Raw genomic sequence first — 56,878 nt, 5'->3', positions numbered from 1 at the left:
TGGCGAGGCCGTTCGCGATGGCGGTCGGATCAACGACGAAGCCGATCTCCACCTGCTTCGCGTGCGCCTGCTTGTCAGCGTTCCAGTAGCCGTCGAAGCGGTCGAGGGTGATCGACTGCCCCTGCTTCCAGTTGCCGGGCGTGAACTGCAGCGGGCCGGTGCACATGACGCCGGTCTCCGGGTTGCCGTAGTTTTCGCCAGCCGCCTTGCGCTGCTTCTCCTGCACGACCACACCGATCACGGTGCTGAGTGAGGAGGGCAGGGTGTAGTCGGGCGTCTTGAGTTCGATCGTCAGCTCGGCGTCGCCGCTCGCAGCAACCTTCGCGATGTTGGCGACGGTGCCGCCGCCCCAGTAGCTGCCCTCTGCGGGATCGATGTGGCGGTTCAGGGAGAAGACCACGTCCTGCACGGTCATCGGGGTGCCGTCCCAGAACGTCACGTCATCGCGGATACCGAGGGTCCAGGTCTTCCCGTCCTCGGTGTTCGCCTCGGTGGCCAGGTTCGGCTGCACCGAGAAGTCGGGCTGCATCTGGAACAGCGGCTCGCAGAGGTTCGAGACGATGGTGTTCTCGGGGTAGTTGAATGCCTTGACCGGGTCGAGGCTTGCGAGCTCACCGTAGGTGGAGTTCCAGGTGACCTTGTCGGCGTCGGCCGCCGGGGCCGGGGTGGTCTGCAGCAGGGCGTCTTCAGCATTCGAGCCGCCGGCGTCTCCGCCACGGCTGCCGGAAGCGCAGCCGGTGAGCGCAAGGCCCGCGATGGCGAAGAGGGCGATCGATGCCCGCATCGGTGCGAGTTTCACGTTGTTCTCCATTCGAAGTTTCGTCATTGAATCTCCTTGGCCCGGCGCGATGCCGAACGAAGACCCACGCAGGATGCTAACACCCAAAACGATTTGTGCAAAACGGTTTGGTTTTCACGTTTCGGTAACGGATCGGGGCCCGACCCCCCTTCCGAGACCACCTTCCCCAGCTCGGAAGGGCTATCCTGGCGAGGTGCAGCGCAGCGGGAGACCGACGATCAAAGACGTGGCCAAGGCGGCCGGCGTCTCTCCGACGACCGTGTCACACGCCCTCAACGGCAAGGGCGTTGTGCGCCGCGAGACCGTCGAGCGCATCGAGAAAGTGGCCGACGAGATCGGGTATCGCCCCAGCCCCATCGCCCAGGGCCTGCAGAACTCGCGGCTTGGCCTCCTCGCACTCGTCATTCGCCCGCTGCACAGTCTCGACACGTTCCTCCCCGAGGGCGTTGACTACTTCCTCCGTATGGCCGGAGCGGCCTCACTCGCAGCGATGGAACACGGCTACAGCATGATGCTCGTCGACGACCCCACTCGTCCCGATGCTCCCCTCAGCGCGACCGCCGCCGATGCCTACATCGTCACCGAGCCTTTCGCCAACGATCCGGTGCTCACCATGCTGTCCGAGCGCCACATCCCAGTCGTTTCGGTCGGCTCCGATCCCGCGCGCCCGGGCCAGTTCGTGGAACTCGCCACCCGCGATTGGGAGGAGGCGATCCTGGTGCTCGATCACCTGCGCGAGGCTGGCGGCACTCGCGTCGCCCTCCTCACCGGCACGGACGAGAACGCCTGGAACCGCGAGTCGGAAGACGCCTACCTCGAGTGGTGTGCGCGTCACGGCCAGTCCCCCGACATCGCCGCGTTTCCCGAGAGCGAGGGCGAGCGCGCGGGCGAGGCCGCCGCGGAGCGCTTCTTCGGCGCTCGCGGCACGCACCCCGACGCCATCTTCTGTCTCACGGGCCGCCACGCGGCGGGCCTCAATGCAGCAGCCGCGGCGAGGGGCATCAGTGTGCCCGAGGAGCTCTTGATCGCGGCAGGATCCGGCGCGATCCAGAACCGCATGTCGACGCCGAGCGTCACCACCCTCGACCTCCACCCGGAAGGGATCGCTGCCCGCGCGGTCGAGGTTGCGGTACATCTCGCGGAGGGTCGCGCACCGAGTGGGCCGCTCGAGGTGCCCACGGCAACGCTCGCGGTGCGTGATTCAACGAGCCGCGCCGCGGGTGTGCCTCGCTCGTAGCCCGCCCTGTGGGAAACGGGTCAGCGCACGCGCGCCGGCCCGCCCCCAAGCACCGCATCGACGATCGCCACCCCAAACACGATGCCCTGCCCCACGGTGGCGCCCGCACCGGGATACACCTCGCCGAACGCATTCGCCGCGGTATTTCCCTGGGCGAAGAGTCCTGGGATCACCTCACCCTCGTCCGTGAGCACACGCCCCGCGCCATCGGCACGCAATCCTCCGCAGGTCCCGAGGTCTGAAAGCACCACCTCAACCGCGTACAAGCGGCTCCCGTCGAGGCCGCGCAGATTCGGGTTCGGCGTGCGAGTGGGGTCGCCGTAGTACCGGTCGTAGGCAGAGTTCCCCCGCTTGAAGTCTTCGTCGATCCCCGCTCCCGCATTCGCGTTGAACCGTCGGAACGCGGTCTCGAACGCGGCGATGGGCACGCCCATGGCGCGCGCCAACATCGCGGGCGACTGGGCCCGATGCGCGATCCCCGCTCGGTACCAACTGCGCGGCAGCGGCATTCGGGGAAACACTTGCCCGGCGAAGAGGTAGTCATTGCGGTACCGCTGATCGAACACGAGCCACATCCGGCCCACCGGGTCCCCTGCGGCCTCGCGTCGCAGCACTTCCTGCCCGAACGCCATGTAGTTCAGCGCCTCGTTGATGAATCGTTTTCCGCTCGCGTCCACCATGAAGGAACCGGGAAGCGAGCGTTCCGCGAGCAGGATCTGTGGCCCCGCACTTTCGTCCACGGGGGCAATCGCGGGGAACCACCATGCCTGATCCATATGACGCAATCCTGCGCCCACCTCCTGCCCAATACGGATCGCGTCGCCCGTGTTCCCATCCGCTCCCAAGCTCACGTCACGCACGAGTCCGGGCGACTGGTAAGCGCGCCGCATCTGCATCTCGTGGTCAAAACCGCCAGCTGCGAGCACCACTCCCCGCCGCGTAGTCACGGTCACCTGCCGCGCCCCCTGCTGCACCACGGCCCCCGTCACCCGCTCACCATCCCGGATAAGTTGCATCAGCTCGGTCTCGGTGAAGATCGGGATCCGGGCGTTCAACACCCCCGCAAAGAGCCCACCGGCAAATGCCTGCCCTCCCGCCGCATAGTCCCTCCCGAGGAGCTTGCCCCCGATCCCCTGCACCGCTCGCCTGATCGCGCGCGGCAGGACGCGCAGCGGCAAGCGCGCGATCAGGTTCAGCCATTTGTAGTCCGCCCCGGTGACCGGCATGGGAAACGGCGCCGCCATCGCCGCAGGGCGGAAGCGTGTCCGCTCGGTGCCGAGTCGAGCGAGGTCAAACGGTCGCGCCTCCACCGAACGCCCCGCGGCATTGCCGCCAGCGCGCTCGGGTTGGTAATCGGAGTAGCCCCGAATCCACCGAAAGCGCAACGGGGTAGTGCGCTCGATCATGCGCACGGCCTCGGCGCCGTGGTCCAGATAGGGGCGCCACCGCGCGGGCGGGCTCGTGCCCTCCACCACGGTTTCGATGTATTCGGCACCACGCTCGAGCGAATCGACGGCCCCGTCGCGCTCAAGCACGGGGTTTGCGGGGATCCAGAACGCTCCGCCCGATCTCGCAGTCGAACCGCCCACATACTCGGTCTTCTCGATCACCGCGACGTTGAGCCCCCGCTCGTGGGCCGCGAGCGCCGTTGCAAGTCCGGTACCCGAGCCAACGATCAGCAGATCAACCGTCATTTCCTCGATTGGGCGCGGTGCGGGAATGGTCTGCGCACGCATCATCCACCTCCAGGTGAGGGAACGGCGGGCCGGCTCTGGCCCGCCCTTCCAGGCTAACCCGCGCGCCGCGCTCTCGCTAGGACGCGGTGATTGCCCTGATGAGAAGGTGTCGCACACGCCGAGAAACGGCGAAAGCCCGCCGCACCTCCCGCGAGGGGATGGTGCGACGGGCTTCCGCGTTTTGCCTATGCCAGCTCGCGCAGTGGCGCGACCAGCGCCTGGCGCAAAACGCTCCGCGTTTTGCCTATGCCAGGCGCTGCTGCAGGTTCTCGTCGATCGCGCCGAGGAACTCCTCGGTCGTGAGGAACGCCTGCTCCGGGCCGACGAGGAGCGCGAGGTCCTTCGTCATCTTGCCCGACTCGACCGTCTTGATGACCACGTCTTCGAGCGTCTCCGAGAACTCGATGAGATCCTGGTTGCCGTCGAGCTTGCCACGGTGGGCAAGGCCACGCGTCCACGCGAAGATCGACGCGATCGGGTTGGTGGAGGTCGGCTTGCCCTGCTGGTGCTGGCGGTAGTGACGCGTCACCGTGCCGTGTGCGGCCTCAGCCTCAACGGTCTGCCCGTCCGGCGTCATCAGCACGGAGGTCATGAGGCCGAGCGAGCCGAAGCCCTGCGCAACCGTGTCCGACTGCACGTCGCCGTCGTAGTTCTTGCATGCCCAGACGTAGCCGCCCTCCCACTTCATGGCCGAAGCGACCATGTCGTCGATGAGGCGGTGCTCGTAGGTGAGGCCGAGCTCGTCGAACTGCGCCTTGAACTCTGCGTCGAAGACCTCCTGGAAGATGTCCTTGAACTGGCCGTCGTAGGCCTTCAGGATCGTGTTCTTCGTCGAGAGGTAAACGGGGTACTTGCGCGACAGGCCGTACTTGAACGAGGCGCGAGCGAAGTCGCGGATCGACTCGTTGAAGTTGTACTGACCCTGGATCACGCCGCCGCCCTCGGGCAGGGTGACGACCTCGAACTGCTGCGGCTCCGAGCCGTCAGCGGGCTCGAACGTCATCGTGACCTTGCCGGGGCCGGCCTTGAAGTCGGTCGCCTTGTACTGGTCGCCGTGCGCGTGACGGCCGATGATGATCGGCTTGTTCCAGCCGGGCACCAGGCGGGGAATGTTCGAGATAATGATGGGCTCGCGGAACACCACTCCACCGAGAATGTTGCGGATCGTGCCGTTCGGGCTGCGCCACATCTTCTTGAGGCCGAACTCTTCTACGCGCGCCTCGTCGGGGGTGATCGTGGCGCACTTCACGCCAACGCCGTGCTTCTTGATCGCGTTCGCCGCGTCAATCGTCACCTGGTCGTCGGTCTCATCGCGGTGCTGAATGCCAAGATCGTAATACTCGAGCGTGAGGTCGAGGTACGGATGGATCAGCCGATCCTTGATGAACTGCCAGATGATGCGGGTCATCTCGTCGCCGTCGAGTTCGACGACGGTGCCTGCTACCTTGATCTTCGCCAACGCTTCTCCCAGTGTCGTATTGTGTGAGCTCGGAGGCGCGCGGCTCAGTGTGCGCCACGCGCTGAATTCATGCGGGCGCTGCGCAACACGCGCGCCCGGGGTGGGTCCGGTAGGACCACCCTCCACTCTACCCGAGTTCTGCTGAATATCTCGGCGTCGAGATATTTTCTCGAACGGACTCGCCCGCTGAAAACACGTGCACGATCTGTAGTTCCGCGTCGAGCGCCACGTAGTCCGCGCGAAGCCCCGGCGCGATATCGCCCACTTCTGCCCACCGAGCGGCGCGCGCGGGCGTCGTCGCAGTCATGCGCACGGCGGCTTCGAGTGCGGCGTCACTCCACCGCGGCTCGGCATGCGCACCGGCAGCCTCGGGCGCGCCGCCCACCGCTCCACGGAAGAGTGCGTCCATCGTCACGGTGCTCCCGGCAATGGTCTCGGTTCCCGCGAGGCGCGCAACGCCGCCTGCGACCGTCACATCAAGCACCCCCAGCCGGTACTCGCCGTCACCACAGCCTGCCGCGCCCATCGCATCAGTGACGAGCGCCACGCGATCCGGCCCGGCCTGCGCGGCGACCCAGTGCGCGAGCGCATCATCGAGGTGCGTGCCGTCCGCGATGAGCTCCACGATCACGCGCGGGTCCGCCAGCAGCGCGAGCACGGGGCCGGGCGTGCGGTGGTGGAGCGGCGGCATCGCATTGAACAGGTGGGTGGCCACCGTTGCGCCCGCGTCAATTGCGGCTCGCACGGTCGCCGCGTCGGCATCGGTGTGCCCAATGGCCACCACGACCCCTGCCGCACGAAACCGCTCGATCGCCGCAATCGCTCCGGCCAGTTCGGGCGCGAGCGTCACCATGCGGATCGCGCCCGGGGCCGCGGCGAGCAGGGCGTCGATTTCGCGGAGATCAGGATCGCGAAGCTGCTCAGGGTCGTGCGCGCCAGCCCGGGCGGGGCTGAGCCAGGGCCCCTCGAGATGGATCCCACCCAGGGTGCCGTCCGCCACGAGCGGCGCGAGCGCAGCCAGCTGTGCCCGCAGTGTGTCCGGTGACGCAGCCACCAGGCTCGCCATGCTCTGCGTGGTGCCGTGGGCGAGGTGGGCGGCTCGCGCCGCGCGCGCGGCTGCTGCAGTGCCCGTCGGGTAATCAGCCCCACCCCCGCCATGCACGTGGATGTCCACAAAGCCGGGAACGAGAATCGCGGAGCCGAGATCGTGCGTCGGGGTGCGGGGCGGGGCGCCCGCACCGAGCGCGACCGTGCGCCCGGCCGCAACCTCGACCCAGCCGGGCGAATAACTCGCCGTGCTGGTGACCACCCGGCCGGCCGCGATGATCTCGCTCACCGTGGCTAGACTCCGGCGGTCTCGCGCGCAGCAGGCTTGTGCCGCTGCACGTGCTCGTAGTAATCCACCAGGCGCAGTTTGCTCGCCGCGGCGCGGTCCACGATCACGGTGGCACGCGGGTGCAGCTGCAACGCGCTCGCGGGGCAGATGCTCGCAACGGGCCCCTCGATCATCGCGGCAACGGCGTCGGCCTTCCCCTCCCCCTGCGCGACAAGCAGCAGCTCGCGCGCGTCGTGGATGGTCCCGAGTCCCTGCGTGATGCAGTGCAGCGGCACCTCGTCGAGGCTGTCGAAGAAACGCGCGTTGTCCTCGCGGGTCTGCGGCGCGAGCGTCTTCATCCGCGTGCGTGACGCGAAGGAGGAGCAGGGCTCGTTGAAGCCGATGTGACCGTTCGCGCCAATGCCAAGCAGCTGAAGATCAACTCCGCCCGCCGCGCCGATCCGGCGCTCGTAGTCGGCGCCGGCCGCCTCGAGGTCCGCCGCGCTGCCGTCGGGCACGTTGACCCGCGCGGGATCCAGGCCGAGCGGCTCGGTCACGGTGGTGCGGATGACCTCGTGGTAGCTCTCCGGGTGGGTGAGCGGCAGGCCGACGTACTCGTCGAGTGCGAAGGCACTGACCTCGGAGCAGTCGAGTTCACCGGCTCGTACACGGGCCGCGAGCGCCTCGTAGGTTCCGACGGGTGAGGAGCCGGTCGCGACCCCGAGCACGGCGCTCGGCTTCTGGGCGATGCGCGCGGCGATGAGCTCAGCCGCCTGCTCCGCGACCGCTGCCGCGTTCTCCACGATGATGACGTCCACTCAGTTCCTCCATGCGGTTCGGGGCTGCACCGGTGCGGGCGCAGCGAGCGTCACAGCGGCGGATGTCGCTCGGCGCAGTTCACGACCAGAATACGGGTCGGTTCGGCGGGCACGCGCCATCGGACAAGAGCGCGTCACGCTCACTCCCCCGCACGCGAGGCCACGCCGGGCGCGAGTCGCGGCGCGAGCTCGCCACGAGAACTCACGCCGAGCTTACGCATCGCGCGCGCAAGATGGTTCTCAACGGTGCGCACGCTGAGCGACAGTCGGTCGGCGATCTCACGGTTCTGCATTGAGGCCGCAAGCATCGAGATTTCGCGTTCACGCTTCGTGAGCTGCGGCCCGTTCCGATCAGAGGCCCCGGCGTCGAGTGCTGCCGAAACGTCGGCGGCGAGGAGCGCCCGCAGTTCGCGAATGGTGTCGCTGAGCAGCTCGGCATACTGGTCGTTGCCGCCATTCGCCGCGGCGGGCCGTTTCCGCAGGATCGCAGAGAGCAACGAGAGCGATGTCGAGATCTCCGCGTCGAGGGAGAGTCGCTGCGCAAGCTTTGGCAGCTCGGGATCCTCTTCGAGCGCGCGACGCACCAGCTGCATGATGTCGGGCTTGCCGTGCGTGGAGGTGTCAGCGACTCGTTCGAGCTGTGCGAACACCTCGATCGTAGGTCGCTCAATGAAGGCGATGACCGCGTACGTCCACGCCGCGTCCGGGAGCAGCACCTCGCGGCAGTGCACGGCGATGCGCAGCAGCAGCTCCACCGCGCCGTCTGAATCGCCGTCGACGAGCAGCTCCACCGCGGTAGCGAACTCAGGGTGCATAGCTGGAAGCGGGCCGAAGATTCCCGGGTAGCGGGCGGTCTCGGCGAGGACCGAGCGCGCAAGCTCCGCCTCGCCCCGCAAGTAGTGCAGGTAGGCGGCCCAGCGCAGCTGCGCCAGGAAGTAGTCGGCGTAGGCAAGGCTCGGCGTGCCGATCGCGAACGTCGCGCTGACCGTTTCCGTCGCGAGCAAGTCGCGGAATGTCGAGGCTTGCTGCTGCGCGAGGAAGTAGGCGGAGATCGTGATGCGCCGGTAGTCCTGCGTCGCACGCGCCGCTGCGAACTCCGCGCTCATACTCATCCGGCCGCTCGTTGCGCGAGCGGGTAATCGTGTTGCCGATCCCCGCGATGACGAACTGCAGCTGGTGCGCCGAGTCGAGCCGGTCGAGCGGCAGCTCCTCATGGATCCGACCCGAAATAACGCCGATGAAATGGTGGATCGCGAGCGAGAACCCGTCGCTCAGCTGCTCGGCACGCTGCCACCACGCCTCCACGTCAGGGTCCATCCCCATGCGCGAGAAGATCAGGTAGGCCTCGAACGCGAGTCGCGCAGTCGGGTTCGACTCCGCAGCCACAGCAGCGCGGAGACGGGCGCGCGCGTCCTCTCGATTCGCCTGGGTGTCCCAAAAGAGCCGGTGCATGCCCAGGCGAATCGCCATGGGGCTGCCACCCCCGCCAGCCGTGCGCTCGAACACCGCCTCGGCGCTCGTGATGTAGCCCTCGGTCGTGATGAGTCTGTCGAGGTAGGCCACCGCGTGCTCGTTCGACGGGTCGCTCCGCCACTCCCGTGTCGCGCTCGCGAGCTCGGTGTCGCTCGCGGCCCGCTGGAAGCGAGCAATTCCCGTGCCGAGGTTGTGCGCGCGGTCAAACGTCTCGGCGCGCGCGAGCATCTCCGTCGCGCCGGCGCCCGCCCGCTCCTGCGCCTCAGTGTCGCCCAGCTCGCACAGCAGCCCGAGCGCCTCGTAGTGCAGCGGATCGATCGGCTGGTGCTGAAAGTAGTCGGTGATGAGCGACGGGCGCGGCGCGACGTGCGCAACACCCTCGGTATCCGCGAAGGTCGTGAGCAGACCGTGCTGCGCGAGCCCGATCAGGGGTTTTGAGGCGATCGTGTGGAAGCGCTCCACGATGACGCTCTCGGCAAGCGCGAGCGCGTGGAGCGCCCGGAACTCATCGCGCTCAAGGCCGAAAATGAGCTGCTCAACGCTGCTGCGCAGGTGCACATTCCAGAGCGACTCGGCGACGAGCGCCCAGCCGCTCTCCTGCCGCACGATCTTGCCCTCCCGGGCAGCGCTGCGCAGGATCGCCACCGCGATACCGGTGAGCCCCGAGGACATCGCGAGCACTCGCGAGAGCACTTCTGGTTGCGCGGGAGCGCCGAGGACGCGCTGCGCGAGCAGACTGATTTGCGCGTAGCCGAGCGGATCAAGCTCGAGACGTGCCTCGGTGCGGATCTTGTTCGTGGCGGCGCGGCCCTGCGCGTCGAGCATCACGAAGGGCGGGGCTGACAGGACCGTGGGGATGTCCCGCCGAGCCCGCGAGTGCTCGATGAGGTAGGCGGACTCCAGATCGAGGTGCTCAGCGTCGTCAACCAGAATCACGGGCCGGGCAGCGGCGTCGAGTTCTGCCGCCAGCTCGTCAGAAATATCGCTCTCACTCTGCGCCCCACGGAGGCTCACGAGGCCAGCTTCACGGAGCGCGACGTACGGCTGGTTGCGGAACGCACGCCGGCCCGTCACGCGGAACGCGGTGAAGCCACGCGCCTCCATCGCCGTGGCCACCTGCTCGAGCAGAAACGTGCGCCCGGTCTCGCGCGGGGCGACGAGGCGAACCGAGGATCCCTCAAGCAGCGATGCCTGAATTTCTCGTATTTCGCGTTCGCGCATGCGGTTCTCCCACCCCTGGTGATTCTGCCCCAGCACAACCGGAGCGTCTGCCTGCACTGTACCGCGCACCGTCACCGAGCGCAGATTTTTTCGCCGGCCCCCGTGCTAGCCTGAGCCCGCCCAACGACGGGCGTGGCGCTCACACGGGCGCCATCTTCTACAACGGATCGTCCGGCACGTGCCTGCCGGTGGAGGAAACACTATGTCTGCAATCACTTTTGACGGCGTCTCTCGGGTGTACCCGGGCGCCAGCGGCCCCTCGGTTGACGGGCTCTCGCTCGACGTCGCCGACGGCGAGTTCCTGGTTCTCGTCGGCCCCTCGGGCTGCGGGAAGTCGACCACGCTCCGCATGCTCGCTGGCCTCGAGGAGGTCGACTCGGGTCGAATTCTGCTCGGCGACCGCGACGTCACGCACATGCCACCGAAGGATCGCGACATCGCGATGGTGTTCCAGAACTACGCGCTCTACCCGCACATGACTGTGGCGGACAACATGGGCTTCGCCCTGAAGATCGCTGGTGTGAGCGCCGAGGAGCGTTCAGCGCGCGTGCTCGAAGCCGCCCGCATGCTGGATCTCGAGCCACTGCTCGGGCGGAAGCCGAAGGCGCTGTCGGGCGGCCAGCGCCAGCGCGTGGCGATGGGCCGCGCCATCGTGCGCCAGCCGCAGGCGTTTCTCATGGATGAGCCGCTCTCGAACCTCGATGCGAAGCTGCGCGTGCAGACCCGCACCCAGATCGCCGCGCTGCAACGTCGTCTCGGTGTCACGACCGTGTACGTGACGCACGACCAGACCGAGGCCCTCACGATGGGCGACCGCATCGCGGTGCTCAAGGAGGGCAAGCTGCAGCAGCTCGGCACCCCGCGCGAGCTCTACGAAACCCCGGCAAACGTGTTCGTTGCCGGATTCATCGGTTCTCCCGCGATGAATCTCCTCCCGGCCGAGCTCTCGGGCGACGCCATCCGCCTCGGCGCGCACACTGTCCCGGCGCCTGCGGCGGTGCGCGACGCGGCATCCAGCGCTGCGGTGACGCTCGGGATCCGCCCGGAAGACCTCGCGCTCGCCCCCGCAGGGGCCGACGGGATTCCCGTCGTCATCGATCTTGTGGAAGAGCTCGGCGCCGACGGCTACCTGTACGGACACCTCGAGGACCCCGCCACCGCGCATGACAGCGCAGCTCGCGTCGAGGTCGTGGCGCGCGTCAACGGCCGCGTGCATCCGCGAGCCGGGGAGCGGGTGGTGCTCACTCCGGCGCCCGAGCACCTGCACTTCTTCGACGCGGAATCGGGCGAGCGCCTCAGCTAGGCGGCGGCCGCGGCGGTCACGGTTCGGTTACGAGCACCCATTTCGTGGCCGTGGGGACTTGCGAATCTTTAGTTCGTTAGTTTTACTAACTCCATGACCGCCGCAACGCCGCGCACCCTGACCGCCAGCCCGCAGAGGCTTGGAATCCCCGCGCGCACACTCCGCCCCCGGGTGAAGGCGACGCTGGGCGACGCGAAGCGGCACAACCGCACGCTCGTCCTGCAGACCCTCCACGATACCGGTGCACAGAGCCGCGCCGATCTCGCTCGAGCCACCGGTCTCACGAAGGTCACGGTGTCGGGCCTCGTCGCCGACCTCATCACCGAGGGCCTGCTCCGCGAGCTTGGTCTCCGCGAGTCGCAGCGCCCGGGCAAGCCGGCGACGCTCGTTGACATCGCACGTGACGCGTTCGCCGTTGTCGCGCTCGATCTCAGCGACCACCGCATCATGCGCGGCGCAGTCGTCACGATCGAGGGCACCGTGCTTGCCCGCTCCGAGGTTGAGCGCGCGGAGGCCACGGGCGACGCAGCGCGCGATCTTACGGTGAAGCTCGCAACCGAACTCGTGGCCGTCGCAGAGATCCCACTCCTCGGCGTGGGCGTTGGCACCCCCGGCGTCGTTGACGACCACGGCGTCGTGCGCACCGCCCCGAACCTCGGCTGGGAGAATCTGCCGCTGCAGGAGCTCATCGCCGAGCGCACCGGCCTCCCCACCGTCGTCGCGAACGACGCGAACGTGGCCGCGCTCGCCGAGTACAGCTTCGGAGAGTCGAGCGACAACTTCATCCTCATCACGGTGGGGCACGGCGTCGGCTCCGGCATCATCGTCGACGGGCGCACCGTCGCGGGCAGCCGCTTCGCCTCCGGCGAGATCGGCCAGGTCATGGTCGGCACCGACCACGGCCTCGATGCGCCCTACGCACGCGAGCAGGTGCTCGAGCACTGGCTCTCGGTACCCTCGCTCACGGCGGCGACCGGCCCGGAGGTGCCCGAGGCAGAGCGCGACCGCGTGCTCCGCGAAGCCGGGCAGCGTCTCGGCATCGTGCTCGCGCCGGCCGTCGGTCTCTTGAACCTCGCCGAGATCGTGCTCGCGGGGCCACTTGAACTCATCGGGGGGACACTCGCCGACGCGACCCTCGAGATCCTGCGCCGTCGCACGATGCCCGACTCGCACAGCGACCTGGTGCTCCGCACGAGCACGCAGGGCGCCGACCTCATTCTGCGCGGGGCAACCGCCACCGTTGTGAGATCCCAGCTCGGGATCAGCTAGCTCCCGAGCCACCGACCGCGCTCCGCAGGAGCGCCACACTCGCTACACGCGGCACCCCGCGTGCGGCCCACCGAAAGGAAGAACACCATGAAGAGAAAGCTCACAGGCCTCACCGCTGCGGCCGTGGCCTCGGCGCTGCTGTTCACCGGCTGCAGCCAGGGCGCGCAGGGCGGCGGAGAGTCGGGTGGCGACGGCAAGTCGATCACCCTGTGGCTGGCAGGCGGGGACACCCCCGACGAGCTGCGCGACTACCTGAAGACCGAGTTCACCGAGAAGACTGGCGCAACCCTCAAGATCGAGGAGCAGGGCTGGGGTGACCTCGTCACGAAGCTCACCACCGCGCTTCCCGATGCGAGCAACACCCCCGACGTCACGGAGATCGGCAACACGCAGTCGCCCACCTTCACAAACGTCGGCGCGTTCCTCGACATCAGCGACATGAAGGACGAGTTGGGTGGCGACGACCTCATCCCCTCCTTCGTTGAGGTCGGCGAGGTTGAGGGCAAGAACTACACGCTCCCCTACTACTTCGGCTCGCGCTACATGTTCTACCGCAAGGATGTGTGGGACGCCGCTGGCGTTGCACTCCCGAAGACCCTCGACGAGTTCAACGCTGCAGTGAAGACGATCGCAGAGAAGAACCCGAAGGGCATCGAGAAGTTCTCGGGCTTCTACCTCGGTGGCCAGGACTGGCGCGATGGCATCTCCTGGATCTTCGCGAACGGCGGCGAGATCGCCGAGCAGAAGGACGGCAAGTGGACTGCCACGCTCGACTCCCCGGAGGCACTCAAGGGCCTCGAGCAGCTGCAGGCGATCTACCGCACCGCCTCGAACGCGCCGAACGACGCGAAGGATGCGAACCAGTACCAGTACCTGAACGACTCTGATCAGGTGAAGGACGAGTCAGGCAACGTGACCGACGACCTCTCGCTCGCAGCAGCGACGATCATGGCGCCGGGTTGGGCGCACTGGTCGATCGGCGACCTGGTGAAGAACGACAAGGGTGAGCCCGCTCGCGAGTGGAACGACGACGTGTTCGGCACCTTCGTGCTGCCGGGCAACGACGGCAAGCCCGCCCCCGTCTTCGCTGGCGGCTCGAACATCGGCATCTCGGCGAAGTCGAAGGAGCCGGAACTCGCCAAGGAACTGATGCGCATCATCTACTCCGAGGAGTACCAGACGATGCTCGGCAAGAACGGTCTCGGGCCCGCGAACCAGAAGTATGCGTCGTCGCTCGGTGATGACCAGTTCGCGAAGGCGCTCATCGAGTCGGCGTCCAACTCGAAGCTGACCCCGGCCGCACCCGGCTGGGCCGCCGTCGAGGCGAAGAACGTCATGGAGGGATTCTTCTCGAAGATCCGCGACGCTGACGATCTGAAGAAGCTCGCGCAGGACACGAACGCAGAGCTCGACGCCCTGCTCAACCAGAAGTAAGCAGTTTCAGGTGTGGGGTTCGGCGCACCGCCGGACCCCACACCCCTTCTTCGAGAGGTCACGATGACTCAGAGCGCTCCGACCGCACGGAAGCGACGCCGCTTCCGGCTCACCCCCTACGCGCTGCTCCTCCCCGCGACGCTCATCGTGCTGCTCGCACTCGCCTACCCGATCGTGTGGCAGATCGTCACGTCGATGCAGCACTTCGGGCTCGCTCAGCAGTTCGGCCAGCCCCCCGAGTGGGTGTGGTTCGCGAACTACGTTGAGCTATTCACCAATCCCACCACCTGGCTCGTGGTCGCCCGCTCCATCGCGTTCTGTCTCATCGCCGCCGGATCCACCATGGTGGTCGGTGTGGGCCTCGCGCTCTTGATGCAAGCGATCCCCACATGGACACGCATCACCCTCCAGATTGCGCTTCTGCTTGCGTGGGCGACCCCGGTCGTCGCGGCAATGACGATCTGGAACTGGATCTTTGACTGGCGGCGCGGGCTCGTCAACTGGCTCCTCACCGGGCTCGGCCTCCCCATGCAGGGCCACAACTGGCTGCAGTCACCGCTCTCGTTCTTCGCGGTCGCACTCATCATTGTCGTGTGGATGAGCGTGCCGTTCGTCGCCTTCTCCGTCTACGCTGCGCTCACGCAGGTGCCCGGCGAGGTGCTTGAGGCCGCGCAGATGGACGGCGCTTCGCCCTGGCAGCGTCTGCGCTACATCATTCTTCCCGTGATCAAGCCCGTGCTCGGCATCGTGATGCTGCTCCAGATCATCTGGGATCTGCGCGTGTTCACGCAGATCAAGCTGCTGCAAGATCGCGGCTCGATCGCAAGCCAGACCGACGTGCTCGGCACGTACATCTATCAGCTCGGTGTCGGCTCGAGCGACTTCGCCATGGCGAGCGCCATGTCGATCTTCGTGCTGCTGCTCACCATTGCCCTCAGCTGGGCATACGTCCGAAACCTCGTGAAGGAGGATGCACAGCCATGAGCCGCGCAGACACTCGTTCCGTCACCGCCCCCATCGCGGTCATCCGGCAGCGCGGGCACGAACGCCCCCGCCGGCGCACCCGCATCATTCTCGGTGCGCTCGCCGTTGTGCTCGCCATCGTGTGGGCCTTCCCCGTCTACTGGATGCTCAACTCGGCGCTGCTGCCGAACGTGGTGCTCGAGCAGACGAAGCCGACGCTGCTGCCGATCGGTGGCTCGCTCAAGAACTTCGCCGCGGTCTTCGCAGACGGCAGCTTCCTCCGTGCGCTCGGCATCAGCCTCACAGTGGCCGGTATTGCCGTGGTGTGCTGCCTGCTCTTCGCTTTCCTTGCGGCACTCGCAATCAGCCGATTCCGGTTCCGTGGCCGCCGCAGCTTCGTACTCGCAGTCCTCTTTATTCAGATGCTGCCCGCGGAAGGCATGTTCATCGCGCAGTACAAGCTCATGGGCTCGCTCAACCTCCTGAACTCGGTGATCGGCGTCAGCATCATCTACATTGCCGCGGTAGTGCCGTTCACCATCTGGATGCTGCGCGGCTTCGTCGCCGGCATCCCGGTCGAGCTCGAGGAGGCCGCGATGGTCGACGGCCTGAGCCGCACGCAGGCGTTCCTCCGCATCACGTTCCCGCTCCTCGCTCCCGGTCTCGTCGCGAGTGGCGTGTACGCGTTCCTGCAGGCCTGGAACGAGTTCACCGTTGCGCTCGTCATCTTGCAGGATTCGAGCATGCAAACGCTGCCGTTGTGGCTCCGCGGCTTCATTCAGCAGTCGTCGTCTCGCGCGATCGACTGGGGCGAGGTCATGGCTGCATCCACTCTCGTCGCGGTGCCCGTGATCATCTTCTTCCTCTTCGTGCAGGGCCGGATGACGAGCGGCCTCGTCAGCGGGGCGGTCAAGGGATGAACGCGCAGCACGACACCGCCGCGCGCAAACTCCGCCTCGCGGTCCGCGCCACGCTCATGCCCGGCTTCACGGGCTTCGCCACGCCGCAGTGGGTGCTCGACCTCCTGCAGGATGGCCTGCTCTCGGTCTGCATCTACGGCCAGAACGTGTCGGACCGTGCGCAGCTCACCGAGCTCGGACAGGCGCTCCAGCGCGCGGTTCCCGGAACGCTCGTGGCAATCGATGAGGAGGGCGGCGAGGTCACTCGTCTCCACTACCGCTCGGGCGCTCCCTATCCGGGGGCCGCGATCCTGGGGCGGATCGATGACGTCGCGTACACGGAGGAGATTGGTCGTCGCGTCGCCGCAGACATCCGCTCCGCCGGCTTCGCGCTCGCGCTCGCGCCAGACGCGGATGTGAACAGCACGCCGGAAAACCCGGTAATCGGCACCCGCAGCTTTGGCGCGACGCCCGAGGGTGCGGCACGCCACACCGCGGCCTGGGTGCGCGGGCTCCAGGCTGGCGGCGCGGTCGCGTGCCCGAAACACTTCCCAGGACACGGCGACACCACGCAGGACTCGCACCTTGCGCTTCCCACCGTCAATGTCGACCTCGCGACGCTGCGCGCACGCGAACTGCCGCCGTTCCGCGCGGCCATCGAAGCGGGCGCACGCGCCATCATGACGTCCCACATCCTGCTTCCCCAGATCGATCCCGACGCACCAGCGACGCTCAGCGCCCCGATTCTGCAGGGTCTGCTCCGCGAGGAGCTCGGCTTCACCGGCGTCATCGTGTCTGACGCACTCGATATGGCGGGCGCAAGCGACGAGATTGGGATCCCTGAGGCGGCAGTCCGCGCTCTTGCCGCGGGGTGTGACCTGCTGTGCCTCGGCACGGCAACCGAGGAGGCCGGGCTGCGCGAGATCGAAGACCATGTGCTCGACGCGATCGCCGCGGGCCGCCTGGACTCCGCCCGCGTGAACGAGGCCGCCGGCCGGGTGCGCGTGCTCCGCGAGAAGCCGCTGGCGGAGCCCGCTGTGACGGCCGCTGCCCCGGCGCCAGACACCGCGGAGATCTCGCGCGTGGCAGAGAGCTTTGCGGGGCTCGCGCACGCACGCGCGTGGCTCGCCGAGTACCCCGCAGCGCGCGTCATCCGAGTGGACGCCGAGGCGAACATGGCCATTGGTGATGCGCCGTGGGGGCCGTTCGCGAGCGGCGCAGCGGAATTGCTGCCCGCTGCGGCCGCGGCCTTCCGTGCGCGCGGCGTGCGCGCGGTGTCCGGCGCGGCTGCGGCCGATTGGCTGACGTCAGACAGCGCGGGCGAGGCGTCCTCGGGCCTCATCGTGGTGGGCCGCGACATGCACCGCTCCCCAGCGGCGCGCTCGGGTATCGTCGCGCTGCGCGCCGCGGACATCCCCGTGCTCACGGTGGATATGGGCTGGCCCGCAGATCCAGGGGTGTCACCCGGCTACGCTGATCTTGCGAGTTTCGGATCCTCCGCGCTCGCCGGAGCAGCGTTGCTGCGCATCACGGAGGGGGCCGACGCATGAGCGCCGCACTACGCATCGGCATGGACATCGGCGGCTCGAAGACCGAAGCCGTCGCCCTCGACCCCGCGGGCCGCGTCGTCGCCACGACGCGCCTGCACACCACGGGCGGCACGGAGGGGGTGCTCAGCACCGCGGTCGCTGCGATCGACGCGCTGGCCCGCAACACGAATCGCTCGGTGGGAGACTTCGCTGCCGTGGGCATCGGGATTCCGGGGCAGATCGACCGCGAGGCCGGTGTGGTGCGCCACGCCTACAACATCGGCATCGACCACCTCCCGCTCGCCGCACAGCTCGCCGAGCGGACGGGTCTCGCGATCACGCTCGACAACGATGTCACCGCGGCGGCGATTGGCGCAGCCCACCTCATGGAGCTATCTGGAACACTCGCGTACTTGAACCTCGGCACCGGGCTCTCCGCCGGCCTTGTTGTCAACGGCGTGCCGCTCCGCGGGGCGCACGGCGTCACCGGCGAGATCGGCCACCTTCCGGTCGATCCGCTCGGCCGGCCCTGCCCGTGCGGGCAGCGCGGCTGCCTCGAGACCGTGGCCAGTGGTTCAGCGCTCAAGACCTTCTGGCCGGCCGGGGGCGACCACCCAGGCCGCGTGCTGCTCGGCGCGGTCGACGCCGGCGATCCCGACGCCACAGCCGCGTTCGAGAACCTCGTCCGCGGCGCGGCGAGCTGTGTCCGGCTCCTCGTGCTCGCGATGGATCCGCACACGGTGGTCATCGGCGGGGGGCTCCGGCTTCTCGGGCCACGACTCATCGACGGGATCCGCGCCACGCTCGAAGGGTGGGCCGCGGAGTCGCCCTTCCTCGCCGAGCTCGAGCTGAGTGGCAGAGTGCAGGTACTCGCCTCAGATTCGCCCGCTGCGGCCGTCGGCGCAGCCCTCGACTGAGTGAACAGAGGTTACGGTTCGCTATGGATCCAACAACGAAGACTTGCGCGTCTCGAAGCAGCCGCTAGCCTAAGGGTATGACCGATCTCAGACTCGAAGAACTCTCTGCTGCGACCATCGTCGCTGTGAACACGCTCGGTCTGAAGCCTGGCCAGGAGCAGTTCATCACCCCCGTTTCGTACGCAGCGGCTGCGGCGGTCACCCCCGCGCACACGGCGTGGCAGCGGGTGGTGCTCGATGGCGACGAGGTCGTCGGCTTCATCCACGGCAACTTCGACCCCGATGCTCCGCAGGAGGAATTCCGTGCAGCGCTGTGGCGCATCAATGTTGACGCGGACGCGCAGGGCGCCGGCGTCGGCACCTTCGCGGTTGGCGCGCTGATCGACGAGGCACGCACTCGCGGTGTGGATCGCCTCACTGTGCTGTGGGAGCGCGGCGAGGACGGCCCCGAAGAGTTCTTCCTGCATATTGGCTTCGTTCCGGTCGGGGAGACCCCGTACGGCGAAGTCATCGGCGCAATCACTCTGTAGCCGGGAGTGACAGGCTCCCCCACCCAGAGCTCACGCGGGGTTATCGCTTCGGTCGCATCGGCCGTAGCGTTCGCTGGTGTCTACTTTGTCACCCCGATGCTCGCTCCCGCGTCCGCCGAGGCCGTGTGGGGCATCCGCATCCTCCTCACGATCCCCATGATCGCGCTCGCGCTCGTGGCGGTTCGACAGTGGCACCTCGCGTCCGACATCGTCGTTCGCGTGCGCAAGCAGCCGCTGCTCGCGCTCGCCATCATCGCGTGTGGCCTGCTGGTGTCCGCTCAGCTCTGGGTGTTCAGCTGGGCGCCCATGAACGGGCGCGGCCTGCAGGTGGCGCTCGGCTATTTCCTGCTGCCCCTTGTGCTCATCGTGGTGGGGCGGGTGCTGTACAAAGACCAGCTCAAGTGGTGGCAATGGGCCGCAGCGGGCATCGCTGCCGTAGGCGTCGGCTTCGAACTCGTGCGCGTGGGCGGGGTGTCGTGGGAAACACTGCTTGTCGCGCTCGGGTACCCCGTCTACTTCGTGCTGCGCCGCGCCATCGGCACCGCGCACCTCGGAGGGATGTTCTGGGAGTTCGTCGCCGTCTCGGTGATCGCGGCATTCTTCCTCGGTCGGGAAGTCATCATCGGTGAGGCGACCGCAGCAAACCCTGCCCTCTGGTGGGCGGCCCCGCTGTTCGCGCTCTGGACCGGTGTCGCGCTCATGCTCTACCTCACGGCGTCGCGACTCCTCACGCTCAGCCTGTTCGGGCTACTGAGCTACCTGGAGCCGGCGCTGCTCGTCGTCGCCTCGCTCCTCAACGGCGAACGTATCGGCGCGGACGAGTGGCTCACCTACGGCACCATTTGGGCAGCGGTCGGGGTGATTCTCATCGGCGGTGTCGTGACCCTCATCCGTGAACGGCGACGCCCGGATCGCGCCCTCTAAGTCCGCGCCGGGAATAGCCGGTACGCCCTGCGCGATCCCGCCCCACCGCACAGATTTTCGCGTGTATGGTTCTCGCATGAGCGAAGTGACGGCCGAAGCCTGCGAGCATGAGACCCACGGGTACATTGGCCACAAGGACGACCTGCTGAAGCGGCTGCGCCGCGCAGAGGGCCAGGTCCGTGGCGTACACCGCATGGTGGAGGAAGACGCGTACTGCATCGACATCCTGACGCAGGTGTCTGCAGCAACAAAGGCGCTCGAGCGCGTGGCGCTCGCGCTCCTCGACGATCACCTGCGGCACTGTGTCGCCTCTGCTGCGGCAGACGGCGGCGAGGTCGCGGCAGAGAAGCTCGAGGAGGCCTCGGCCGCGATCGCGCGTCTGGTCCGCTAGTCGCGGGCGCGGCGCGTCCGCTGTCGCTGCCACGCCAAGAAACGTCAAGAGGCGCCCCGGTCCCCACCGTGGCGCCTCTTGACGTGTGTGCGCCGCGCGCGCGGCCGTGAGGCACGCGCACGCGGCAACCCCCGTGTGCTTGTAACGCGCTCTCCCCCGAGAGCGCTCACCGGCGCAAGCTGCATCTCGCGGCCCGGTGGTGCCTGCTCGAGGAGTGTTTCCAGACCGTCGAGCTGACTACTGATCACACTACCGACGCGAAGGCTCCAGACCGGTTCGTTGGGGCCCAATTCACCCCCCGTTTCACCCCGCTCTCGCTGCAGGCGAACGGAACCTAGATGAGCCCGCGGCGCTCTGCCTCCAGCACCGCAGAGCTCCGCTGGGACACTCCCAGCTTTCGGTAAACGGAGCGCAGCTGCGTCTTCAACGTGTTGAGCGAGATGAACTGCGCCGCCGCGATCTCCTCACGGCTCCGCCCGCTTGCGAGAAGCGCCAGCACCTCAAGTTCGCGTTCGGTGAGGTGACGCCCCGTGCCCGAGGTTGCCCGGGCAAACGGGGAGTTGTGCTTCGGGTCCGTTTTCGGCCACTCCGGCACCAGTTGCTCCGCGAGCGCCCGCACGGCCGGCTCGAACTGCTGCGCGTCGTCCATGCTGAACGTCCCGGGGAGGCGGACCACTCGCCGCAGCACCGCCTCGCACTCAGCACGCTGGTCGAGTCGCAGGTGTGTGGCGGCGAGGAGGGCGTGCCGCAGGACCGCGATGCGCCGCAGCCCCGTCTCCATCTCCGGCATGCGGAGCAGCTGCTGCTGGGCCTTGCGCGGCTGCCCCACTTTGAGGCTCACGAGGGCCTGACCGAGCTGGGCGCGAGGCAGCTCGGGATCCGCCGTGGCAATCAATCGCTCGGCCTCGTGCGCGTTGTCGCGCGCGAGCATGTTGCCGGCCTGTAAGAGCGCCACCATGCTGCCGGGGTAGCCGACACCCGGTGTTCGCGAGAGCGACATGCCTTCGAACATGTCGAGACGTCGCTGGGCCTCGGCCTCGTCACCCTGGGTAGTGAGAATCCGATTCGCGGTGATCGCGCCAAACGGCCACATCTCGCCCACCTGGCCGAGCGGAATCGAATCAAGGAGCGATCGGGCTACCGTGGGGTCCGGTTCCAGCAGGGCACTGGCGAGGGTCACGATCGCGTCGATGCCCGGCTCAAGCCAGCTCGTGGTGCGCGAGATCGAGACGGCCTGTGCGAGGTACCGTCGCGCAAGACTCGGGTCACCATCACAGGCTTCGATGAGCGCTGCTTTCGCGTACGCCTCTCGGAGCAGGCAGCGCAGCACCGGCGCTGGTGGGTGCATCCAGGCCTCCGTGAAGTGGCGCAGCGCCTGGGCAATATCTCCGGCGAGCATCGCCGTCGTGCCGAGCTGCACCGACAGGAAAAGATTCCAGCCACCACGGCGGTCGAACACCGCGTTGGGCTCGAGTCGGAGGGCCGCGATCTCCTCGCCGGCACGCACGGCATCGCACGTCTGCCCGCGGAGGCGGTGCTCAAACATGCGGGCGAAGGGCTCAGCCTCGGGCAGCACCTGATCACCCAGACGCGTAGCCGTGAGCGGCGTCTCAATCGGGGTTCCCATCAGGAAGGCGTACACCGCGCCGGCCACACTGCTGCGCGGCGCTCCACGTTGCATCAGCCCGCCGAGCAGGATCCGCAATCGGCTCGGCGTGGCCCCAAACCACACCTCGAGGGCGAACACGTCGAAGTACGCGAGCGCTTCTTCGACCGTCTCGCCCGCACACGCCACCTCAAACTCGCGGACCGCATCGGCGAGCTGCCGAAATCCGGGATTTTCGTGCACACCGACCCCTCACGATTGGACATTCATTCCCCATGCTCCAGCCTAGTTGTCCCAAGCTGAATGCACAGTTGAACCCCACAGCGACCGCGTAGAATGGGGGTGACACCAGGCCACACGGTAACGCGACTGGAAGGATCCCACGAATGGGAGAAACACCTCGTCCCCCCGCCCACACCGATGCCGCCGAGGAGGGCTTCGAGCTCGCGGCGCCTGGCCAGGTGGATGTCACCCCCGAGATCGATGAGATCGGGGAGCTTCTCGGCAAGGGCCGGCCAGCGAACAACAGCCCGGATGCCCCGTGGCGACAGGGCTACCCCTACGAGACGAAGATCACCCGCAAGGACTACGAGGAGCAGAAGCGTATTCTGCAGATCGAGCTCCTCAAACTGCAGGCGTGGGTGAAGGAGAGCGGAGAGCGCATTGTCATCCTCTTCGAGGGGCGCGACGCGGCGGGGAAGGGCGGCGCTATCAAGCGCTTCACCGAGCACCTGAACCCGCGTGGCGCGCGCGTGGTGGCACTCGAGATTCCCACCGAGCGCGAGCGCACCCAGTGGTACTTCCAGCGTTACGTGCAGCACCTGCCCGCCGCGGGCGAGATGGTGCTCTTCGACCGGTCCTGGTATAACCGCGCGGGTGTTGAGCGCGTGATGGGCTACTGCTCACCGCAGGAATACCTGGACTTCACGCGCGCCGCGCCAGAGTTCGAGCGCATGCTCGTCAACTCGGGCATCCACCTCATCAAGTTCTGGTTCTCCGTCGGGAAGGCCGAGCAGCACGAGCGCTTCATGTCGCGATCGCAAGACCCGGTGAAGCAGTGGAAGCTCTCCCCCACTGACCTTGCGAGCCTCGACAAGTGGGACGAGTACACAGCGGCGAAGCAGGCGATGTTTTTCTACACGGACACCCCTCAGACTCCGTGGACCGTCGTGAAGTCAAACGACAAGAAGCGCGCACGACTCGAGGCGATCCGCTGGGTACTCGCCCGCTTCGACTACCCGGGCAAGGACCATGCCGTAGTGGGCACTCCCGACCCGCAGCTCATCGGGCCGCCAGCCACGGTGTACGACGACGGTGAGACGCCGAACGGCGCCTTCCCGGTCGTACCTTCCTGATGCCCCGCTGAGACCACCGCTGCGGGGTGACTGGTTCCTCTTGCGCGGTCGAGCCGGGCGGGAGACGATGAGAGTATGACCATCGACACCAGCACCCCGCAGACCGTGTCCGAATTGCCAGCGCACTCCGCGGGCCCCGAGGAGATCGCGTTTGCGCTCTTCGCGGTGTTTCGGCTCAGTTCGTCGCACCCCGTGGTGCTCGACGGCCGCGATGTGCCCGCGATCGTGCAGGAACTCGAGGACGTCACTTCCTCACTCGCCGAGGAAGGTGTGATTGTACGCGGCTGGTACGACGTTAGTGGACTGCGCTCGGACGCAGACCTGATGGTACGCCTGCACGGTGCTGAGATCGAGGATCTGCAGTGGGCACTTCGCCAGCTGCGACGCTGTGCCCTGCTACGCCCGCTCATTCGCGCCTGGAGCGCGATTGGCGCGGAGTACCGAATCGACCCGGCAGAAGACGAGGCGCTCGGGTCCACGGGCTTCGATGCGCCCGCCGACTGGCTCGCCTGCGCAACGGCGGAGATCCCAGACGAGTCGCGCCTCGCACGGCTCGTCGATGACGAAGCGACGCTGCGGCTCTACGAGGCGACCGGCCTCTCAGAGGCCGATTGGATCGTCACCGCGGAGGCCGACGACCCGCTCAACGTCATTCGACTTGTGCGCCAGCTGAGCGAGAGCACCGCGGCGATCGCTGCGGTGCAGCCCCGCTACACCGGCCGCAGCATCGAGCCCGCAGAAATCGTCGAAGTCCTGCAGTAAACGCGCCGCGAGCCGCAGGGTCAGGGCAGGGGCGTCGACCGTGCGGCCGACACGGCTCGCTGCCTGGCACAGAGCCGGCGGAGGAGCGCGGCGATCCCGATCCCAATCCACGCTCCCACAGAGTTCGCAATCACGTCCGAGACCGTTGCGAAGCGCGCCGGGAGAAACCACAGCTGTGTGAGCTCAATTGCGATCGAGCACAGAGGAAGTAGCACGGCCGCGAGCCAGACCCTGCGGGCCGGGAGCAGCAGCCCCAGCGCGAGGCCCAGCGGCGCAAACATCGCGACATTCGCGAGAACCTCAAGCTGTGCATACCCAAACCATGCGGGCACGCCGAGGCCGTGCAGCGCGTCGAGCAGCTCTGCGATTCGACCCCGGCTGCCCTGATCGACCGGGTGTGGCCACATCGTGATCACAGCCACCGTCCCGCAGAGCAACACGAGACCGAGCACAAGCCAAAAGCGGCGTCGGTTTCGCACCGACGCCGCTTCGCGAGGCGTATCCCCCACCAGGTTTAGAGGCCTGAGTAAGCGTGCAGGCCCTTGAAGAACACGTTGACGATCGCGAAGTTGAAGATGACCGCGGTGTAGGCGATGATCGACAGCCACGCAGAGCGCGTGCCACGCCAGCCGCGCGTCGCACGGGCGTGAATAAAGCCGGCGTAGAGCACCCAGATCACGAAGGTCCAGACTTCCTTCGTGTCCCAACCCCAGTAGCGGCTCCAGGCAGCTTCGGCCCAGATCGACCCGGCGATAAGCGTGAAGGTCCAGAACACGAAGCCGATGATCGCCAGGCGGTACGACAGGTCCTCCAGGCGCACCGCGCCGGGGATGCTCCGCAGGAAGTTCATCGTGGGCTGCTCGCCCGCAGCGATCTTCGAGTCCCGTCGCGCCTGCAGCAGCTGCAGCACCGAAAGGCCGAAGGACAGCGTGAGGAATGCGACTGCGAGTACCGCCACGAGGATGTGGATGACCAGCCAGTACGAATCAAGGGCCGGCTGCAGCGGGACGATCGAGACGTAGAAGTTGACCTTCGTGATGCCCAGGAAGAGGACTGTGAGGCCGGTGACCAGAGTGCCCAGGAACCGCAGGTCGACAAAGAACTGCACGAGCAAGAAGATCAGCATGATTGCGCAGGTCGCAGTGAGCGCGAACTCGTACATGTTGGCCCACGGCACTCGCTCAGCACCGATGCCGCGGAGAATGGTCGCGCCGAGGTGCAGGATGAACCCGAGGACCGTCAACGAGAAGCCGATTCGCAGCGAGCGCGAGCGCGGCTGTTTCACCTCGGCCTTCACCGGAGCGGCCGCACGCGTCATCGTTGCAACAGCGCCGCTCGCCCCTGCGGCAGCTTGCACCGGGGTAGCCTCACGATCCGCAACCGATGCATCACCGCTTCGGTTGGCAAGGTCGACCGCGTAGAAGACAAACGCGATCGCGTACACGATCATCGCCGAATAAAGGGCGATCGTTGAGAAGGTTTCCAGCTCGCTCAGCACAGTTTCTCAGCGTACCGCCGCACGCCGCGAGATGCCTGGGAACTCACATCAGATCTACGTGCTAGAAGCGGGCACACACAGCTCTGCGCGCTACTTGGTTACTTCGATGTCAATCTGGATTGGCTCTTCGCCGCTCTGTTCGTTGGTGAGCGTGACGCGTGTCGTCCCCAGCGAAAGCGCGGTGACGCCGGGGTTGAACACCGCGCTGTCATCTCGATACCCCGCGGTGAATGCAGCAACGTCTGGATCTGAGACCGCGCCGCGGTAGCTCGCGACAGATTCGATCGACACGTCGATGTTCAGCACCTGACCGACCTGGAGCTTGATGAGGTGACCCTCGAGCTCGTTGAGACCAAGCGTGAGCGGCGCAACGATGTCACCGCCGATTGCTTCAGCATTTTCGCTGGTCCGCGCGGCGCCCTCGTCGATTCGTCCTCCCACGTTCCCGCTGCAGCCAACGATCCCCAAGAGAAGCGTTCCTGCAGCAATTGCCGAGCATGTCCGAGTCAGGTTTCGCATGCCTCCAGTCTGACACCCGGCTCCCAGGAGTGCACGCACAAAACGGGGCGTGGATTCTCGTGAATCCACGCCCCGTTTTGCTGATCAGGGCACTGAACTCAGCGCAAGCTCTGATCGCAGCTTCTCCTGGGGAGTGCCGCACAGACCCCGGCCAGCTGGGGGGGGTGAGGGCCGGCCGGGGCTTGCAGGCAGGAGAAGCCGCCAGGGATCTCGCTATCCCTGACGCGTGTCCTGACGTCGGCGCGCGATCAGCACACCACCGACGATCAGGAGAGCGAGTCCCGCGATCCAGAGCGGGGCCTGGTCTGCGGCACCAGTGACGGCAAGGCCGTCCTTCGGCTGGGCAGGCTTCGGCTGCTCGGGGTTCGGATTCTCGGGCTTGGGTTCCGGCTTGGGCTCGGGCTTCGGCTCAGGACCAGGGCCCACGGGGAGACATTCGACCTCGTCCAGCACAACCTCAAGCGATGCGGTGCCGTCCTCGTTGAGAGTCCAACCCTCAGCCTCTGTCAGCTTCGCGCCCGTGTCCGCAGTCGCAACCACAGTCACGGTCTTGCCCGCAGCGATCTCGCCCACGATCTCGTAGGAGACACCCTCGGTCGTTGCAACCGTCACGACTGGAGCCGACACGTTGCCCGACTCAACATCACACACTGCCTGCGTGACCTCAGGAGCCACCGGAGCAACCGGCGTCAACGGCTTCTCGCACGGCACATCCTCGAGCACGACCTCAAACGACGCAGTGTCATTCTCGTTGAGCGTCCAGCCTTCAGCCGCGGTCAGCGTGTTCCCACCGGCAGGAGTCGCGACCACGGTCACGGTCTTGCCCGCAGCGATCTCGCCCACGATCTCGTAAGAAACACCCTCGGTCGTCGCAACCGTCACGAGCGGCTTGGAAACCTCACCGGTCTCAACGCCACACACGGCCTGTGCAACCTCGGGGGCTACCGGAGCGACCGCGACCAGCGGGGTCTCACACGGCACATCCGCGAGCACGACCTCGAACGACGCAGTGCCATCCTCGTTCAGCACCCAACCCTCGGCAGCGATGAGCTTGTTGCCCGATGTGGCGGATGCAATCACGGTCACCGTGTTGCCAGCGCGGATTGCACCATCAGTGCGGTACTCCACGCCCTCGGTCTTGGCGAGTGTGATGCGGGGTTCGGTCGCAATGCCCGAGTCGACGTCGCACACTGCCTGCGTGATCTCAGGAGCAACCGGAGCAACCGGGGTCAACGGCTTCTCGCAGTCAACCTTGTCCAGCTTCACCTCGAACGATGCGGTGCCGTCCTCATTGAGAGTCCAACCCTCGGCCGCAGTCAGCTTCGCACCCGTGTCCGCGGTCGCAACCACGGTCACGGTCTTGCCCGCAGCGACCTCGCCCACGATCTCGTAAGAAACACCCTCGGTCGTCGCAACCGTCACGAGCGGCTTGGAAACCTCACCCGTGGTGGCGTCGCACACTGCCTGCGTAACCTCGGGAACCACCGGAGCAACCGGAGTCAACGGCTCCTCGCAAGGCACGTCCTCAAGAACAACCTTCATCGAAGCAGTGCCATCCTCATTGAGAGTCCAACCCTTGGCCGCCTCAAGCTTTGCGCCACCAGTCCCCGTCGCAACAACGGTCACCGTCTTCCCTGCGGCAATCTCGCCAACCACCTTGTAGGTGATTCCTGCCGTCTCCGCCAGAGCAATGATCGGATCCGTCACCTTGCCGGTCGTCGCCTCACAGAGAGCCTGCGTCACCGTGGGAGTGACCGGAGCGACCTTCACCGATGGAGTTACCGGAGGCTCACAGGTGATGTCCGGGTCCCCGATGAACGGGAAGTTGTGGAACTCACTGCCGCCATAATTCTGCGTCAAGTCACCTGCAACCCAGTAGCGACCATTTGCACCCGCCACTGCGACGACAGTCTTCGACCCTGCCGTCGGGACGATGACCGAACCGGGCACCTGAGCAGTTCCCTTGATGCTTACATCGGTTGCGTCGGGGAACGTCCACATCATGCGAGCGGCACGCTGGCCGAACGACTTCGAGGACATCGCAAGCGTCGCTCCGTTGACCGCCACGCCCTGGAGCGGCAACGTCGCCGTCGGTCCGCCCGTGATGTTCACCACGACAATGTCGGTTTCAGCGATTCCAACAAGGTTCAGCGTCAAGTTGCTCTTCGCGCTGATGACCTTTGCATCAATCGTGAACAGATGCCGAGTCGCGCCAGCCTGGCCCTTCAGTGTGACCTGGTCGCCTTCAAACTCAACAGTGCCCTCGGTACCAACCGAGTTGCGTTGAGCAACTTCCTTCAGCCACGCAAAATCGTTGTCCGCCCAGGCAGAAACCCCGTCGCCGAGCGCCTTCTGAGCGCCAACTCCAGACCGGACTTCGCCGCCGTCAATGACCTGCACGTGCTGCTTGTTCGAAAGGGTGCCGCCGACCACCATGTTGCCGGGTGCGGGAAGTCCGCCACCCTTGCCCCACTCGCCAGCGGTGATCGTTGCGATCTCAAGCTTGGGCCCCGCGATCGTCGCGTTGCCCCCAACCATGACAATGTCACTCCCAATCGTGGGAAGCAGGCCGGAGCCACCTCCTGCGGAGCCAAGGTTGTACAGCCCCGAACCAAAGTCCGCGTCTCCACGAACTGCGAGGCGCCCTTCAAGCTCGGCGCCCGCGGCGCGAGTGAACTTGCCACCCACGTATACAGAAATACCGTCATCCACGGGCTGGGGCTTGTGGTCCCCCTGGGGGCCAACAACGCCCACGCCACTGGTGGGCATACATACTGCGGCCGATGTTTTCGGCGCAGACGGCTGAGGCGCGGCTTGCGCTGACGCGGCCGGGAGGGTGATCCCGCTCGCCACGACGAGCGCGCCAAGCGCCGCCGTCAGTGTCTTGCGAATTGACAAAGTGGTGTCCTCATCAGTTTCGGTGGATAGAAACTGCGCCGGACGTCACGACAAGCCTGAAAAACGGCGCGCCAAATACAGCCCTTGGGCACCGGTGTGTGGCCGTCCCCCGACGGCCAATTTCCCCCTGTGTGCACCCCCGACACATTTAGTTCATCTTGCGAACTAATCCCACCATAGGCTCTTTTCGCTACGCCCGTAGATTTTTAATAGGCAATTCACCCCGCACTTCACCCCAAAAACACAGCTTCCGATTCGCGCCTCCCCCGAACGAGCGATACACGATACGCAGCTTCCGCTCGATACGATGAAAAGTAAGCCCAAACGGGCGTCGGAGAGGACACCCCCGCATGACTGACGCAGAGCTCTCCACGCTCCTCATCCCGCTCGCAGCCGTCATCGCCCCGCTATTGGCAGCTCTCGTGGCGCGCGTGCTCGTGGTCCCACTTGTGGTCTTCGAGATTGGTCTCGGCATGTTGCTCGGTCCGTCCGGACTCGGCTGGGTCTCTGATTCGCCGATACTCGATGCCCTCTCGCAGATCGGGCTCGCCGCACTCTTCTTTATGGCAGGCAACGAGATCAACCCGAGTTCGCTTCGTGGCACAGCCGGACGGAGCGCCCTCGGCTGGTGGGGACTCTCCGCGGTGCTCGCGCTGGGCGCCGGCTTCGCGCTCGGGCCGTCACCCGAAGCCGCGGTACTCATCGCTGTCGCGCTCACCGGCACCGCGCTCGGCACACTCATGCCTATCCTGCGCGATGCAGGACTCTCACGCACACCTCTGGGCAAGGCCATCATTAGAACCGGCACCGTCGGCGAGTTTGCTCCACTTGTCGCTGTCTCTGTATTTCTCAGCGGCCGCCAGCCACTCGCGGGAACGATTGTGCTGCTCGGCTTCGCACTCATCGCGGTACTCGCGTTCTGGCTTGCGCAGCGCGGCCCGCACGATTGGCTTCGCCGCATGGTGTCACTCACGCTGCACACGAGCGGGCAATTCGCCGTACGCTTCGTGCTGCTCATCCTCGCGGCACTCGTCGTGCTCGCACTCGCACTCGGGGTCGACTTCCTGCTGGGCGCATTCACCGCTGGCATGCTTGCGCGCGCAGTGCTCCAGGGCGGTGACCCCGAAGAACTCCGTGTCATCGAGGCGAAGCTCGACTCCGTCGCGTTCGGGTTCCTCGTGCCCGTGTTCTTTATCGCGACCGGAGTAACTTTCCCGCTCGCGTCACTCATTGCAGACCCTGCCGCACTCGCGCTCGTGCCCGTCTTCGCGCTCGCGATGCTCCTCGTGCGGGGAATCCCAGGATGGCTCGGCGCAGGACGGGACGCTCCAACCAGTGACCGACGAACTGCAGCCCTCTGCACAGCGACCACCTTGCCCCTCGTGATTGCGGTGACCGGGATCGGCACCACCCACGGGGTCCTCGAGGAATCGCTCGCTGCGGCGATGGTGGGGGCCGCGATGCTCACCGTGCTGCTGTTTCCGATGCTCGCGCTGCTCGGCCGACAGAAGGAACGCACGGTCCAGACAGCGCACTGACGCGCCGCTCCGCTATTCTTGGACATCATCCATGTTTTTGAAAGCGCAGCGTTGCGCACACGTGCCCGGGGAGCCACCATGCAGACATCAGACAAGCAGACGAGCACCAGCACCTCTGGCTGCCCCGTCGCCCACACGGGCGGCCGTCCGCTGAGCGCTGCCTCCGGTGGCACCGACACCGAAGACACTGGCTACTTCGGCCCCGGGAGCATCAGCTGGCGCCTCTTCTCAGACCCCTCGTCCAAGCTCGGCGGGCTTGCCGCGCTGCTCCTGCAATCACTGAACCCGCAGATGATGCGTGTGTTCGACGGCACGAGCGGCTACGCAACGGACGTCGAAGGTCGCGGCGAACGCACGGGCCGATACATCGACACGACCGTTTTCGGCGATCGCGCGCACGCTGACGCCGCGGGCGAGGCAGTCCAACGGCTCCACGCCGCAAGTGTGTGGACCGACCCGCGTACGGGAGAGGAACTCCGCGCCGACACACAGGAGTGGCTCGCCTGGACCCACAATTGCATTGTCTACGGCGTCTTGCGCGCCGCAGACGCGTTCGGCCCCTCGCTCACCGTGGCGGAGCAGGATCGCTTCGTCGTCGAGCAGCACGAGGCCGCACGCATCGTCGGCATCGAGGGCGATGAGTTCTTGCCTGGCAGCCGCGAGGCGCTCGACCGCTACATCGAGGACAACAAGAGCTGGATGGCACTCACCCTTCCCGCCGCCGAGATCACACGGGCAATGCGGAAACCCCAGCTCACCGGCAACCCCATCAAGGTCTGGGCGGGCCTCAACATCCAGGACGGCGTGCTCTCACTGCTTCCGGACTGGGCGCTGCTCTTGTTTGGGATCGAGGGGCGCCCGATGAATCTCCGCGCCGCCGCGCGCGTCACGCGCCGCATTATCTCGGGCGCTCGCTCGGGCCGCACGTCCGAGGACCTCATCACCGAGGTCACGGAACGTGTGCAGACGCATCCGTATCGAAAAGTTCGAGGCGCGAAGTAGAAGCCCCACAACGACAGCGGCCCCTCCCCGAATGCTCGGGGAGGGGCCGCTGTCGTTGTGGGGGTCGTGGCTAGTTGCCGCCCTGCTTGAGCGCCTGCAGTCGCTGGTCGACCTCGCTCAGCGCGCCGAGATCATCGAGCTCGTTGAACTGCGCATCGAGCGTGGAAGCAGCGAGCTCTGCCTGGCCGCGCACCATCGCTTCCTGACGCTTGACCTTCTCCTCGAAACGGCCAAGCTCGCTCGTGGGATCCAGCACGTCGAGGTTCTTCACCGCGTCCTGCACCTGCGACTGGGCGTCAGCCACCTTGCCGCGAGAGACGAGCTCGTCGCGCTTCGCCTGCAGCTGCACGAGCTTCTCGCGCATCGTCTGCAGACCAGTCTTCAGCTGCTCGACGACCTGCTGCTGCGCGGTGACGCTCGGCTCAGCGGTCTCCACCTCCTTCTCGAAGGAGATCTGCTTCGAGAGAGCCACGCGCGCGAGGTTGTCGAACTTGTCTGCACCCGCGGTATCACCGCTGGCGCGCAAAGTTTCCGCCTGCTTGGACGCCGCGGCGGCCTTGCTGCCCCACTCGGTGATCGCCTTCCGATCCTCCTCGAGGTCGGCCTCCATGAGACGCAGGTTGCCGATCGTCTGCGCGACCGAGCTTTCTGCATCGGCGATGCTGTTCTTGTAGTCGCGCTCCATCTGGTTGAGCATCTTCTCCGGGTCTTCCGCGGAGTCGAGGAGTGCGTTGATGTTTGCCTTGGCGAGCTGTGCGATACGGCCAAGGATGGACTGCTTTGCCATGTCGGCTTCCTTTCCTAGTGTTCCACCGAACCAGCTCGGAGGAGTGTGTTCACCGGCCTGGACGGCCGGATGAAGTCTTGTGCGCGAACCCCGCACTCAGCGGGTCGCTCAGAACCGGCCACCGCCACCGCGTCGACCACCGCCACCGGAGCCGCCGCCAATCGAACCGCCACCGTTCCAGCCACCGGTGAAGCCGCCGCTGGAACCGCTCCAGCCGCCGCCACCGCCTGATCCTCCACCGCTGAGGAGGCCGCCGAGGATGCCGCCCAACACCGCGCCGCCGAAGCTGCCGTTCGAGCCGCCGCCCCCACCGCCGTAGCCACCGCCGCCTCCCCAACCGGAGACATCGGCCGAGGCCAGCTGGTACGCGGCCCGCGCGTACTGGGTCGCCTGCTGGGCACTCTGGTACGAGCGCGCAGGATCCGCGGTGGCGTACTGCTCGGCGAGCTGCAGGTACCGCTTGGCCTCTGCAAGGCGTGTCCGCGCCTCGGCACCAATCGCGCCACGACGGGTCTCGATGAACTGCTCAGCCGCGAGGACCTCGCTGCGCGCAGGAACCAGCGCTTCGTCGCGCGCCGCCTCGGCACGCCGCTGCCGCTCGGCAGACTCTCGAGCCGCACCGATTGCGCCATCGATCTGCACGTTGACCTCGGCTGCCGCGGAAAGCGCACGCACCGGATCGCCGGCGACGTCCGCGGCGAGCACCGCCTCGACCTGCGCGGCGGCTGCGGCAAGCGCGCGCTGCTCACCTTCCGGCGCCGCTGGCATGAGCTGCGCAACCGTCTGCAAGTCTGCGCGGAGATCCGCGTGAGCCGCTTCCAGCTGGCGTGTGCTCTCAGCAAGCTCTGCCCCGATGGTGTTCGGGGAGTCGGCGAGGGTTCCCGCCTGCTCAAGCGCGGCCTCACCAGCACGCAGACTCACCGCGGCAGCGGCCGTTTTGCCCTCGCCGATCTCACGATCCGCGGCCGTGATGCATTCCCCAACAAATCGAAGCCGAGCCTCCGCCTCGGTGATGTTGCTCCGCAGGCCGGCAACGAGCGTCTCCGCGTAACGGGTGCTGAGCTCGCTCATCGCATTCCGGCCCGCGGCAAGTCGCGCCTCCACACCGGGCACTGCATCACGCAATTGGGTCAGCACCTCGGGCGCCCGCTGCTCGACCTCACGCAACCGCGAGAACGACTCAGTGTGCGCGTCGAGCGACTCCTTTGCGCCCGAGCAGCGCGCGATGAGCTCGCTGAGCCACTCACGCTGCTGCTGCGGCGTATCCGGGACGTCATCGTCCAACTGCTGGCGCAGTGTGAAGGCAGCCTGGAGCTGTGCGCGTGCTTCCTCGATCGCCTGCGCGAATGGCTCCGCGGCCTCGGCACCGAACTGCGCCTGCGCAAAGCCGAGCTCCTGCTCGCTTCCGCGCAGGTCGTCATCGACCCGCACCAGGAGCGCGCTCGCCTGCGCCTCGAGCTCCTCCAGGGTCGCTTGAGGCTCTTGCCCCTCCGCCTCCCGCTCACGCTTGCGCTTCCGCGACACCGCGACACCTGCCGCGACGCCACCCACAACAACGACGCCACCGATCACGGCGATCGCCACGCCAGTCCCGTTCGAGCTGGGGTTCAGCACGGTCTTGTCGATTCCGGTGAGTGTGTCGCCGACGACACCCGCCCAGTCGCTCTTCTTGAGCGCGGGGCGCACATAGTCCTCGGTCAGCTTGTCGTACTGCGCGTCCGAGATCAGGTCTTTTGCGGCGTTGAGATCGAACAGGCGATCCTCCACGGCAACGCTGAGCAGCACGCCATCGTCGCCCAAGAAGTTCTTCTGCGCAGTTGCGGAACCCCAGGCCACCGGGTCCTCTGGCGAATCGAACTCATCGACGTAGACCACGAAGAGCTGCACGCCATGCTCGGCAGCGAACGCCCGCACCTCGTCCTCCAGCTCATCAACCTGCGAACCGAGTACGCCCTTCGAGGTACCGTCCAACACGTACGCCCCAGCGAATGCGGGCGGTGCAGTCGCGACTGCTGCGGCTGGCGCGAACCAGACCAACGCGGCGAGCACTGCGACCCCCAGCACCGGTGCAATACGTTTCATTCCCGTTCCCCCGTCACGGTCGATGTGGACCGCGTCGTCCCTCATGTGCTGAGTCTATAAGTGGTCTCCGTGCGCCGCCAGAGTCAATGATGTGTGCGGGCCTAGGCTGATCTCGGGGCCCCGATCAGCGGGCGGAACGACCGATGTCCCGTCGCGAAGGAGGCACAATGGCGCGCAGCGCTCCCGGAGTGTTTGCAGAGACACGCGTTCTCTGCGCGGAGGCCTGGCGCCTCGTGCGACAGGGCGGCGCTCGCCTCGCAGGCCTGATCCTGCTCACACAGCTCGTGCTCCTGCTCATCGCGCTCCCCCTCATCAGCTGGGTGTTCCGAGAGGCCCTCCGCGCGAATGGCATGGTGGGGCTCGATCTTGGCAAGCTGTCACTCGGCCAAGGCTTCCCCCTCACGATGACGATGATCGCGATCATCGTGGCGGTGGCGTTCTGGGTGATTGCACTGCAATTCACCGCACTCGTGGTGCTGCTGCGCTGGCCCGGCCTCGGCGCGCGACAGTTTCTCCGTGAGATCGGCAGAGTCGCCCGACGACTTTTTCGCCCGGGATCGATCCCACTCATCGGCTATCTCTTCGTGCTCGTTCCGCTCACGGGGTTCGGCTTCACGTCTGTACTGACCCGGGGCATTGCGATCCCCTCGTTCGTCTCGGGGGAGCTCGCAAAGTCGCCCACGAGTGAGGCCGTGTTTGCTGCGGTGCTCCTGGTGCTCGCGTGGGTCAACATCCGCCTCGCGCTCACCGTGCCGGTGTTCGTGCTCACCTCATCCCGCAGGCCACTGCGCACGAGCTGGCGCCTCACGCGAGGACCGCGCGCCTGGCTTCCCATCGCGCTCGCTATCACGGTCGTCACGCTGGTTGCCGGTGCACTGGGTGTCGGTCTCTTGGTCACCGCGGTTGTGCCCACCGCGCTCGCTGACGCAGCCCTTCCCGCTGCGGCACCCCCAGTCGCGGCGATCTCGCTCGGGGCCGCCCAGGTCGTCGGGCTGCTCCTCAGCGGTTTCGCGACCGCCGCGGTTGCCGGTGTGCTCATCACCCGTGTGCGTCGGGCGGCCCAGGCCCACCCCGACCGGATCACACTCCTCTCGGCCCCACTCGCATCAGCGCCGCGCACCCGTCGTGGCCCACGCCTCGCCGTACTCCTCACCTCGCTCGGCCTGGCCGCCGTCCTCAGTGTTGCGGGCTGGGACACCCTCCACCGGCTGGCCGAGGCGCCGACCACGCTCGTTCTCGCCCACCGCGGGTTCTCAGATGGCGGGGTCGAAAACACGCTGAGCGGGCTCGACGCAGCAGCAACTGCCGGCGCAGACCTCGTCGAGATGGACGTCATGCAGACCGCCGACGGTCAGTTCGTCGCCATGCACGACGCGCAGCTGAGCCGCCTGGCAGGGCGTGACGTCGCGGTGAAGGATCTCACGCTGGCCGAGATCACGGCGATTTCGGTGCACGACCGGGCCGGGCACGAGGATCGGATCCCAAGCTTCGCAGAGTACGTCACGCACGCGGAGCAGATCGGAATGCCCCTGCTCATCGAGATCAAGCTCGGCGGGGCCGACACCGCCGATCACGTGGATCGTCTCGTGGCAGAGCTTGAATCGCTCGACGCGCTCGACAGCAACATCTACCACTCGCTCGATGCGGGGAGCGTCGAGCGGCTGAAGACGCTCCGCCCCGACCTCACCGTCGGCTACACCATGGCGTTTGCCGGCGGCGGGCTCCCCGACACAATTGCCGATTTCATCGTGGTTGAGCAGTGGACGGCGAGCGATGCGATGCAGCGCGCCGCGTGGGATGCCGGGCTCGGCTTCATGGTGTGGACGGTGAACGATGTTCCGGGAACGCGCGAGCACCTGCGCCGCGGCACCGACGGGATCATCACCGACCACCCCGATCAGGCGCTCGCTGCACGCACGGAGATGCAGGGCGAGACCGGCGTGTCCGACGTGCTGGTTGACGCGCTCGCGCGCTTCGTGACCGTGATGTAGCGAGAGACGCGCCCCGCGAGCGCTAGTTCTGGGCTGCGCGGCGGTTTGCGCGCCACGCCTTGAATGCCTTGATTGCTTCGATGAGGATCGGGATGCCCGGGATCAGCACGAGCACGATGATGAACACCTCGCTGTACTCGCGCACGAAGGGAATCTGTCCGAGGAAGTACCCGAGGAGCGTCACGCCGACACCCCAGAGCAGCGCGCCCACCGCGTTGTACACCACAAACTGGCGGTAGCGCATGTTGCCCACGCCAGCCGCCGCCGGAACGAAGGCGCGGAAGACCGGCAGGAAGCGCGCGATGATGATGGCCTTGGGGCCGTGCTTCTCGAAGAAGGTGTGAGTGCGTGCCACATTCTCGGGGTTGAAGAAGCGGCTCTTCTCCTTGCTGAAGATCGCTGGCCCGAGCTTTCGCCCGATCATGAATCCCATCTGATCGCCGGCGAAGGCAAACACGAAGAGCAGGCTGCAGGTGATCCAAATCGGCACGTCGATCACGCCGGTCGCCGAGAACAGGCCCACGGTGAAGAGCAGCGAGTCGCCCGGCAGGAACGCGAGCACGAGCACGCCGGTTTCCAGGAACACGAAGGCGCAGGCCAGGATGAGGGCCGCCCAGCCGCCCGCCTTCAGCAGCGTTTCGGGATCGAGCCAGTCGATCCCAAGAAGCGCCGGAACGGTGGCAGCGGTCAGTGCGGCTAGGGTCGAGGTCACGTGTGTCGGCTCTGCTCTCGTGTGGGATGCGCGGGGTGCGCGGCGCGCAACCGAACTTATTATGCCCCGGCCCGCTGGGGAGCGGCTGTCGATCCCCCGGTGGGTGCCCACTGCGGCGGGGTAGTGTGAGTGGCACTCATTGGCTTGCCCGGAGGGAGCACCGGATGAATCTCACACTCGCTCAGCAGTCACGCCGGCGACGCATCGCCGCCGCAGCCGCGTTCTCAGCGCTCGCCCTCACCCTTTCGGGGTGCGTGACCGTCAACGTGCCGCCCCGCGAGAGCGGCTCAGGCACCACCTCTCCGAGCGCGAGCGGCCCCCATGGGGACAGCGATTTCCCTGCGACCGGGATCCCGACCGAGGTGCGTTGGGCCACCGACTGGCTCGAGGGCTTTGCGTCCGAAGGAAACGGGGTGCGCGGCGAGATCGTGGCAATCGATCTCGACTTCGAGAACGACGAGTGGATCTGGGAGGTGACAAGTCGCTTCCCGAGCGGGGGCCCCACGAACACCACGCCAGAGCGTGGCTACGAGGCTGAGCTCGCAGCAGACTCGCTCACCGAGCTGCGCTCGCGCGAAGTCACGCTCGATTCTGAGGAGCAGGAGCCCCCCAAGATCGGCATTGCCGAGGCCGCTCGGATCTCCGGTGACACCTACCCGAGCCCCCGACTCATTTCGCTCTCTCTCGATCGGGATCACGGCTCGCTCGTGTGGGAGGCGACACTGCTCGACTCCGAGACGCTGGCCGAAACAGAGCTTGCGATCGACGCGACCACGGGCGAGATTCGCTCCCGCGAGACCGACTAGTTTCCCGTGAAACACTCCGGCCCGGTTCGACTCGCGCGGAGTCGGCCCGGGCCGGAGTGTCTGTGCCAGGAGCTACGCGGCGTCGCCTGCGCGCTCCGCCACCTCGACGACGTTCTTGAGGAGCAGCGCCCGGGTCATCGGCCCCACCCCACCGGGGTTCGGCGATACCCAGCCAGCAACCTCGGCGACGGCGGGATCAACGTCGCCGACCACGCGGCTCTTGCCGGTCTCGGGATCGACCTTGCGGGAGACGCCCACGTCGAGCACGATGGCGCCCGGCTTCACGTCCTCGGCGCGGACGATGCCCTCCACGCCTGCCGCGGCCACGATCACGTCGGCGCGGCGCAGCTCAGCAGACAGGTCCTTCGTGCCTGTGTGGGTGAGCGTCACCGTCGCATTGAACTCACGACGCGTCAGCAGCGGCCCAATCGGGCGCCCCACCGTCACGCCGCGACCAACCACGACCACGTGCTTGCCAGCCCACGACAGGCCGTTGCGCTCCACCAGCTCGATGACACCGCGCGGCGTGCAGGGCAGCGGCGAGGCGATCTCCGTGTTGGCGTTCAGCACGAGCCGGCCCAGGTTCATCGGATGGAGGCCGTCAGCGTCCTTCGCGGGGTCGATGCACTCGAGGATGCGATCCGTGTCGATGTGCTTCGGCAGCGGGAGCTGCACGATGTACCCCGTGCACGCGGGATCCGCGTTGAGTTCGGCAAGCACCGCTTCAAGCTCGTCCTGCGTGACCGACTCGGGCAGCTCGCGCTTGATCGACGCGATGCCCACCTCAGCGCAGTCACGGTGCTTCCCCGCGACGTACCACTGCGAACCGGGATCCTCACCCACGAGCACCGTCGCGAGGCCGGGCACCACGCCGCGCGCGGCGAGCGCCGCGACCCGCTCAGTGAGCTCAGCCTTAATGTCGGCTGCGGCCTGCGTGCCGTTCAGGCGCTGTGCGCCGGTGGACTCTGCCACCGGGCTCACCACTCCTCGAGGCCGGGGTACAGCGGGAAAGCCTCAGCGAGCGCCGTGACGCGCGCCTTCAGCGCCTCGATGTCGCCGGCCTGCTGCAGGGTCAGCGCGATGATGTCCGACACCTCAGCGAACTCAACATCACCGAAGCCGCGGGTGGCGAGCGCGGGCGTACCGATGCGCAGGCCGCTCGTGACCATCGGCGGGCGGGGGTCGAACGGCACCGAGTTGCGGTTCACCGTGATGCCCACCTCGTGGAGTGCATCCTCCGCCTGCTGGCCATCGAGCTTCGAGTTGCGGAGATCCGCGAGCACGAGGTGCACGTCGGTGCCACCCGTCAGCACGTCAACGCCAGCAGCCTTCGAGGCCTCGGTGGTGAGTGCGGAAGCGAGAAGCTTTGCGCCGGAGAGCGTGCGGACCTGACGGTCAGCGAACTCCTCGGTGGCGGCGAGCTTGAAGGCGGTGGCCTTCGCCGCAATCACGTGCATGAGGGGGCCGCCCTGGTGGCCGGGGAACACGTTCGAGTTGATCTTCTTGTAGAGATCCAGGTCGTTCGTGAGGATGAAGCCCGAGCGGGGGCCACCGATCGTCTTGTGCACGGTCGACGAAACGACGTGCGCGTGCGGCACCGGGTTGGGGTACAGGCCAGCAGCCACGAGGCCCGCGAAGTGCGCCATGTCGACCCAGAGGGTCGCGCCCACCTCGTCGGCGATCGCACGGAACGCCGCGAAGTCGAGCGTACGGGGGTACGCCGACCAGCCCGCGATAATGACCTTCGGCTTGACCTCGAGCGCCTTCGCGCGGACGACGTCCATGTCGATCAGGAACGTCTCGGGGTCGACGCCGTAGGAGGCAACGTTGTAGAGCTTGCCGGAGAAGTTGAGCTTCATGCCGTGCGTGAGGTGGCCGCCGTGCGCCAACTCAAGGCCGAGAATCGTATCGCCGGGCTCAGCGATTGCCGAGAGCACGGCGGCGTTTGCCGAGGCGCCGGAGTGGGGCTGCACGTTGGCGTACTGCGCGCCGAACAGGCTCTTGGCACGATCCCGAGCGAGATCCTCGGCGACGTCAACAAACTCGCAGCCACCGTAGTAGCGGCGGCCCGGGTAGCCCTCGGCGTACTTGTTGGTGAGCACCGAGCCCTGCGCCTCGAGCACCGCGCGCGGAACGAAGTTCTCGCTGGCGATCATCTCAAGGGTGCCGCGCTGGCGGCCGAGCTCGTTCTTCAGGACCTCAGCGATCTCGGGGTCGACGACCTCGAGCGGCTCGTTGAAGAAAGCTGACTGGGTGGACATAGTGCGCTCCTCAGTGTGTTCGCTCCGCGCAGGCGGAATCGGTATCGGAATCAAGACCCAGGCGAGCGGCCATTCCGTGAAGAGGTGTCGTTCCCCGATGGTGGACCATCTGTACGCCAGTCACGACCCGATCAGCATACCAGCGGGGCACATTCCCCAACCGGGAAGTTCCGCCCGGTTACGCAACCGTCAGCCGATCGTCATGAAGCGCGGCCACTCGGGAAGACTGGCTAGAATTGGCCGGATGAACACGATCGCTGCTGACACGCTCGACACCCAGTGGGTGCTCACCCTCTCTTGCATTGACGGACCCGGAATCGTCCATGCCATCAGCGGTGCGATCGTGGCGGCCGGTGGCAACATCGCCGAGAGCCAGCAGTTTGCCTCGGCCGATACGGGCCGCTTCTTCATGCGGCTGCAGGTTGAGGCCGTGGCGCAGCCCGACACGTTCGAGGATCGCTTCGCGAACGCCCTCGCACCCGTGACCGAGCGCTACCACATGACCTGGCGGCTCGACCGCGTGGGCCGCCCCGTGCGCACGCTCATTCTGGCCTCCACCGCGACGCACTGCGTCAACGACCTGCTGTACCGCCAGCGTGGCGGCCAGCTGCCCATTGAGGTGCCGCTGATCCTGTCGAACCACGAGACCGTGCGCGACATCGCCGAGTTCTACGACGTGCCGTTCGAGCACCGCGCAATCGCCTCGCCGGAGGATCGCGACGCATTCGAGGCACGCGTCCTCGCAGCGGTCGAGGAGCACGACATTGAGCTGGTGGTGCTTGCGCGCTACATGCAGATTCTGTCGCCGAGCCTGTGCGAAGCGCTCGAGGGCCGCGCGATCAACATTCACCACTCGTTCCTGCCCGGGTTCAAGGGTGCCAACCCCTACAAGCAGGCCCACCAGCGCGGGGTGAAGCTCATCGGCGCGACGGCTCACTTCGTGACGACGGATCTCGACGAGGGCCCGATCATCGAGCAGGATGTCGTGCGCGTCGATCACTCATACTCACCGCGCGAACTCGTGCAGCTCGGCCAGGACGAGGAGGCGCGCGTGCTTCGCCGCGCCGTGGGCTGGTTCGCCGAGAACCGTATCCTCGCGGACGGCGCCCGCACGATCATCTTCCGCTAGGCGGCGCGCTCCCGCATCACCGCGGCCCAGAAAACAGTACTGCCCCGAGGCGTGAGGCCCCGGGGCAGTACTGTATGCGGCGCAAGCTAGAGCTGTTCGCGGTGCCGCTCGCGCAGCTCTTCGACGGCCCGGTCAAGCGCGGGATCGTCACCGCGAGCCAGGCCGGCGTACTGCAGCACGACACCGTCCTCATCCTGCAGGGCTTTCACCCACATCCGGCGGCGAGGCACGAAGAGCGACCACATGAGACCGCCCAGGCCGGCAAGCGCGAAGATCAGGATCCAAATCTGTGCGGGGTTCTGCATGACGTCAAACGCCGCATATCGAGGCGCTTTCTCGAAGCTGATCGTTCCCATGCCGTTCGGCAGGTCGACCGTCTCACCCGGCGTGAGCGACAGCGACTTCTTGTCAACCGCACGGCCCGTGAGCTGCTCCATGTCGCTCGTGTCGAGCACGTAGACCGACTGCGGCACGGCTCCGTCAATGCCGAGATTGCCCGTGAACACATCGAGCGTGAGCACGGGGTTCTCAAGGTCCGGGTAGTTCGAGGTGAACGCGCCGGTGTCGAGCTCCGCCTGCGTCGGGTAGAAGAAGCCGCGAAGGCCGAGCTGCGTCGCCTCGCCATCCTCCGTCGAGATACCGAAGGGCACCTTCACCACGCCGAGCGAGGTCATGTTCGTGTCCTGCGGAATGAACGGCATCGACTCGCGGTACACCACCTCGCCCTCCGCGTTCTTGATCGTGATGAGCGGCGCGTAGCCGTTCGAGATCAGGTAGATGGGCGAGCCATGCACGCGGAGCGGGTGGTTCACACGAATCGTGTGCTCCTCCTCCGACTTTCCGTCGGCGCTGATCAGCGTCATGTCAGCGATGTAGTCCTTGACCTGACCCAGGGCGTCGATGTTGCCGTCCTCGGGGGTCATGTAGCTCACGTCGAGCGAGTTCAGTCGCAGGCTGAACGGCTCCAGGCTGCCCGTATCGAATGCCTGTCCCGAGTTCACGGTGTCGTAGTCGATGAGCTGGTTGACCATCGTCTCACCCTCGATGAGCACCTTCTGGCCGTTGAACGTGAGTGCCGCGCCGACGCCCACGCTGATGAGCACGCCGAGCATCGCGACGTGGAACAGGAGGTTGCCGGTCTCGCGCAGGTAGCCGCGCTCGGCGGACACCGACACCTCGGTAACGCCACGACGCGTCACCTCCTGCGTCTCCACGCGGTAGCCCTGCTTCTTGAGCATGCCAGCGGCCACCTCGACGGCACGCTCACCAAACTCGGCACGCTCCTCGGGGCTCGCGTCGGGGTTCGAGACACGCACCTCTGAAAAGCCGGCCATGCGGTTCAGCCGCGCGGGGGTCTTGGGCGGCGTGCCGCGCCAGGCCTTCCAGTGGTGCGCGAGGCGGGGCAGCACACACCCGATCAGCGAGATGAACAGCAGCAGGTAGATCGCAGAGAACCAGACCGAGCTGTACACGTCGAACGCCTGAATCGGGAAGGCGTCGAGGACCTTGAACAGCGTCGGGTGATCCTGCTGGTACTGCACCACGCCGTTGGGGTCGGCAGAGCGCTGCGGCACGAGCGATCCGGGGATCGCTGCAACCGCGAGCAGCAGGAGCAGGATCAGGGCCACCCGCATGCTGGTGAGCTGGCGCCAGAACCAGCGACCCCAGCCTTTGAGGCCGAGCTCGGGGGATTCCGCGCGCAGCGAGCCGCCAGCGCCGGTGCCGTCATCGTAATCAGAGGGGCGTGACATACCCGTCAATCACCGCCTGCAGTGCAAACATCATCTTGCTCCAGAGCCCGGTCACCATGAGGAGACCGATGAGGATCAGCAAACCGCCGCCGATCAGGTTCACGGTACGAATGTGCCGCTTGAAAAAGGTCATCGTTTGAGTCATCCAGCCGAAGCCAAACGCGGCAAGCACGAACGGCAGGCCGAGGCCGAGGCAGTACATGAGCGCCAGCACCACGGAGCGCGCCACGGATCCCTGCTGGAGGCTGAGCCCCATGATGACGGTGAGCGTCGGGCCCATGCAGGGCGTCCAACCGATCGCGAAAACCGCGCCCAGCACCGGCGCCCCTGCCAGGCCGAGCTTGGGCTTGAGCTTGAGTTTGCGCGTGTTCTGCGCGCGCGAGAACAAGCCCATAAACACGAGGCCCATGACGATCACGAACACGCCCATGACGCGCGTGATCACGGGTTCCCACTCCATCAGCCAGATGCCCACGGAGCCGGCGGCCGCAAGGAAGGTGACGAGCACTGCCGTAAAGCCTGCGACGAAAAGCACCGAGCCGAGCACCAGGCGGCGGCGGTTCGGTGCTTCCCCGGGAGCAGCACCCGCGCTCGCGCTCGCGTACGCGAGGTAGCCGGGCACGAGCGGCAGAATGCACGGCGACAGGAAGGAGACGAGCCCCGCGGCGATCGCAATCAGCGATGCGACGAGCAACTGCCCGTCCGCCACGATCTCAAAGATGCCCACGCGCGGCTACTGCTTGCTGCTCGGGGCGCTCGTGCGGTCCCCCGACTCGGCAGAAGCGGGCGCATCTGTGGCGTCCTGCTCACCCTCGGCGAGGGTCTCCTCGATGAGGGTGCGCAGCTGCGACTCCCCCGCAAGCATGCCGAGCACGCGGTGCGCCACGCGCCCCTCGCGGTCGAGGATCAGCGTGGTCGGCACAGCGTTCAGCGGCACCTGGCCGGCGAACGCGCGCTGCACGGAACGACCGCCCGGCATGTCCATAATCGAGGGGTACTCGACACCGAATTCCTTGGCGAACTGCTGGGCCTGTGCGGCCTGATCGCGCGTGTTGACACCGATGAACTCGACGCCCTTCGGCGAGAACTCGTCGTACGCGGCGACCAGGTCCGGCGCCTCTGCACGGCACGGGGGGCACCCCGCGTACCAGAAGTTCACCACGGTAACCTGGCCCGCGATGTCGGCTGAGCTCAGCTCCTCGCCGTGCTCCGTCTCGCCCGAGAACTCAACCGGATCGGTGCGCTCACTCGGCGCGAAGCTCGCGGAGGTGCCGTCGCCGGAGACGTAGCCTTTGTCGCTGCCTTCCTGCCACTGCTTCGAGAGGTCGCTGCCTCCCCCGCTGCTGCAAGCGGACAGCGCGAGCGCGGCGCTCAGGGCGAGGGCCGCGACGGCCCAGGTCTTTCGGCGGATCATACGGCCCCCACATCTACGGCGTCGTCCAGCAGCCCAGCGGCGGGCGTGCGGTAGTCGACCTCGAACCAGCGCTCACCGCGCTTCTCAAAACTCGTGATGCTCGACAGCTCGCAGCGTCGCGAGGCCGGGTTATGGAAGAGAGGCTTGCCTGCAATATCGAGGTGCGCCATCCAAATGGGTGACTGGTGCGACACCATCACGATGTCGCCCCCGCGGGTGCTGGCCCAGGCATCGTCCATCGCCTGCCGCACGCGCGCGGCCACCTGGCGGTAGGGTTCGCCCCAGCTCGGCCGGAAGGGATTCCAGAACTTGTGCCAGTAGCGCGGCTGCTTGAACGCGGCGTCGGGGCCGGAGTTCACCTTGCCCTCGAAGAAGTTGGTGGGCTCGATGATGCCCTCTTCGGTGACAATCTCGAGACCGAAGGTGCTCGCGATCGGTCGCGCCGACTGCTGTGCGCGCTCGAGCGGCGACGCGTAGAGTTTCGCGATCGCGCGGTCGCTGCCCGCGAGTTCGAGCGCGGCGGCCTCCGCCATACGGTGTCCGCGCTCTGAGAGGCGGAATCCGGGGATACGCCCGTACAGCACCAGATCGGGGTTATGGACCTCGCCATGGCGCACCAAATGCAGCAGTTTGTCGCTCACGCAGACCATTGTACGTTCGGCTCACCTGAGAATCCCGGGAGCATACCCCCTCCGGGTGTGCCCCCGGGATCCGGGTTCGATTCGCCGCTTTTCGATCGGGATCGCGCTACGCCACACCCGCGAAGCCGCCAAAACGCGAGCGCGCATAGATGAGCGGCCGGTCTACCCCGCCGAGCAGGCCATAGGTGAGGACATCCGCGAGCACAATTCGGTGGTCGCCCCCGTCGAACTCCTCGCGAATCGCGCACTCAAGCCAGGCCGACCCGCCAGCGATCACCGGATGCCCGCGCGTGGGCGTGCGGACGGTGGGGGTGCCGCCGAGCTTGTCGCGCACTCCGGGGCGTGCAAGCCGGCGTGCGATGGGTCCCTGACCCGCGCCGAGCACCGTCGCGGCGAACGAGCCGCTCGCCGCGATGCGAGGCCAGCTGCTCGAGCCGGTGCCGACAGTGAGCAGCACGCGCGGCGGCGCGACTGACAGCGAGACAAACGACTGCACGGTGAGTGCCGCGGCGGGCTCCCCCGCCGCCCCGCGCGCGGCGAGCGCCACCACGCCCGTGGGGAACGCGCCAAGCACCCCGCGCGCCGCGGACTCATCCGCGAGCGGCGCCTCGACGAGTGGCACGAGGGGGTAGGCGTAAGTGAACAGATCGAGCTGGTGCTCGCCCCCGATCCACAGCCCGTCCCGCTCAGGCCGACGCTCGTAGCCGAGCGTTTCGTAGAGGCGGTGCGCACCGCGCATCGCGGGGCCGGTCTTCAGCACCACCGCGCTGAATCCCTCCCCCGCGGCACGCGCGGCGACGTCGCGCATGAGGGCGGCACCAACACCCCGCCGACGCGCGGCGGGCGACACCCCGAGGAGGCGGAGGTCGAGCTCGTCGGCGGCGATGTCCTCGTGCAGGGAGGGCCCGCCCGGGCGGCGGGTCGTCACGCTGCCGAGCAACTGCCCATCGCTGTCCTCGGCCACCCACACGTCGTAGTCGCGAGCGCGCACGGCCGCGGCGCGGAAGGGATCGCTCCCGCCACTTGTCTCGCCGTAGTCGTGCGCGTACGCCGCTCCGATCAGCGCGTCAACCGCGGCGAACTCCTCGCGCCGCGCCTGGCGCACCGCGATGCTCACGCTGTCTCCCGTTCGGTCGCGGGCTGCCACCCGAGCGATGGCCCAATGCTCGTGGCGAGCTCGTGGAGGATGTGCTTCCAGTCCGCCAGCTCAAATTCGAACGGCAGCTCGAAGAGGTAGTCGTCCGCGGCCTGGAACGCGGGGTCGGTGCGAATAAACTCGACAATTTCGTCACGCGAGCCGAGCACGTCGCGGGCAATGATCGTCTTCCCGCCGTGCACCTGCTCGGTGCGCGGGGTGCGGGCCTCCGCGTAGGCACGGTACTTCGCCGCCTGCTCCGGCGTAGCCCCATCCGTCGGCACGATCACGCGCGCCACCGTCGCGCGCGCGGCCTCGCCGGCAGGGTGCGCGGCACGGAACGCGTCGATCTGCGCGCGCTGCACTCGCCCAAAGTTCGTGTCGCCATCCGCCGTGGTGCTGATGTTACTCACCAGCCAGTTCAGCCCGGCGCGGCCGGTCCACTCCGCTGAGCGCAGCGAGCCGCCGCCGTACCAGAGCCGCTCGGAGAGCCCCGCACTGTGCGGCTCGACCCGCTCCGAGTCGAAGTCCCCGCCAATACCGTTGTAGGGCGGCACCTCGCGCACCCGATCCCCCGCAAGGAATCGACGCAACCGCTCAATCCGCTCGTAGGAGTAATCTTCGTCGCGCCAGCCCGCGTCGTGCACGAGGTCGTTCACGTCGTCGGCGTACCCCGGCGGGTGCACGCTCACACCGGTGAGCACCCGGCCTCCCGACAGCGCGTCCGCGGTGCCAAGGTCCTCGGCCAGGCGGAACGGATTCTCATGGCCGACCGGGATCACCGCCGTGCCGAGCCCGATGCGCTCCGTCTGCTGCGCGACCGCACCGAAGAACACTGCGGGCGAGGGCAGCCCGTGCTGCAGGTGCCGCGTGCGCACCCAGCCGCTGTCGAGACCGAGCTCCTCCGCGTAGCGGAACAGCTCGACGCCATCGCGCAGCCCGCGGCCCGGGTCGGCGCTGTCGAAGGGAACGAGGTGGATGAAGCCGAGGCTCTTGAGGGGCCGCGGCGCGGGAGTGGTGGTCATGAGGTATCTCCTGGATGATCAAATCTGGTATTCGGGGCCGCCGCGGGCCAGGTGGTACTCGCGGAGGAAGGCGCGGGCGCGCGTGCTCGCGTCCGGGCCGAAGAACGCGTCCGGGGTGGCGTCATCGACGATGCGGCCACCCTCTAAGAACACGACGCGATCGGCGATCTGTCTCACAAAGTGCATCTCGTGCGACACGAGCGCCATGGTTTGCCCGGCGGCCGCGATCTCGCGGATCGTCTGCAGCACTTCGCCCACCAGCTCGGGATCGAGCGCGCTCGTGGGCTCGTCGAGCAGCAGCACGCGCGGCTCCATGGCCAGCGCCCGCGCGATGCCGACGCGCTGCTGCTGGCCGCCCGAGAGTTGGGCGGGGTAGTGCCCGGCGTGTGCGGCGAGGCCGACGCGATCGAGGTGCGCGGCGGCGGCGGCTTCGGCCTCGCGGCGCGGCAGGCCGCGGACGACACGGAGCCCCTCGGCCACGTTCTCGAGCGCCGTTTTGCGGGCGAACAGCTGGAACTGCTGAAAGACCATCGCGGTATTGCGACGGAGTCGCAGCACCTCGGCGCGGCCCGCTGATGCCGCGTTCACGGTCACCTCATCGACCGTCACCGTTCCGGCATCGGGCCGTTCGAGCAGGTCGAAGCAGCGGAGCAGAGTCGACTTTCCCGCGCCAGACGGCCCCACGATGGCGGTCACCCCACCCTCGGCGAGCTCGAGATCGAGGCCATCGAGAATCACGCGTTCGCCATACGCCTTGCGGATGCCGTGCACGCCGATCATGCGAGCACCCCGGCCGCGGTATGGGCGCCCGGCGCGGTCGCGCCAGTCGGCGTCGACCCGACGGCTGCTCCACGTGACCGCCCGCGAACGGGACGCGGGCGTTCCATCCAGCGCTCGATCCAGCGCGCGCCCTGCTCGATCAGCACCGTGAGCGCCCAGTAGATGATCGCGGTAGCAAGGTAGGCCTCGAAGAACCGGTAGTCGCGTCCGCCGAGAATCTTCGCGTAGGCGGTGATCTCAACGATCGACACGACGAACGCGAGGGACGATTGCTTGAGCATGCCGATGAAGTGGTTCACGAGGGTGGGAAACGCGACAACCGCGGCGTTGGGCACGGTCACCCGCGTGAGGGTCTGCCACGACGTCATCCCCAGCGCGTGCGCGGCCTCGATCTCGCGCTTGTCCACCGACAGCAGAGCCGCGCGAATCGTTTCCGAGCTGTACGCCGCTTCGGTCAGAGCAAACGTGAACGCGGCAACGACAAAGGGCGAGAGCGCCATCGCGTCCCAGTTCGTCCCGAACGCGTGGTTGATGTAGAGGATTGCGATCGGCACTGCGTTGACGTTCAGCAGCAATTGCACAAGCGGCGGGGTACCGCGCAGGTATGAGACCAGCACGGCACAGATCTGGCTCAGCACCGGCACGCGCGCCAATTTAATGAGTGCAAGGCCGAGCCCCAGCAGCGTACCGATCACCGTCGCGACCACGCTGAGCGCGAGGGTCACCGGGATGTACGGCAGCAGATCGAGCACGTACTTCCCGATCGCGGGGAAATCGATGATGGTGTCCACGGTGGTAACGGTTTCCGCCCTACTCGCTCTCGGCGAGCGCGGTCTTCGGCGACACGTCGAGGCCGTCGAAGAACTCGGTGCTGAGCTTCGTCAGTGTGCCGTCTGCAGCGAGCTCGCGCAGCGCGCCGTTCAGCTCTTCCACCACGTGATCCACGTTGGGGGTCTGCTTCGAGATCGCGTAGGCGGAGAAGAGGTTGGTGCCATACTCCTCAACGAGCTTCTCGCCGTCGAGCTGCGAGAAGTCGACGTCCACGCCCTTCGCGTACCCGTCGTACACGACCTTGTCGCTGAACACGAAGTCCGCGCCGCCCGTCGCGACCTTCTTGTACTGGGACTGCAGATCGAGCTCGGTGTACTCGATCTCGATCTTCTTGTCGGGGTGCGCTTCGTTGTAGGCCTCCAGAATCTTCGTGAAATTGAGGCCGGGTTCCCCGAAGGTGCGCTTGCCTGCGAGCTCGTCGAGGGTCGTCGCCCCCGCGAGCGGAGACCCCTTCGCGAAAGCGACACCGAACTGCGCCTCAATGTACGGATCCGAGAAGTCGTACTTCTCGCGGCGCTCCTCCGTGGCGGAGAGGTTGTTGGCCACGATGTTGAAGCGGCCGGAGTCGAGGCCGGCGAAGAGTGCGGGGAACTCGGCAACCTGGAACTCGAACTCGAGATCGGGCAGCTTCTCGTCAACGAGCTTGAGGATCTCGATGTCGTATCCCGTCAGCTCGTCGTTCTCGTCCAGAAAGGTGAACGGCCGCGGCGAGCCGCCCGTGGCAACGAGCAGCTTCTGCGGCCCCGCCTCCGCGTCGGCCCCTGACCCCGAGCCGCCCGCGGAAGCCGCGGGAGCGCAGCCGCTCGCGCCCAGCGCCACAGTGGCGAGCGCGGCGGCGAGAAGTGTGGTGCGAGCAAAGCGGGTCATGGGAGTGTCCTTTCGAAGGCCCCGTGCAAAGATCCGGGGGACGAGGGACAGCGTAGGAACGATCCACCCATTCACCAAAGTGATGTGACACATTGTTTCAACTTATTGATTACTCGTCGTCCTCCACGCGCAGTGCAGGCCCCCACACGCGAGTAGACTGTGGGGGTGACTGAGCGTGTATTGATTAAGGACCTGCCCGCCCTTGAGGGCGGCACCGTGCGCGTATCCGGCTGGGTGGAAAAGGTGCGCGATCAGCGCTACGTCCAGTTCGTGGTGCTGCGCGACGAGTCGGGCGCAGTGCAGCTCGTGAACGGCGGCGTACTGCGCGAGCCGGATCCCGAGAACCCTCGCTCGGACATCCTGGTGCCCCGCACCACCACCATTTCTGAGCTGACCCACGGCACCTTCGTGACCGTTGAGGGTGAGCTGCAGCACAACGAGCGCGTGAAGCTCGGCGGCGTGGAGATCCAGATCGAAACGATCGAGGTTCTCACGAAGGCGCTGCCCGACAACCCCGTCGCCGGCGACTCGGGCATCGACGTCCGCCTCGACTGGCGCTTCCTCGACCTCCGCCGCCCCGAGCAGAACCTCGTGTTCCGCATCCAGACCACCTTCCTGCACGCGCTGCGGAACGTGTGGGTGGATCGCGGCTTCATCGAGATCCAGACGCCGAAGCTCATGGCCTCGGCCTCGGAATCGCGTGCTGAGCTGTTCGAGGTCGAGTACTTCGAGGGCAAGGCGTTCCTCGCGCAGAGCCCCCAGTTCTTCAAGCAGATGGCGCAGGCCGCGGGCTTCGGCGGCATCTTCGAGGTCGGCCCTGCGTTCCGCGCTGATCCCTCGTTCACGTCGCGCCACGCGACTGAGTTCACCTCGATCGACACCGAGCTCAGCTGGATCGACTCGCACGTCGACGTGATGGAGCTGCACGAGGAGCTCATCGTCGCTGGCCTCACCGCGGTCAAGGAGAAGCACGGCGAGGAGATCCAGAAGCTCTTCGGCATCGACCTCACCGTGCCGGCGCGCCCGTTCCCGCGCGTGCCCCTCGCCGAGGCGAAGGAGATCGTCAAGGCTCGCGGCTACGAGGTGCCCCGCACCGACGCCGACATGGACCCCGAGGGCGAGCGCCAGATCGCCGCGTGGGCCAAGGAGGAGCACGGCAGCGACTTCGTTTTCCTCACGGACTACGACGCATCGATTCGCCCGTTCTACCACATGCGGCACGAGGATGACTCGAACCTCACGAAGAGCTACGACCTCATCTACCGCGGCACCGAGATTTCGACGGGCGCGCAGCGCGAGCACCGCATCGAGGTACTCGAAGCGCAGGCGATCGAGAAGGGCATGGACCCGAAGGAGCTCGAGTTCTACCTCGATTTCTTCCGCTACGGCGTGCCCCCGCACGGCGGCTTCGGCATGGGCCTCAACCGCGTGCTTATGCTGATGCTTGAGCAGTCGTCGATCCGCGAGGTCACCTACCTGTTCCGCGGCCCGAACCGTCTGCTCCCCTAAGTTCAGGCCTCACGCACGTGTGCCCCGCCGCCCACTCGGGTTGCGGGGCACACGTGCGTTTACGGGCTCGGAGGCACGGTGCTCCAGTTACAGTCAGCGTTTGTCCCCGCGATACCACTCGTTCCCGTCGCGACCAGCCACGCAGACTTCCAGCCGCCGGGCCCCGTCAGCCTCACTGCGACTGATGCGCCGCCACCGAGCAAACCACCCAGCAGCCCGAGATTGAACTCGGTCTTCGCCGCTGAAGTGGTCCCCGAGACGGTCACGCTTCCCAGCAGCGCCGAGGTCAACGGAGTGAGTCCCCCCTGTGCGAGATAGCCGTACTCTGCACTTGCCATCGTGTACCCCGTCGCTCCGGCGGGAACCCGCCACTCGACCGTGATCTTTGGCGTCGCTCCCAGCAAGCCAGGGTTGAAGGAACACTTGGGGGTGAGCTGCTGCGGGGTGGGCACGGTCATCGCGGAGAAGGACGCGGTGGCGTTTTCCGCATCCGCCCAGCTCGCATCGGTGATCGACGGCGGGGCTCCGCACGCGGACACGACCGCCGCGCCGAGCACACACGCCACCACCAGCTGAGCGCGCCGTGCACCACGAGCTTTTCTCGCCTGCATCATCTCGACCACCGTCCGCGCACTACTGAGGCAATGCCCGCGCAACCGAGCCCGCCCGCGACGGCGACCACAGCGAGCCCCCACGCGGCCGGCATACCCGTCACGGGCAGCACCGGGGGCGTCGGTGTTGCCCAGGCGCCGCCTTCCCCCGGTCCGATCTCCGCGCGCTCTCCGTGCCCTACCGCCCGAAAGGTGACGCCCACCTGCCCCAATCCCCCGGCCGGGATTTCACCCGTGACGAGATACCAGCATTCCTCGACGCCAGTGAGCACCCCCAGCTCGATCGGTTCGCCTGACACATCGAGCGCGCCCGGGGCAAGAACCACACGCTCCGCGTCGGCGCAAACACGCCCCTCCCAGGGCACCGCGCATGAGCGCACCGCGACGACAAGCCCGAGCTCGGGGTCGCCCGTGGCGATCAGCGCAACATCAATGTCCCCGGCGCTGGCGGAGTCAAAAGCAACCCCGACCTGCCAGTCAACGGGAACGCCCGGGCGCATGGCGCGCATTGCTGCGGGGTTCCCCACCGCGGTCAGCCTGAGGCGCTTCCCCGTGACCGTTTCCACCCGTTCGCCATCAGCACCGCGAGCCTCGGCATGCTGGGGCGTCGCGGCCGCAGCCCGTTCGGCGGGCTGCGCGATCCCCCATCCAGCGCCCAGACACACTGCGGCGAGCGCCGCGACTCCCGCAGTGTGTCGCCCTCGTCGCGCCGCCGGGCCGGCTCGACGTTCAGGATGAGGCTCCGAGCCCCCGGGCCCGCGCGGAGCTCGCGGCCAGAACGCCCACGTGACGAGGGTCGCAGCCGCAATCGTGAGCGCACCGAGCACAGCGGGGTGCGAGAACCACACGACCACGCGGGCAAGTCCCGGCACGGCACCCATCACGACGCGCACCTGGGTGACGTCATACGGAGAAGGGTCATCGACATCGTTCGCGTCCCCGCGCATGGTGATGGTGCGACTCGGCCCCTCCCCGGACACCGATGTCACCCGATGCGTGACGGGCAGCATTCCGGCCCGATCAACGGTCACCACATCGCCTACGTGAATCGCATCCGCAGGAATCTGCCGCACGATGGCCAGCGACCCGGCAGGAATCGACGGCGACATCGACCCCGTTTTGAACATGATGATCGAGATGCCGAAGAACCCGGAGAGCGCGACGAGCACAATGCAGACAATGCCGCCCACAGCCGCGATGTTGAGCAGCACGTCCCCGATCACCGCGCCAGCACGGACCCCACGTTCTCGCGTCACGCATCTCCCTTCGTCGTCTGCTGCTAGGAGTTTGAGGTCCCGGTGAACGTCCACGTTGCTGAAGCGTTCAGACCCTGGGCCGCGTTCGCTGTGCCCGCGGGAAGCGTGACCGCGAAGCAGTAGCTCACGGGAGTTGCACCCCCAGCCGCCAGCGGCTGATTTACCGTTCCAGCCGTTGTCAGCGGGCTCCCTGCAGGAACGATTACCGTGCCCGTTCCGGGAGCAAAGGCCGCCGCGTTGCAGGTCACGTTCCCGGCGATCGCCACCACCCCGTACCTGAGATACGGTCCGAGGCCGGTGCCGCCCACGCTCGCCGCGCTCAGCGAGAGCGCACCGGCCACCGTTGACGCTGGCGTTGTGCGCACCGTGTAGCGCGCATAGCTCGTCGTGTCCGGGGACATCGCCGTTGGGGCGACGGTAAAGTTCAGCACCGCGGGGCTTCCCGCAGGGTGGTCCGCAAACGTCGTGCCGTCGATTGACCCTTGAATCGCGAACACGCTGGCGGCAAAGTTCGCCTGCGCAGTCTCCGTGTCAGTCCACGCAGCGAGCGTGAGCGACCCGCCCACTCCGAGTACGAGCGCACCCGCGAGGACGGCCCGCACGCGTGTGAACCGCCCCCGCTGGCCGACGTCCCAAGTTCGACGCGATGTGCCAGTTTGACCGTGGCGCACGTGTCACCTACACGGCCGCGCCGGACTCTGCGGTGAAGGTCCACACGATCTCACCGGTCGCCCCCTGTGGCAACGAGCTGTCTGCGGTCACCTTGAAGCACACAAACTTCGGAGTTTCCGGAGCCGCGAGTGTGAAGCTCGTCACGTTCGCGTCGGTCCCCGCGGTGAACGCGCTCGCCGAGCACGTCGCCGAGGTGGTGTACACGAAGCTCGACGTCGTTCCTGTAATGGCGTCCGTCGAGTCGGTAGCGAGTGTCACATTCGCCTGGTTCGTCGCGCCCGCAATGAGCTGCACCGCGTACCCCGCGTACACGGAGTCTCCCGGCGCGAGTGCGTTTGCATTCATCTGGAACGTCAGCGCAGCTGGCGCACCCGTTACTGGGTGGTCAGAGAAGTTTGTGCCGCTCGGCGAACCCTCGATACCGAAGGTTCCACTCCCGAATACACCGCGCACCCACTCAGTGTCGGTCCACGCGGCAAGAGTGACCGCCGTCCCGACCCCGAGCACGAGCCCGCCCGCCAGCAGTGCACGCGCGCGCGTCCACCCTCGGCGCTCAGCCTTGCTCCCCGTACGAATTTGTTCGTCACGCATAAGCCATACCCCTTTGTACAGACTCACCAAGCCCACCTTGGTGATGCTTTGGGCACATGCTACGACAACAAAAGGTACTTCAACAGGCTTTTCTGTGAATTTTTTCGCAGCGTTCATCCACGCAACAGCTCCGCACCACCGCCGGCCGACGTGACCGCCTACGCCACCGCGCGGGCGAAGTCCTCCTCCACGAGCGCCCAGTTCATCGCCCCGCCCGCCTGCGCGCCGCCGCCCATCGCGATCGGTACGGTGGCCATGGGAGACACGACGTTGCCCGCGGCCCACACGCGGGGGTGGCTCGTGCGCCCTGCCGGATCCACCGCGATGAAACTCCCGACCGGGGTGTCCGCGCGCGCCAGGCCGAGCGCCGAGACCACCGCATCGCGCGGCCGCACCGCGCTCATCGTGAGCACGGCATCGAGCTCGTGCAGGCTCCCGTCCGTCGTGCGCGCAGCCGTGAGGCTCGCCCCATTTCCGAGCAGCTCCTCCACCGGCTCCCACACAATCTCCATGCCGCGGGCTCGCATGCGGCGCTCGGTCTCCGGGTCGAGTACGCCAAGCCCCGCCGCGAACACGGTCACCCGATCGCTCCACTGGCGCGCGAGCAGCACTTGGTGAATCGAGCCCGGTGAAGTCGCGAGCACGCCGAGCCGACTGCCGCGCACCTCCCAACCGTGGCAGTACGGGCAGTGCAGCACGGATCCACCCCAGTATTCGGCAAGCCCCGGCACCGAAGGCAACTCATCCACCGCGCCGGTGGCGAGCAGCAGTGCGCGGGCGGCGACGGTGCGGGGCACCCCGTTAATCGTGGCGTCGAGCAGCACGCCCCCGGCGTCCTCGCGCACGGAGCCCACCTCCCCCGTGACGAACTCCACCCCGTAGGCCGCGGCCTCAGCCCTACCTCGCGCGAGCAACTCGTGCGGTGGCGTACCGTCGAGGCCGAGCACGTTGTGCATGTGCGAGGCGAAGCGGTTGCGTGGCGCACCACCGTCAATTACCAGTGTGCGGCGCAGCGATCGCCCCAGCGCCTGGGCGGCGCTGAGCCCCGCGGCTCCCCCGCCGATGATCACGGCGTCGTAGCTGAAGTCCAGGTCAGTGTTCTGCTCAGTCATGCGGCCAGCTTGCCTGCAGTCTGCAATACTGGCAATCAGGTTTGCATTATTAGCAAAGAGGTGAATGATGGACGAACTCGCACAGCTGGGTCCCCGCCTGCGCTCCGCACGGCAAGAACGTGGGCTCACTCTCGCAGATCTCGCGGCCCGTGCCGGGCTCTCGGCAAGCACGCTCTCGCGACTCGAGTCGGGCAAGCGCCAGGCCAGCCTCGAGCTCCTGCTCCCACTGACACGCGAGCTAGGGATCCGCGTTGACGATCTCCTCCCCCACCGCGACCGCGACCCGCGCGTGCGCCGGGGGACGGTGTCTCGCGGTGGCATGACGATTGCTCCACTCACTCGCGAGGCATCTGCCGTGCGCGCTTTCAAGATCACGTACCGCCCCGGTGCCCCCGTGCGCCCCGCGCAGATCCACGAGGGCTCCGAGTGGCTCTATGTCCTCTCCGGGCGGCTGACGCTCGAACTCGGCGAGCAGACGCTTGAACTCGGGCCGGGGGAAGCCGCGGAGTTCGACACGATGACTCCGCACCGTATCCGCGCCGCAGGCTGCCGAAAGGCGGAGGTCATCAGCATCTTCAACACGATCGGCGAGCGGCTACATCTGCACACCCCGCTCGAAATCGACGACAGCGCCGAGCCGCAGCTCAAGTAAGAGACACTGGAGGGAGACGGCGCAGCACCCAACAGCGCCGCCCTCGAACAGGAGTTTTAATGGCAAATAACCGACCAACCGCACTCGTCACGGGCGCCAGCGGCGGCATGGGCCGTGAGATCGTTCGTGAGCTCGCGGGCACGCACCGGGTGATTGCGGTGGGCAGAGATCCCGAGCGGCTTGCCGCGGTGTCAGCCGAGACCGGCGCGGAGACCTGGGCGCTCGAGCTTCGTGACGCAGCAGCGGTCGCCGCGCGCGTTGCCACACTCGAGCGGCTCGATGTGCTCGTGCACGCGGCGGCGGTTGCTCGTGGGTTGAGCGTCGAGGATGCGGCGGTCAGCGATTGGGCAGACCACTTCGCGGTGAACGTGACTGCGCCGGCGGAGCTCACCCGGCTGACGCTCCCGCTCTTGCGCGAGAGTTCCGGCACCGTGATCTTCCTGGGCTCCGGCGCGAGCACGCGGCCCGCACCGGGGAGCGCGGTCTACACCGCTAGCAAGCACGCGCTTCGGGGCCTCGCAGACGTGCTGCGCATCGACGAGGTACCGCACGGGGTGCGGGTTGCAACGATCGCGCCTGGCCAGACCAATACGCCGATGCTGCGCGGGCTGATCCCGAGCGAGGCGTACGATGCAGAGCGCTACATCCGGCCCGAGTCGGTGGCTGCGGCGGTCCGGTTTGTCGTGGACGCGCCCGCTGACGTGCAGATCACCGACGTGGCGGTTCGGCCGCGTCGAGAGCTGTCCCGCCTCTAACCCTCACGCGCGAATCGGGGTCAGTTGAGCAGGGTGTCGCGGGCGATGTGCGCCCAACACCCTGCTCAACTGACCCCGATCCGGAGGGGGTCAGCGGGCGGCCTCATCCTGGG

Annotated in this window: 53 protein-coding genes and 1 riboswitch (2 of these 54 only partly in view); of the genes, 21 read left to right on the top strand and 32 right to left on the bottom strand. The window is 67.0% G+C overall.

Going from position 1 to position 56,878, the window contains the following annotated elements; genetic code table 11:
• Positions 1-826 carry the start of an ABC transporter substrate-binding protein gene (locus tag D3226_RS01880; RefSeq protein WP_237462181.1) on the bottom strand. 854 nt of this gene lie to the left of the window's left edge, so the window shows 826 of its 1,680 coding nt (coding positions 1-826); its start codon is at positions 824-826; its stop codon lies off the left edge, out of view.
• Positions 827-1,025: 199 nt separating this feature from the next.
• Here D3226_RS01880 and D3226_RS01875 point away from each other — a divergent pair, with 199 nt between their 5' ends.
• Positions 1,026-2,036, top strand: coding sequence for a LacI family DNA-binding transcriptional regulator (locus D3226_RS01875; RefSeq protein ID WP_337248868.1), 1,011 nt, complete (start codon positions 1,026-1,028; stop codon positions 2,034-2,036).
• A 20-nt stretch (positions 2,037-2,056) separates the two neighbouring features.
• On the opposite strand, the gene D3226_RS01870 is transcribed toward D3226_RS01875, so the two are convergent.
• The 6 genes from D3226_RS01870 to D3226_RS14555 form a co-directional block, all read right to left on the bottom strand.
• Positions 2,057-3,772 carry a 3-ketosteroid-delta-1-dehydrogenase gene (locus D3226_RS01870; protein WP_202380723.1) on the bottom strand — a complete coding sequence of 572 codons (1,716 nt, stop codon included), beginning with the start codon at positions 3,770-3,772 and terminating at the stop codon, positions 2,057-2,059.
• A gap of 244 nt (positions 3,773-4,016) precedes the next feature.
• Positions 4,017-5,231: an NADP-dependent isocitrate dehydrogenase gene (locus tag D3226_RS01865; protein WP_202380722.1), complete on the bottom strand. Its 1,215-nt coding sequence runs from the start codon at positions 5,229-5,231 to the stop codon at positions 4,017-4,019.
• A gap of 127 nt (positions 5,232-5,358) precedes the next feature.
• On the bottom strand, positions 5,359-6,567 hold the full coding sequence (locus tag D3226_RS01860) for an N-acetylglucosamine-6-phosphate deacetylase (protein WP_337248867.1): 1,209 nt from the start codon (positions 6,565-6,567) through the stop codon (positions 5,359-5,361).
• A gap of 5 nt (positions 6,568-6,572) precedes the next feature.
• On the bottom strand, positions 6,573-7,364 hold the full coding sequence (gene nagB / locus D3226_RS01855; protein ID WP_202380721.1) for a glucosamine-6-phosphate deaminase: 792 nt from the start codon (positions 7,362-7,364) through the stop codon (positions 6,573-6,575).
• Between the two features lie 140 nt (positions 7,365-7,504).
• Positions 7,505-8,179 carry a helix-turn-helix transcriptional regulator gene (locus tag D3226_RS14560; protein ID WP_237462178.1) on the bottom strand — a complete coding sequence of 225 codons (675 nt, stop codon included), beginning with the start codon at positions 8,177-8,179 and terminating at the stop codon, positions 7,505-7,507.
• Positions 8,169-10,058 (bottom strand): hypothetical protein, encoded by a 1,890-nt coding sequence (locus tag D3226_RS14555; protein ID WP_237462176.1) that lies wholly within the window; start codon positions 10,056-10,058, stop codon positions 8,169-8,171. The genes D3226_RS14560 and D3226_RS14555 overlap by 11 nt, the downstream gene beginning before the upstream one ends.
• A 202-nt stretch (positions 10,059-10,260) precedes the next feature.
• Between D3226_RS14555 and D3226_RS01845 the strand changes: the two genes are divergently transcribed.
• The 10 genes from D3226_RS01845 (at position 10,261) to D3226_RS01800 (ending at position 20,217) form a co-directional block, all read left to right on the top strand.
• A complete protein-coding gene (locus D3226_RS01845; protein WP_202380719.1) occupies positions 10,261-11,361 on the top strand; it encodes an ABC transporter ATP-binding protein in 1,101 nt (366 codons plus the stop codon).
• A gap of 93 nt (positions 11,362-11,454) precedes the next feature.
• Positions 11,455-12,630, top strand: a complete 1,176-nt coding sequence (locus D3226_RS01840; protein ID WP_202380718.1) for an ROK family transcriptional regulator — start codon at positions 11,455-11,457, stop codon at positions 12,628-12,630.
• Between the two features lie 87 nt (positions 12,631-12,717).
• Positions 12,718-14,064: an extracellular solute-binding protein gene (locus D3226_RS01835; RefSeq protein ID WP_202380717.1), complete on the top strand. Its 1,347-nt coding sequence runs from the start codon at positions 12,718-12,720 to the stop codon at positions 14,062-14,064.
• A 63-nt stretch (positions 14,065-14,127) separates the two neighbouring features.
• On the top strand, positions 14,128-15,048 hold the full coding sequence (locus tag D3226_RS01830) for a carbohydrate ABC transporter permease (RefSeq protein ID WP_202380716.1): 921 nt from the start codon (positions 14,128-14,130) through the stop codon (positions 15,046-15,048).
• Positions 15,045-15,947 carry a carbohydrate ABC transporter permease gene (locus D3226_RS01825; protein ID WP_202380715.1) on the top strand — a complete coding sequence of 301 codons (903 nt, stop codon included), beginning with the start codon at positions 15,045-15,047 and terminating at the stop codon, positions 15,945-15,947. The genes D3226_RS01830 and D3226_RS01825 overlap by 4 nt, the downstream gene beginning before the upstream one ends.
• Positions 15,944-17,476: a glycoside hydrolase family 3 protein gene (locus D3226_RS01820; protein WP_202380714.1), complete on the top strand. Its 1,533-nt coding sequence runs from the start codon at positions 15,944-15,946 to the stop codon at positions 17,474-17,476. The genes D3226_RS01825 and D3226_RS01820 overlap by 4 nt, the downstream gene beginning before the upstream one ends.
• Positions 17,473-18,372, top strand: a complete 900-nt coding sequence (locus tag D3226_RS01815; RefSeq protein ID WP_237462175.1) for an ROK family protein — start codon at positions 17,473-17,475, stop codon at positions 18,370-18,372. The genes D3226_RS01820 and D3226_RS01815 overlap by 4 nt, the downstream gene beginning before the upstream one ends.
• Before the next feature lie 77 nt (positions 18,373-18,449).
• Complete coding sequence (locus D3226_RS01810; RefSeq protein ID WP_202380713.1) at positions 18,450-18,902, top strand: GNAT family N-acetyltransferase; 453 nt, start codon at positions 18,450-18,452, stop codon at positions 18,900-18,902.
• Between the two features lie 6 nt (positions 18,903-18,908).
• A complete protein-coding gene (gene rarD / locus D3226_RS01805) occupies positions 18,909-19,826 on the top strand; it encodes an EamA family transporter RarD (protein ID WP_202380712.1) in 918 nt (305 codons plus the stop codon).
• Between the two features lie 76 nt (positions 19,827-19,902).
• A complete protein-coding gene (locus tag D3226_RS01800) occupies positions 19,903-20,217 on the top strand; it encodes a metal-sensitive transcriptional regulator (protein WP_237462174.1) in 315 nt (104 codons plus the stop codon).
• 334 nt (positions 20,218-20,551) lie between these two features.
• On the opposite strand, the gene D3226_RS14985 is transcribed toward D3226_RS01800, so the two are convergent.
• Positions 20,552-22,066, bottom strand: a complete 1,515-nt coding sequence (locus D3226_RS14985) for a LuxR C-terminal-related transcriptional regulator (RefSeq protein WP_202380711.1) — start codon at positions 22,064-22,066, stop codon at positions 20,552-20,554.
• Between the two features lie 143 nt (positions 22,067-22,209).
• Here D3226_RS14985 and ppk2 point away from each other — a divergent pair, with 143 nt between their 5' ends.
• Both ppk2 and D3226_RS01785 read left to right on the top strand, forming a co-directional pair.
• A complete protein-coding gene (gene ppk2 / locus D3226_RS01790) occupies positions 22,210-23,178 on the top strand; it encodes a polyphosphate kinase 2 (protein WP_202380710.1) in 969 nt (322 codons plus the stop codon).
• Positions 23,179-23,253: 75 nt separating this feature from the next.
• Complete coding sequence (locus D3226_RS01785; RefSeq protein ID WP_202380709.1) at positions 23,254-23,940, top strand: chlorite dismutase family protein; 687 nt, start codon at positions 23,254-23,256, stop codon at positions 23,938-23,940.
• Between the two features lie 20 nt (positions 23,941-23,960).
• Here D3226_RS01785 and D3226_RS14545 read toward each other — a convergent pair whose 3' ends face one another.
• The 4 genes from D3226_RS14545 to D3226_RS01765 all read right to left on the bottom strand — a co-directional run bounded on the left by D3226_RS14545 (position 23,961) and on the right by D3226_RS01765 (position 28,726).
• Positions 23,961-24,362: a VanZ family protein gene (locus D3226_RS14545; RefSeq protein ID WP_202380708.1), complete on the bottom strand. Its 402-nt coding sequence runs from the start codon at positions 24,360-24,362 to the stop codon at positions 23,961-23,963.
• Between the two features lie 92 nt (positions 24,363-24,454).
• A complete protein-coding gene (gene ccsB, locus D3226_RS01775) occupies positions 24,455-25,390 on the bottom strand; it encodes a c-type cytochrome biogenesis protein CcsB (RefSeq protein ID WP_202381486.1) in 936 nt (311 codons plus the stop codon).
• A gap of 138 nt (positions 25,391-25,528) precedes the next feature.
• Positions 25,529-25,957 (bottom strand): Ig-like domain-containing protein, encoded by a 429-nt coding sequence (locus D3226_RS01770; RefSeq protein ID WP_202380707.1) that lies wholly within the window; start codon positions 25,955-25,957, stop codon positions 25,529-25,531.
• Positions 25,958-26,170: 213 nt separating this feature from the next.
• A complete protein-coding gene (locus D3226_RS01765; RefSeq protein WP_202380706.1) occupies positions 26,171-28,726 on the bottom strand; it encodes a choice-of-anchor A family protein in 2,556 nt (851 codons plus the stop codon).
• A 479-nt stretch (positions 28,727-29,205) separates the two neighbouring features.
• On the opposite strand from D3226_RS01765, the gene D3226_RS01760 reads away from it, so the two are divergent.
• Positions 29,206-30,393, top strand: coding sequence for a cation:proton antiporter (locus tag D3226_RS01760; protein ID WP_202380705.1), 1,188 nt, complete (start codon positions 29,206-29,208; stop codon positions 30,391-30,393).
• Between the two features lie 78 nt (positions 30,394-30,471).
• Positions 30,472-31,395, top strand: coding sequence for an oxygenase MpaB family protein (locus tag D3226_RS01755; protein ID WP_202380704.1), 924 nt, complete (start codon positions 30,472-30,474; stop codon positions 31,393-31,395).
• 70 nt (positions 31,396-31,465) lie between these two features.
• On the opposite strand, the gene D3226_RS01750 is transcribed toward D3226_RS01755, so the two are convergent.
• Both D3226_RS01750 and D3226_RS01745 read right to left on the bottom strand, forming a co-directional pair.
• Positions 31,466-32,182, bottom strand: a complete 717-nt coding sequence (locus tag D3226_RS01750; RefSeq protein ID WP_202380703.1) for a PspA/IM30 family protein — start codon at positions 32,180-32,182, stop codon at positions 31,466-31,468.
• 108 nt (positions 32,183-32,290) lie between these two features.
• A complete protein-coding gene (locus D3226_RS01745) occupies positions 32,291-34,309 on the bottom strand; it encodes a TPM domain-containing protein (RefSeq protein WP_202380702.1) in 2,019 nt (672 codons plus the stop codon).
• A gap of 122 nt (positions 34,310-34,431) precedes the next feature.
• On the opposite strand from D3226_RS01745, the gene D3226_RS01740 reads away from it, so the two are divergent.
• The gene (locus tag D3226_RS01740) at positions 34,432-36,255 is read left to right on the top strand and encodes a glycerophosphoryl diester phosphodiesterase membrane domain-containing protein (RefSeq protein WP_202380701.1); all 1,824 of its coding nucleotides are present in this window, start codon (positions 34,432-34,434) and stop codon (positions 36,253-36,255) included.
• Between the two features lie 22 nt (positions 36,256-36,277).
• On the opposite strand, the gene D3226_RS01735 is transcribed toward D3226_RS01740, so the two are convergent.
• Complete coding sequence (locus D3226_RS01735; RefSeq protein WP_202380700.1) at positions 36,278-36,967, bottom strand: VTT domain-containing protein; 690 nt, start codon at positions 36,965-36,967, stop codon at positions 36,278-36,280.
• Between the two features lie 164 nt (positions 36,968-37,131).
• Here D3226_RS01735 and D3226_RS01730 point away from each other — a divergent pair, with 164 nt between their 5' ends.
• Positions 37,132-37,773, top strand: a complete 642-nt coding sequence (locus D3226_RS01730; RefSeq protein WP_202380699.1) for a PepSY domain-containing protein — start codon at positions 37,132-37,134, stop codon at positions 37,771-37,773.
• 72 nt (positions 37,774-37,845) lie between these two features.
• Here the strand turns inward: D3226_RS01730 and D3226_RS01725 are convergent, their stop codons facing one another.
• Both D3226_RS01725 and glyA read right to left on the bottom strand, forming a co-directional pair.
• Positions 37,846-38,745 carry a bifunctional methylenetetrahydrofolate dehydrogenase/methenyltetrahydrofolate cyclohydrolase gene (locus D3226_RS01725; RefSeq protein ID WP_337248866.1) on the bottom strand — a complete coding sequence of 300 codons (900 nt, stop codon included), beginning with the start codon at positions 38,743-38,745 and terminating at the stop codon, positions 37,846-37,848.
• Positions 38,746-38,750: 5 nt separating this feature from the next.
• A complete protein-coding gene (gene glyA / locus D3226_RS01720) occupies positions 38,751-40,034 on the bottom strand; it encodes a serine hydroxymethyltransferase (protein WP_202380697.1) in 1,284 nt (427 codons plus the stop codon).
• Positions 40,035-40,082: 48 nt separating this feature from the next.
• Positions 40,083-40,168, bottom strand: a riboswitch (ZMP/ZTP riboswitch).
• 110 nt (positions 40,169-40,278) lie between these two features.
• Here glyA and purU point away from each other — a divergent pair.
• Complete coding sequence (gene purU / locus D3226_RS01715; RefSeq protein ID WP_202380696.1) at positions 40,279-41,163, top strand: formyltetrahydrofolate deformylase; 885 nt, start codon at positions 40,279-40,281, stop codon at positions 41,161-41,163.
• A gap of 86 nt (positions 41,164-41,249) precedes the next feature.
• On the opposite strand, the gene resB is transcribed toward purU, so the two are convergent.
• The 9 genes from resB to D3226_RS01670 form a co-directional block, all read right to left on the bottom strand.
• Positions 41,250-42,914, bottom strand: a complete 1,665-nt coding sequence (gene resB / locus D3226_RS01710; protein WP_202380695.1) for a cytochrome c biogenesis protein ResB — start codon at positions 42,912-42,914, stop codon at positions 41,250-41,252.
• Positions 42,898-43,641, bottom strand: a complete 744-nt coding sequence (locus tag D3226_RS01705; protein ID WP_202380694.1) for a cytochrome c biogenesis protein CcdA — start codon at positions 43,639-43,641, stop codon at positions 42,898-42,900. The genes resB and D3226_RS01705 overlap by 17 nt, the downstream gene beginning before the upstream one ends.
• Before the next feature lie 6 nt (positions 43,642-43,647).
• Positions 43,648-44,328: a TlpA family protein disulfide reductase gene (locus D3226_RS01700; RefSeq protein ID WP_202380693.1), complete on the bottom strand. Its 681-nt coding sequence runs from the start codon at positions 44,326-44,328 to the stop codon at positions 43,648-43,650.
• Entirely contained in the window at positions 44,325-44,978 is a 654-nt protein-coding gene (locus tag D3226_RS01695; RefSeq protein ID WP_202380692.1) for a histidine phosphatase family protein, read from the bottom strand. The genes D3226_RS01700 and D3226_RS01695 overlap by 4 nt, the downstream gene beginning before the upstream one ends.
• Positions 44,979-45,075: 97 nt before the next feature.
• The gene (locus tag D3226_RS01690) at positions 45,076-46,086 is read right to left on the bottom strand and encodes a GNAT family N-acetyltransferase (RefSeq protein WP_202380691.1); all 1,011 of its coding nucleotides are present in this window, start codon (positions 46,084-46,086) and stop codon (positions 45,076-45,078) included.
• Positions 46,083-47,129 (bottom strand): LLM class flavin-dependent oxidoreductase, encoded by a 1,047-nt coding sequence (locus D3226_RS01685; RefSeq protein ID WP_202380690.1) that lies wholly within the window; start codon positions 47,127-47,129, stop codon positions 46,083-46,085. The genes D3226_RS01690 and D3226_RS01685 overlap by 4 nt, the downstream gene beginning before the upstream one ends.
• A gap of 18 nt (positions 47,130-47,147) precedes the next feature.
• Complete coding sequence (locus tag D3226_RS01680; RefSeq protein WP_202380689.1) at positions 47,148-47,909, bottom strand: amino acid ABC transporter ATP-binding protein; 762 nt, start codon at positions 47,907-47,909, stop codon at positions 47,148-47,150.
• Positions 47,906-48,700, bottom strand: coding sequence for an ABC transporter permease subunit (locus tag D3226_RS01675; RefSeq protein WP_202380688.1), 795 nt, complete (start codon positions 48,698-48,700; stop codon positions 47,906-47,908). Before D3226_RS01675 ends, D3226_RS01680 begins: the two co-directional genes overlap by 4 nt.
• Positions 48,701-48,719: 19 nt before the next feature.
• Positions 48,720-49,607 (bottom strand): transporter substrate-binding domain-containing protein, encoded by an 888-nt coding sequence (locus D3226_RS01670; protein WP_202380687.1) that lies wholly within the window; start codon positions 49,605-49,607, stop codon positions 48,720-48,722.
• A 180-nt stretch (positions 49,608-49,787) separates the two neighbouring features.
• On the opposite strand from D3226_RS01670, the gene aspS reads away from it, so the two are divergent.
• Complete coding sequence (gene aspS, locus D3226_RS01665; RefSeq protein WP_202381485.1) at positions 49,788-51,116, top strand: aspartate--tRNA(Asn) ligase; 1,329 nt, start codon at positions 49,788-49,790, stop codon at positions 51,114-51,116.
• A 59-nt stretch (positions 51,117-51,175) separates the two neighbouring features.
• On the opposite strand, the gene D3226_RS01660 is transcribed toward aspS, so the two are convergent.
• The 5 genes from D3226_RS01660 to D3226_RS01640 form a co-directional block, all read right to left on the bottom strand.
• Positions 51,176-51,730: a hypothetical protein gene (locus D3226_RS01660; RefSeq protein ID WP_202380686.1), complete on the bottom strand. Its 555-nt coding sequence runs from the start codon at positions 51,728-51,730 to the stop codon at positions 51,176-51,178.
• The gene (locus D3226_RS01655) at positions 51,727-52,983 is read right to left on the bottom strand and encodes a signal peptidase I (RefSeq protein WP_202380685.1); all 1,257 of its coding nucleotides are present in this window, start codon (positions 52,981-52,983) and stop codon (positions 51,727-51,729) included. The genes D3226_RS01660 and D3226_RS01655 overlap by 4 nt, the downstream gene beginning before the upstream one ends.
• Before the next feature lie 23 nt (positions 52,984-53,006).
• Complete coding sequence (locus D3226_RS01650) at positions 53,007-53,585, bottom strand: SipW-dependent-type signal peptide-containing protein (protein WP_337248865.1); 579 nt, start codon at positions 53,583-53,585, stop codon at positions 53,007-53,009.
• A gap of 76 nt (positions 53,586-53,661) precedes the next feature.
• Positions 53,662-54,246: a SipW-dependent-type signal peptide-containing protein gene (locus tag D3226_RS01645; RefSeq protein ID WP_237462173.1), complete on the bottom strand. Its 585-nt coding sequence runs from the start codon at positions 54,244-54,246 to the stop codon at positions 53,662-53,664.
• 158 nt (positions 54,247-54,404) lie between these two features.
• Positions 54,405-55,358, bottom strand: coding sequence for an NAD(P)/FAD-dependent oxidoreductase (locus D3226_RS01640; RefSeq protein WP_202380683.1), 954 nt, complete (start codon positions 55,356-55,358; stop codon positions 54,405-54,407).
• A 67-nt stretch (positions 55,359-55,425) separates the two neighbouring features.
• Here D3226_RS01640 and D3226_RS01635 point away from each other — a divergent pair, with 67 nt between their 5' ends.
• On the top strand, positions 55,426-56,010 hold the full coding sequence (locus D3226_RS01635; RefSeq protein ID WP_202380682.1) for a helix-turn-helix domain-containing protein: 585 nt from the start codon (positions 55,426-55,428) through the stop codon (positions 56,008-56,010).
• Positions 56,011-56,069: 59 nt separating this feature from the next.
• The gene (locus D3226_RS01630) at positions 56,070-56,765 is read left to right on the top strand and encodes an SDR family oxidoreductase (RefSeq protein ID WP_202380681.1); all 696 of its coding nucleotides are present in this window, start codon (positions 56,070-56,072) and stop codon (positions 56,763-56,765) included.
• Positions 56,766-56,855: 90 nt separating this feature from the next.
• On the opposite strand, the gene D3226_RS01625 is transcribed toward D3226_RS01630, so the two are convergent.
• A protein-coding gene (locus D3226_RS01625) for a purine-cytosine permease family protein (RefSeq protein ID WP_202380680.1) crosses the window boundary here: on the bottom strand, positions 56,856-56,878 show its end. It continues 1,414 nt past the right edge of the window; 23 of the gene's 1,437 nt are visible here — the last part of the coding sequence; the start codon falls outside the window, past its right edge; it ends in the stop codon at positions 56,856-56,858.

It is taken from the genome of Leucobacter chromiireducens subsp. chromiireducens (genome assembly GCF_016758255.1).
GTDB lineage: Bacteria > Actinomycetota > Actinomycetes > Actinomycetales > Microbacteriaceae > Leucobacter > Leucobacter chromiireducens.
The sequence above is the reverse complement of the archived record's forward strand: the minus strand, read 5'-3'. Positions and strand labels throughout refer to the sequence as shown.

What these genes read in the sequence shown, in the direction of transcription:
- D3226_RS01680 (WP_202380689.1), bottom strand. Translation starts at nt 47,909, where the DNA reads ATGATCGGCGTGCACGGCATCCGCAAGGCGTATGGCGAACGCGTGATT.
- D3226_RS01740 (WP_202380701.1), top strand. Translation starts at nt 34,432, where the DNA reads ATGGCGCGCAGCGCTCCCGGAGTGTTTGCAGAGACACGCGTTCTCTGC.
- resB (WP_202380695.1), bottom strand. Translation starts at nt 42,914, where the DNA reads ATGTCACGCCCCTCTGATTACGATGACGGCACCGGCGCTGGCGGCTCG.
- ppk2 (WP_202380710.1), top strand. Translation starts at nt 22,210, where the DNA reads ATGGGAGAAACACCTCGTCCCCCCGCCCACACCGATGCCGCCGAGGAG.
- D3226_RS14560 (WP_237462178.1), bottom strand. Translation starts at nt 8,179, where the DNA reads ATGCACCCTGAGTTCGCTACCGCGGTGGAGCTGCTCGTCGACGGCGAT.
- D3226_RS01785 (WP_202380709.1), top strand. Translation starts at nt 23,254, where the DNA reads ATGACCATCGACACCAGCACCCCGCAGACCGTGTCCGAATTGCCAGCG.
- D3226_RS01845 (WP_202380719.1), top strand. Translation starts at nt 10,261, where the DNA reads ATGTCTGCAATCACTTTTGACGGCGTCTCTCGGGTGTACCCGGGCGCC.
- D3226_RS01700 (WP_202380693.1), bottom strand. Translation starts at nt 44,328, where the DNA reads ATGATCCGCCGAAAGACCTGGGCCGTCGCGGCCCTCGCCCTGAGCGCC.
- D3226_RS14555 (WP_237462176.1), bottom strand. Translation starts at nt 10,058, where the DNA reads ATGCGCGAACGCGAAATACGAGAAATTCAGGCATCGCTGCTTGAGGGA.
- D3226_RS01630 (WP_202380681.1), top strand. Translation starts at nt 56,070, where the DNA reads ATGGCAAATAACCGACCAACCGCACTCGTCACGGGCGCCAGCGGCGGC.
- D3226_RS01800 (WP_237462174.1), top strand. Translation starts at nt 19,903, where the DNA reads ATGAGCGAAGTGACGGCCGAAGCCTGCGAGCATGAGACCCACGGGTAC.
- D3226_RS01760 (WP_202380705.1), top strand. Translation starts at nt 29,206, where the DNA reads ATGACTGACGCAGAGCTCTCCACGCTCCTCATCCCGCTCGCAGCCGTC.
- D3226_RS01765 (WP_202380706.1), bottom strand. Translation starts at nt 28,726, where the DNA reads ATGCCCACCAGTGGCGTGGGCGTTGTTGGCCCCCAGGGGGACCACAAG.
- D3226_RS01660 (WP_202380686.1), bottom strand. Translation starts at nt 51,730, where the DNA reads ATGATGCAGGCGAGAAAAGCTCGTGGTGCACGGCGCGCTCAGCTGGTG.
- D3226_RS01685 (WP_202380690.1), bottom strand. Translation starts at nt 47,129, where the DNA reads ATGACCACCACTCCCGCGCCGCGGCCCCTCAAGAGCCTCGGCTTCATC.
- D3226_RS01640 (WP_202380683.1), bottom strand. Translation starts at nt 55,358, where the DNA reads ATGACTGAGCAGAACACTGACCTGGACTTCAGCTACGACGCCGTGATC.
- D3226_RS01755 (WP_202380704.1), top strand. Translation starts at nt 30,472, where the DNA reads ATGCAGACATCAGACAAGCAGACGAGCACCAGCACCTCTGGCTGCCCC.
- D3226_RS01695 (WP_202380692.1), bottom strand. Translation starts at nt 44,978, where the DNA reads ATGGTCTGCGTGAGCGACAAACTGCTGCATTTGGTGCGCCATGGCGAG.
- D3226_RS01745 (WP_202380702.1), bottom strand. Translation starts at nt 34,309, where the DNA reads ATGAGGGACGACGCGGTCCACATCGACCGTGACGGGGGAACGGGAATG.
- D3226_RS01815 (WP_237462175.1), top strand. Translation starts at nt 17,473, where the DNA reads ATGAGCGCCGCACTACGCATCGGCATGGACATCGGCGGCTCGAAGACC.
- glyA (WP_202380697.1), bottom strand. Translation starts at nt 40,034, where the DNA reads ATGTCCACCCAGTCAGCTTTCTTCAACGAGCCGCTCGAGGTCGTCGAC.
- D3226_RS01750 (WP_202380703.1), bottom strand. Translation starts at nt 32,182, where the DNA reads ATGGCAAAGCAGTCCATCCTTGGCCGTATCGCACAGCTCGCCAAGGCA.
- ccsB (WP_202381486.1), bottom strand. Translation starts at nt 25,390, where the DNA reads ATGATCGTGTACGCGATCGCGTTTGTCTTCTACGCGGTCGACCTTGCC.
- D3226_RS01810 (WP_202380713.1), top strand. Translation starts at nt 18,450, where the DNA reads ATGACCGATCTCAGACTCGAAGAACTCTCTGCTGCGACCATCGTCGCT.
- D3226_RS01645 (WP_237462173.1), bottom strand. Translation starts at nt 54,246, where the DNA reads ATGCGTGACGAACAAATTCGTACGGGGAGCAAGGCTGAGCGCCGAGGG.
- D3226_RS01825 (WP_202380715.1), top strand. Translation starts at nt 15,045, where the DNA reads ATGAGCCGCGCAGACACTCGTTCCGTCACCGCCCCCATCGCGGTCATC.
- D3226_RS01770 (WP_202380707.1), bottom strand. Translation starts at nt 25,957, where the DNA reads ATGCGAAACCTGACTCGGACATGCTCGGCAATTGCTGCAGGAACGCTT.
- D3226_RS01670 (WP_202380687.1), bottom strand. Translation starts at nt 49,607, where the DNA reads ATGACCCGCTTTGCTCGCACCACACTTCTCGCCGCCGCGCTCGCCACT.
- D3226_RS01870 (WP_202380723.1), bottom strand. Translation starts at nt 3,772, where the DNA reads ATGCGTGCGCAGACCATTCCCGCACCGCGCCCAATCGAGGAAATGACG.
- D3226_RS01730 (WP_202380699.1), top strand. Translation starts at nt 37,132, where the DNA reads ATGAATCTCACACTCGCTCAGCAGTCACGCCGGCGACGCATCGCCGCC.
- D3226_RS01830 (WP_202380716.1), top strand. Translation starts at nt 14,128, where the DNA reads ATGACTCAGAGCGCTCCGACCGCACGGAAGCGACGCCGCTTCCGGCTC.
- purU (WP_202380696.1), top strand. Translation starts at nt 40,279, where the DNA reads ATGAACACGATCGCTGCTGACACGCTCGACACCCAGTGGGTGCTCACC.
- D3226_RS01835 (WP_202380717.1), top strand. Translation starts at nt 12,718, where the DNA reads ATGAAGAGAAAGCTCACAGGCCTCACCGCTGCGGCCGTGGCCTCGGCG.
- D3226_RS01840 (WP_202380718.1), top strand. Translation starts at nt 11,455, where the DNA reads ATGACCGCCGCAACGCCGCGCACCCTGACCGCCAGCCCGCAGAGGCTT.
- D3226_RS01635 (WP_202380682.1), top strand. Translation starts at nt 55,426, where the DNA reads ATGGACGAACTCGCACAGCTGGGTCCCCGCCTGCGCTCCGCACGGCAA.
- D3226_RS01820 (WP_202380714.1), top strand. Translation starts at nt 15,944, where the DNA reads ATGAACGCGCAGCACGACACCGCCGCGCGCAAACTCCGCCTCGCGGTC.